A 57,671-nucleotide genomic window follows, 5' to 3' on the forward strand; every position below is an offset into this window, starting at 1 on the left:
TGGGATGACCCGCTCCTACTCGATATGGGTTAGTGCAATGACAATACTACGTTTTTGGTGCAATGAGGGGTAGATCAAATTGCACCATTAACCCGCCCTTTTCGCGATTAAAGAGTTTAAGTTGTCCACCATGGGCAACGGCAACTTCATTGCAAATACTTAGCCCTATGCCTGTACCACTTGGTTTTGTGGAGAAAAATGGCAGTACTGCGTTTGCTAGCTTTTCTTCTTCCATTCCCGCGCCTCTGTCAACAACTACGACTATCAGGCGTTGATAGTCAACCAGCAGCTTTACGCCTATTTCGCTTACCTCTGAGCCTGACTCGTGTGCATTCTTTATTAGGTTTATGAGTACCTGCTCTACCTGTACCGAGTCAAAAAAAGCGCGTTCAACTGGGAGCGGAGCGAGCAAAGTAAAAGCGTAAAGTTTATTAACGGTATCGAGAATAGGCTGCAGCGCTTGCTCGGTAATATTGGGGGCTGGCAATCTTGCAAACTCGCTATATTTAGCGACAAACTCACTCAAGTTCTCGGTACGGCGATTAATGGTTGCCAACATATCGGGAAGCAGTTGGATCAGGGCATGGTTTTGTTCTTTACCACTGCGCTCAACAATCGTATTTGCGGAGTTAGTCAGTGAAGAAATAGGCGCTAATGAATTATTGAGTTCGTGACTAATTAGGCGGATGGCATTTTTCCAGAGCCCTACCTCTTGGCGGCTCATTTCGCTTGATAGATTTTGACACATAAGCAACACATGCGGCTGGTGGTTGAGCGTTATGCTCTGCCGTGAAAAATAATAGCTCTGCTTTTCGTCGTTGGCTTGAAAGGTCACAAACCCGGATTCTTTTTGTAGCAAAATGGTTTGCAGCTTAGGATCTGCATTCGCGATAGCATGATGAAGTACTAGGCCGCTTAACGACTTGTTGTTATTAAGTAATTTTCCCGCTTTATCATTAGCATATACCACTTGGTCAAACTGGTTGAGTAATAAAATAGATACCGGTGATACCTGCAAAATAGTATCGAGTAGTAACTCTCTTTGGCTAGTGGCGTGGCGCTGTTTTTTTAGCGTTGTCGATAAACGATTATATTCCAGAATTAAATCAGACATTTCTATGCTTTCAAAATGGGTAATTTGAACCGAAAAGTCTTGATCTTTAAAACTGCGGATCCCATCCGTTAAACAGTCTATGATCCGCTGTTGGCGGGAGAAAAAGTAACTGATACCGACAATGCCAACTAACGTTGCAACAAGCAGCCCCACTGGAATTGCCAGAGTAATTGGTATTGCAAACGAAGCAGCAAGCCATAACATTGCCGCAAACACCAATAGTGATACGAATAAGCATGCAGACACCACTGCTTGAAGTGAGAGAGTCATTTTAAACCAAATTTCTCCATTCTCCGGTAAAGCGCTTGGCGGCTTAACCCCAGCTTTCGTGCGGCTTTACTGACTACGCCATCAGCGCTGTCTAATGCTGCTTCGATATCTGCTTGTGTATATTCAAGCGGCTCTTCATGTTGTGGTGTTTGAATTGCTAAATGCTCACACTCAATTTCTTGCCCTGAGCTTAATAGCACAGCACGACCTATGGTGTTTTCAAGCTCCCTAACGTTTCCAGGCCAAGTATGATGCTTTAACTGCTTCATTGCTGCGTTACTCAAAGTCTTATTGCTAGGCAAAAAGTGATCCACCAACACGGCAATATCTTCTTTTCGCTCAGATAGTGGCGGCAATTTAAGCTCAATCATATTGATACGATAGTACAAGTCTTCTCTAAAAGTCCCCGCTCGAATAGCCTCGGGTAAATTACTATTGGTGGCACTGATCACCCTAACATTTACTCTTTTTGTTACCGTGCTACCAACGCGTTCAAACTCACCACTTTGTAAAACCCTTAGTAACTTTTGCTGACCTGCCAAAGACAAGTTGCCGATTTCATCCAAAAACAAAGTGCCACCATCAGCGGCTTCAAAGCGCCCAGCTCTGGCTTTTTGTGCGCCTGTGTAAGCACCACTTTCAACCCCAAATAACTCAGCCTCAATTAGGTCCGCGGGAATGGCTCCCGCATTCACTTTAATAAAGGGTTTATGTTTATAGCTGCTATTGGCTTGCACGATTTCTGCAATTTTCTCTTTACCAGCGCCGTTTGGTCCTGTGATCAGAATTGGCGCGTCGGAGTGCGCAACCTGCGTCGCCATTTCAAGCAAGCTCAACATGGCCGGATCGGCTACTACCACACCACACAGGTCGTATTGCGCTTTTAGCTTTTGTAATCTGGCGTTGCGCTGATTCGCGGCGCTACTTACTTGCTCTTGGAGTTCTCGCATTTCGAGCAAGTTTTTCACTGAGGTGACGAGTTTATGGTCTTTCCAAGGTTTGGCTAAGTAGTCTGCCGCACCATCTTTAATAAGCTCCACCGCCATTTCAAGATTTGTCCAAGCTGTCAGTAAGATGATGGGTAAATCTGGCTCTAAGTCTCGGATTGCTTTATACAGGGCTTTGCCCTCTGCACCGCTGGTGGTGTCTCGGGTAAAGTTCATATCTTGAATGACCAAGTCGAACTGTTTACTGCGTACCATCTCTAAACCTTGCTGTGGAGAAGTAACGCCTTCACACTGAATATCATTAAGCAACAGCAGTACTTTTATGGCTTGAATTACATCCGGATTGTCGTCAATTACCAATACACTCATGAACGCCAATTATCCTTACTTTTGATTTAGCCCCTTGCGGGGCTTTGTTATTTTTATTAACTCGATTTTGTTACTTGCGCCGGTGAAACCTTAGCGGCCTCTTTGGCTGGTAAGTACACCGCTACTGTACTCACAAACCAAGTAAATATAGCCACCCCTATCAATAGCGGGATCTCTACCACACTTTGCACGCGCACATTATTCATCAAGAAGTAGTAAAGTAAAATAGAAAGTCCAAAGCCTAGCACTAAACCAATACAGACTAAAATTGTATTTTCTTTAATTAAAGACCACATCACTTTACCTTTAGATGCACCTAGCGCACGAAGTACTCCGTGATCTTTCTTTCTAAGACTCACAGAAAAGCTAACTAGCGCGACGATCCCTAGCGCGGTGACCACACAGGCAACGATGCTTATTCCTGCCATGGTAAGGGCAAAGGTACTGCGGCCATCCCACAAACGCTTTTTAGCACGCGCTACAAATTCAACTCGCTCCACCATACGGCCCTCTGAATGATAAAGCGCGGTTTCTACCTCCTCTAGAATGCGCTCAGATACGCCTTCCTCAACTCGCACTAAATAATTGGCCCGCTGACGGTTACCCCAAATGACTTCAGGTACAACTCCTGAATTGTAGGGTTGTTGACTATATGTGGCACCTTCACCAAGCATTTTACCTTTATATACCCCAACGACTTGGTGAGGAATACGCTGTCTTGAAATATACACCGACTTTCCAAGAGCAGAGCTATCTCCAAATAACGACGAAGCAAGATCGTCACTTATCATAATAACGCCGGCATTTTTTGTAGTCTCGTCGCCTTTAATAAATTCGCTAGCATAAAACCTGCGCCCTTCAACGAGCTCAAGTCCAAGTACATCAACTCCCTTTTCATCTAAGCCAAAGTAGCCGAACACGCTATAATCCGTTTCTGGTTGGGTATCTTTAAAAATGGTCCACCCAGGACCTAAGCTGTTTAGTACAAGTTCTCTACCAGCATAAGATGCGGCGATAACCCCCGGTAGGTTTTCAATCGCTTGAATATCCTTCTCGATAAGTGACTGTACGTTTACTGAGGTATCAAATACACGCGTCGTCACATTAAGTATTTGCTGCTCTTCCAACTTTGATGGGATCAACCAATTTTGTAGCGTTGCATAGCTGATAAAGGCCGTGTTGCTGACAATCATTACAGTAATAGCAATTTGCAGAATGATTAACAATGAAATGCTCTTTTGCTTTAATATCAGCTTTAAAATATGTTTAATCGCCATGATTACCCCCTTAATTCTGCAGCTGGTGATACGCGACTACTGCGGTATACCGGATATAACCCAGATAGACCCACCGCTAAGAAAATCCCAATAGTCGTCCAAAGTGCCAACTTGCCATCGAACTGATAGATTTGCCGTACTTGCTCAGCAAGTGCCATATAATCCGCCTGATACATACGCAAATGGAACATCAACTCAAGTCCTGCAAATGCGAGTACAAAACCAAGCACCACAGAGGCGACTGTGAGCATGAGAATTTCTAGAAAGTGAATTTTCATGATCACACCACGATTTGCACCTAGGGCTCGGTAAAGAGAAATAAGCTTGCGATTGGCTTGGAATTTGGCCAGTAGGATCCCCACCGTGTTCACTAAACAAATGCCAAATAATAAATATGAAAAAGTCAGATAAATGGCTTCCCACGCCATAAAGCGTTGGATCAAAATATACAGCTCGCCCATACTATAAAAGTCAGTGAGATTCTTATGTTGAAAACGGCCTACCGCCTGCTGATCTGCAATATAGTTATTTAACCAAGTTTTTAGTTCTGCAAGATGCGCCGTCTTCTTGTCTTCTTGGTACTGGAACCAAACCGTCAAATAACCACATTCAGCGCTTTTCAACATGTCGATACTGCCGCTACGTGGGTTAGTTGCGGTGTACAATTCATTGGTGCGACAACTTACTTGTCCTGTTCTCGGAAAGTTTTGCGCATAGGCATATTGCAATGGAATAAAAGCATCATGATTGTAATTGTTACTAAAGCTCAAATCTTGGAAACGACGTTTATAATTGCTTAAATCAACCACACCCACGACTTGTAATTGTTCGCCTTGAACTTGAATAAATTGCCCAACAGAGTTCGTTCCCCCGAATAGATGGTCGTTGGCATTTTTACTGATCACGGCTACCGCTTCACCACTTTGTTCATTTTGCTCACTCCAAGGCGTACCGTAGATAAATGGCGCGTCCAGTACAGTAAACATATGCCTGTCGGTACTGGCAGCATCTACACTGATTGGCCTAACTGAGTTATCTGCCAGCCCCACAATAAACTCTGTAGTGTAGTTAAATGATAGTGATTCATATGGCAGCTCAGCTTGCTTAAGCGCTTGCGCATCTTGATAAGTCCAGCGTGGAAATTGGTTAAAATCAACTACGTCTTGGTCACCGTCAAAAAAGTTCAAACCTGCGGTGTACAAGTAATCGCCCTTATAACCAATCACTTCACTACTACTTTGTTTTACAATCGCTGACATCGTCAACATCAAGGTGATCCCAACCGCAAGGTTAATAATCATCAATGCGCTCAGCTTGGGCTTTTGTTTTAGCCCCTGCCAAGCTAACAGTATTAGCTCTTTCATTATCTGCTCCTATACTGCCAGTTCGGTTAGCTGAGATTTAGTGATGTCGGTTAGCTCACCATCAAGAATTTGGATGTTGCGACCGGCTCGCCTTGCCAGTTCATTGTCATGCGTTACCATAATTAATGTGGTACCTGCTTGATTCACTTCTTGTAGTAAATCCATTACTTGTCTTGCCATTAAACTGTCTAAATTACCCGTTGGCTCATCCGCCAATAGGAATCGAGGTTTACCCGCCAATGCTCTGGCAATGGCAACACGTTGCTGTTGCCCACCACTTAACTGAGCGGGATGGTGCTTCATTCGGCTTGCAAGACCAACAAGCTCAAGGGCTTCTTCAATACGCTTTTTACGTTCACTGGCCTTGATCCCGCGAAAAATGAGCGGCACTTCAACGTTGTCGTACAAGGATAAATCGCTAATGAGGTTAAAACCTTGGAAGATAAAGCCAATTTTTTCGTTTCTTAGCTGTGACAGCTTTTTATCGTTAAGACTGGCAACGTTTTCGCCATCTAGAAAATAGTCACCACGCTCAAAACGCTCTAATAAACCCGCAATATTCAAAAAAGTAGTTTTACCCGATCCTGACGGCCCTGTAACCGCAATAAACTCACCCTCTTCAATGGTTAAGTTGACATTACTGAGCGCATGGGTCTCTATGAGATCAGTGCGGTAAATTTTGCTTACTTCATTCATCTTTAACATTGTCTATTCCTTCTCATTCTTATTCGGTGCGCAAGATGGGGCTACTTCCCGAGTAATACCCGCGCTTTGTTATTGAACGGATCTAAACTTGAGATCACGATTTCTTGCCCTTCACTCAGGCCGTCGACAATCTCAACTTCAGAAATACTTTTTACACCTAGCTGAATTGGTGTTTGATCAGCCTGTTCACCGACAACCGCGTAGGTGAATCGCCCGGCACCAGTTTCAACAAATGCGCCACGCCTTACTTTGAGCACGTCTTGCTTTTGCGACAGGATAATTCTTGTAGATACCTTTTGATTTTGGCGAAGGCCGCTTGGCTGCTCGTCAAAGCGTACCCGAGCACTGACGCGACCGGCCTCAATTTCAGGAGAAATAGCAACCAGTTTAGCTCGGTATTGGTATTGATTAATAAATACTTCCGCAGCCATGCCGACACCAAGGTTTTCAGCATAGATTTCTGGGATCTGCGCTTCAACTTCGAGCTCAGAAAGGTCAACCAGTGATATTAATGCGGCGTCTCGCTGTACAAACTGCTTTTGTTGGACATGCACCGTACCAACAATACCTGATAACGGCGAAATAATATTAAGTGCGGCTACCTGACGCTGCACTTCTTCTAGAATATGCTGTTGTCTGGTTAGGCTCAGCTCGCTGCTTTTAAGCTCAAACGCGAGTCGCTCTTGCTCAAGTTTTAACGATTCAATGGCATGCTGCTCTTGAAGCTGTGCGCGTTTGAGCTCAACCATTGACTGCTCAAATTCTAACTTTGAGATAATTTGTTTTTCGATGCTTTCTTTTGAACGCGCCATTTCTCGCTCGGCGGCTTCTAGGTCTACTTTCGCCATTTCCATGCGTTGTTTAGTATCGAGTAGCTGCTGTTTAATTGAGATCCGTTGACGCTCAACTTCAGTTTGTAAGCGTTCAAACGTGGCTTCTTCTTGTAATAAACGGTTAGTCAACTCCGGACTGTCTATGCTTAGTAACGTTTGTCCCGCCTTAATAGCATCACCAGGTTTAACGTTTAGTGTTACTGTGCCCGATGCAATGGCGTATAGGTCTGGGTTATTCGCCGCCAGCGTACGACCTTCAACGCGAATATCTTCGCTGATAGTACCTCTTACCACCGTGGCAAGACGTACTTGCTCCCGCGACACGGTCTGCTCTGCTGATAGAATGGTGTTAATGCTTGGCCAAGCACTGGTTAATCCACCTAAGGTGATGCCAACAGCCAACAAAGCAATCACCGGCTTTTTTATGGTTCGCTTTTTTGCAATTTGTTTGTCTTGCGCACTTGTATCTTTAATCATGCTACCTCCCTGCGGACAAGTTGGTGTCCGCGATTATTATGGGTAGTTAATAACAAGTAGCGTGCCAGAATTTATCTTATTGTTTTATATGAAATTTATATAATTTGTCGGTTTTATTGAGATGGCTTGGACGGACACCGGACAGTTTGCGGACAAGGTTGGTTGTGGTGGGTTATTGTGATAGTGGATTTTTGGGGGGAGCTGTATTCAAAAGATCGCGGGATGAACCCGCTCCTACCTGAAATACGCTCAAAAGATCGCGAGTTAAGCCCGCTACTACCTGATATACACTCAAAAGATCGCGGGGTGAACCCGCTCCTACCACAAATACGCTCGAAAAATCGCGGGATGAACCCGCTCCTACCCGAAATACGCTCAAAATATCGCGGGGTGAACCCGCTCCTACCCGAAATACGCTCAAAATATCGCGGGGTGGATGTGAGCTAACATCAAATAGACTATTGGTGTTGGCTCACATCCCACAATTGCTTTAGCTCTTCAATAATAGCGGGATCGTCAATGGTAGATGGTACGATAATGTCTTCTCCGTCCACCAGCTGGCGCAGGTTCTTTCGGAGAATTTTACCCGAACGGGTTTTGGGTAAACGCTCAACCACTTTAATGGTTTTAAGACAGGCAATCGCGCCGATTTTTTCGCGGATCAGGCTTCTTATTTCCTCTGCAATGGCCGTTTCAGTGGTGTTTACGCCATCTTTTAATACCACCATGGCTATCGGTACTTGGCCTTTTAGCTCGTCTTTACCGGCGAATACCGCGCATTCTGCAATTGCATTGTGGCCAGCAACGATTTCTTCCATTTCACCGGTTGACAGTCTATGTCCGGCTACGTTTATTACGTCATCGGTGCGGCCCATAATAAAAAGGTAGCCGTCTTCATCAAAATACCCGCCATCACCAGAGAGATAATAACCGGGGTATTGTGATAAGTAACTGCCTTTAAAGCGCACCGTGTTATTCCAAATAGTGGTTAAACAACCGGGAGGAAGTGGTAATTTCACCGCAACAACACCTTGTTGATTGGCTTCACATGGACTGCCGTCCACATCAAGGATCTCAACTTGATAGCCGGGCGTGGGAACAGTGGCACTACCGGCCTTTGTAGGCATCAATTCAATTCCAACTGGGTTAGATGCAATTGCCCAACCCGTTTCGGTTTGCCACCAGTGGTCGATTACCGGCAGCTTTGTAGTGGACTGTAACCAGTCGTAGGTGGCAGGGTCGAGTCGTTCACCAGCTAAAAATAGCGTTTTTAGACTGCTGGTGTTGTAGTTAGCCAAAAGCGCTGCGCTTGGATCTTCTTTTTTAATGGCACGAAATGCCGTGGGCGCACTAAAGAGTGCTGCCACTTGATATTCTTCAACCACCCGCCAAAACGCCCCTGCGTCTGGGGTTTTAATCGGTTTTCCTTCGTATAATACGCTGGTGCAACCATAAATCAGTGGGCCATAAACAATATAAGAATGCCCCACAACCCAGCCAATGTCGGATGCTGCCCAAAACACTTCTCCGGGCTCCATGCCGTAAACGGTTTTCATACTGTAGTTTAATGCTACAGCGTGGCCGCCCTGCTCTCGCACTACTCCTTTGGGTGTACCCGTGGTGCCAGAGGTATACAAAATATAAAGCGGATGCGTGCTTGGTAAGGGCACGGCATCAAAGGATTCAGGCGTGTTTGCCACCACCGTCCAATCTAAGTCTCTTGGCGACGACATTTGTGCTTGGTATGCTTCACGCTGCAACACTATGCAATGCTCTACTTGATGTTTTGCCAACGACAAAGCTTCATCCAACATAGGTTTGTATTCAATAGTGCGGCCTATTTCAATTCCGCAAGACGCACTGATCACCAGTTTTGGTTTCGCATCATCTATTCTCACCGCAAGCTCATGAGGTGCAAAACCGCCGAACACCACCGAATGAATAGCACCCACGCGCGCACATGCAAGCATAGCAACGACCGCCTCTGGCACCATGGGCATATAAATTACCACCCTATCACCTACACTTACATCAAGTTGATTTAAGCCAGCTGCAAAATGGCTGACTTGAGAGAGCAACTCGCCATAGCTAATTTTGCGTTTGGTACTGGTCACCGGCGAGTCATAAATTAATGCAGTTTGCTCGCCTCGGCCTTGGTGTACATGATGGTCAAGTGCCAAATAGCTGGTATTCATCAAACCATCACTAAACCAATGACTCAGCCCCTCTTGGTCTTGGTTATGTCCGACTTTTGGTGGCGTATGCCAATCAAGTCGTGCCGCTTCTTTAAGCCAAAATGCCTCTGGGTCTTGGGAAAATGTTTGATATGCCTGTTGATAAGTTGTTGTTGTCATAATAAGTTACTCAGTTTCTCTGGAACTTAGTAAAGATAGATAAAAAACCGCCAAGTTTTGATGAGACTTTAGTCTTGCGAGGATGATATAGATCAAAGTTGGGGGCTTAGATATGATTATGTTTGGGTAAGGAGCAGCCTCTACTACGGGTGTTAATGAGCACTTGTTTTTCTAATTTGATATAAATGTAATCACAGCGTCCTGAACAATAGCCATGAGAATAGATATGACTATTATTCAGAAATCCACTAGGACCTATACAACCAAATTTACCTACTGCTCGCTTTCAAGCTTTAGCAGCAGCGCTTTAATATCATCTTTTGCGCCGGTGATATGTTTTTTCAAAAAGTCACAAGCTCCGTCGGTATTTTTATCGCGGCATAATTCTAATAGCTGGCGGTGTTCCTCTGGTGCGGTTTTTATGCCGCCAGCAAGTAGGATGTGCATACGCACGTAGCGCTCGGAGTTTTTACTATACACATCCACCAGCTCACGAGTTTGTGGACGCTGCGCTTTGCTGTAGAGTTTGCTGTGAAATTCGGCATTAAGCTTACCAGTTGCCAGCTGTGTATCGCCAGCGGCCATTGCTTCTTCAAGCTCGGCTAAGATGGCTTCAGCTTCTAGCAGGTCGCGTGCGGTTAACTTGTCGATTGAGTGACGTAACAGCTCGGCTTCTAACAATGCCCGTAGATCAAATATTTCATCGATTTGCTCGGCACTTAAGCGCGTGACCGTCGCACCTTTGTGCGCTTCAAAGTTCACTAAGCCTTCGGCTTCTAGTTGCAGGAGTGCTTCTCTAACGGGAATACGGCTTACATTTAACTCATCTGCTAGCGCGGCTTGCCTCAGCGGCTCGCCCGCTTTGATTTCGCCAGTGAGGATTTTTTCACGAATTGCTTCAGCAACTAATTGAGTTCGAGTTTTATGTACAATCGCCATAGTCTTTAGTAATTATTGTTTTATGAACTCATTATAAACGTATCTGAGTTCAAATTGCATGTTTGTCGAGTATATAAGTTTGATGTGCGAATTAGGTCTGAATAAAAAAGCCCATAGCAGTACTATGGGCTTGGTTTGCTTAACTTTGTATACAAATTGGTCTTACGAATCGTTTCAGCGCTTCTAACCCTACCGATGTAGAACGTACATCGGTTGATGACGGAAACGGGCCACCATGGTTCATGGTGGCACACACTTCAACGCCCGTTGGCATTTGCCCGTAAATCAATCGACCTACGCGGTATTGTAACGCCTCTATAATATCTTCGGCTTGATGTAGGTCAGACTCAGTGCCATGAATACTGGCGGTGAGCTGTCCATCTAAGTCTGCGATTAAGTCTTCAAGCTGCGCTAAGTTGTCATAGCTCACCACTAAAGCACTTGGGCCAAAGACCTCCTCTTTAAGCCTTACGTCGGCTGTAAAACTTTCACTATCCGTAAAGAACAAATGGGCGCTGGCGTGAAACGACTGTGCTTGCTCACCAGCGCTTAATAAGGTGACCTGAGGGTGTGCTTTTAGCACCGCGATGCTGTTTTGATAAGCTTTTAAAATGCCTGGAGTCAATAAGGTATCAGAAGGCGCTGCGCTAATATTTTGCTTAGCCGTCTCGATAAATGTTTGTGAATGATTGCTTGGCACCAACCAAATACCGGGGCTAGTACAAAATTGACCATTGCCCATCAGTAAAGACTGGACAAATTGTGCACCAAGCTCTGCACCTTGCGACTGTATTTTTTCAGGTAAAACAATTTGCGGGTTTACGCTGCCAAGCTCACCGTAGAGTGGGATAGGCTCATGACGCTTCGTGATGGTGTCTTGCAATGCTTTTGCAACGCCAAAGGAGCCTGTAAATCCAACCGCTTTGATAGGCTCGGCTTTAACCAGGCAATGTGCGACATCGTAAGCTTTCGCTTGCAACATAGAAAACACCCCGCTGGGCATATCGCACTTGCTTATTGCTGTGGCAATAGCTTTAGTCATTAGTTCACACGTTGCTGGATGTGCTGGATGACCTTTATACACCACAGGGCAGCCAGCGGCTAAAGCAGCTGCGGTATCGCCTCCGAGCGTTGAGAAAGCATAAGGGAAGTTTGATGCACCAAACACCGCAACAACGCCAATAGGAATATGCTTAAGCTGTGTTTTTGGCTTAGGCAGCGGCGTGCGATTTGGGTCGGCTTGCTCTTCTTTATCTAGACTGAGCTCTGCTAGGTTATCTCTCAGCGCTGCGGCAAATGCGTTTAATTGGTTTACCGTGCGGCCACGCTCGCCCTCAAGCCTAGGCCTTGGCAGGTTAGTTTCTGCCATTGTGGTGGTTATTAGCTCATCACCTAAGGCGAGAATTTCTTGGGCTATGGTCTCTAAAAATTCTGCTCTAGCAGTCATCGAGGTTTTACGGTAAGCCTTAAAAGCCTGCTCCGCTGCATTAGTGGCTTCTTCTACTTGTGCTTCACTGGCGTTAAAAAATGCTTGCGTTAACGGTTCATTGGTTGCGGGGCAAAACGCGTAAAACGTTGATGCCGTTTGTGCGGCTTGCCACGCACCGTTGATGTAGCTCTTTCCTGATAAATTCATTGTTAGCTCCTGTTTTCTTTCAGTCTTAACGGCTAGAGCACTTGAAAACCAAATGCATACGGATCTTCGTCATCTACAGTGATGCAGTTACTCCCCGTTTGGCGTGCCCAGCCTTGAATACTTGGCAGAATTGCGGCTTTTCCCGCAACTTCAGTGATACCTTCAACCTTGCCGATAAATTGGCTGCCTATGATGCTCTCATGAACAAAAGTATCGCCCTCTTTTAGCAATCCTTTTGCAAACAACTGTGCCATTCGTGCACTTGTACCAGTGCCGCAAGGCGACCTATCAATCGCTTTATCGCCATAAAATACTGCGTTGGCCGCATGACTATCTGGATGTTGTGGCGCGCCTGTCCATAACACATGGGAGGCACCACATACGGTCGAGTCTTCAGGGTGAACAGGGTTTATTTGCGCATTAACTGCCGCCCGTACTTTAGGGCTCCACGCCAGTAGGTCTGCGGCACAGCTTTGATCCACACCGGCAAATCGACTTTGAGGCTCCACAATAATGTAAAAGTTGCCGCCATAGGCAATATCAACGATGAGCTCTCCTAGCCCATCAACGTGGACAGGCATGGTTTGATATGCCAAAAATGCCGGCACATTATAGAGCTTTACCCAAGACACTTTACCTGCCTTCATCTCATAATAGGCATTCACTCGTCCCGCTGGAGTATCAAGTTTGAGTACACCATATTCCCTTGGGGTAATAAGGCCGCTTTCAAGGCCAAAAGTGACTGTCCCGATAGTGCCATGCCCACACATAGGCAAGCACCCTGAGGTTTCGATAAATAGGATTGCCACATCCCCATCAGCAGTGGTCGGTGGGTATAAAAAGGCACCCGACATCATGTCATGGCCTCTGGGCTCAAACATCAGTGCGCGCCTTATCCAATCGTAGTCACGTAAAAAATGTTGGCGCTTTTCACTCATGCTCTCGCCCAAAAGCGTTGGATGACCGCTTGTGACCAAGCGCACGGGGTTGCCACAGGTGTGGCCATCAATACAATAGTAGGTGCCTAAAATCATACGCTTAGTCCAAGTTATATTTACTTAAGTCAATACGACTTGCCATCGCTTCATCGAACAAGCGACTAACATAAGCTTTTTCTTCTTGGGTAAGAGGTAATCTTGGAGCGCGAGTCACTTCACTACCGCGTCCAGCTAATTGTTCTGCATATTTAATGCATTGCACCAGTGTGGGAATAGTATCTAAGCGTAGTAAAGGTAAAAACCAACGCCACAGCTCGCGTGCTTCTTCATAGCGGCCTTGTTCAGCAAGTTTATAAATAGCCACCGACTCGCGTGGAAATACATTGGTCAACCCCGAGATCCAACCCGTCGCGCCCAACATTAGGCTCTCTAGTGCAATATCATCAACACCACCAAATACCACGTAGCGATCGCCAAAGGCGCTAAAAAGCTCACTTATCCGGCGGGTATCTTCCGTTGCTTCTTTTACGGAAACAATATTGAGCTCGTCAGCTAAGGTTTTCATGCCTTCAATAGACACATCGACACCGTAGGTCACCGGATTGTTATAAATCATAATAGGTAATGCCGTGCTTCGCGCTACCTGTTGGTAATGATGGATCGCTTCGCGCTCAGTTGAGCGATAAACCATTCCTGGTAATACCATCAGTCCATCTATACCGAGCGCTTCAGCATCCTTAGCAAATTCAACAGCAAGTGCGGTTGTGGTTTCTGCTACACCACTTAGCAGTGGCACCCTATCACCAACTACCTCTCTTGCGGCTTTTAAGACTTGGCGTTTCTCGTCTGCCGTAAGAGAGCAGTTTTCACCTACGGTGCCTAATACTATGATGCCATGAACCCCTTCGTTGATCAGGTTATCTATCATCGCGGTGGTGGTGTCAAAGTTGATACTTTCATCGTCATGGAATTGAGTGGTTACTGCTGGATATACACCCTGCCAATTTACCTTCATGGTTCTCGCCTTTTCTTAGGTTGTTTAGTTATTGTGCTTGCCATAATAGGTATATTGTATACAATAATCAATATTCAAAACGGGGAATTTTTATTTCTCTCATAAAATGACTAGGTAATAGAAATCTAATTAACTGATTTAATTAAAGTAAATTTTTTAAATGTCGGTACTCTTTGCCATTACTCATGTGGCTAGGAAGAGATACAATTTAGAAGCATGAGGTAAGCTGTGGAAAATAATAATAAAATTGCAGTGATTGGCGCAGGGATCATTGGGATCACGATGGCGCTACAGCTGGCTCGACGAGGTCACGCCGTCACTCTGTTTGATAAAAGCCGCCCAGCAGAGGGCTGCTCTAAAGGTAACGCAGGACATTTTGCCACCGAACAAGTATTTCCTATGGCAGATCCAACTTTGCTAACAAAGGTACCTGGCATGTTAGTTGATCCAGTGGGGCCCTTGCGTATTGAGCCAACCTCCCTACTCAAGAATATTCCCTGGTTCGTACGATTCTTAACGCAAATGAAAAGTCGCTGTTTCCGAACTGGAACAAGTGCTCTCAGAAGTCTAAATGAACGCGCACTACCCGCATATCAGCGATTACTTGGTGATAAATATCATACACTTATATCTAGCAACGGCAGTTTACTGGTATTTGAAGGTGACGAAAGCTCAGCGCGCCAAAGCTATAACAAATATGCCAAACAAGACATCTCGGTCAGCTTACTTACCGGTGATCAAGCCCGAGAAATGGAGCCGAGCCTATCAAGTACCATTACCTGGGCACTGTATTTTGATAAAGTGGCGCACAGTACAGATCCTTATGCCCTTTGTGTAACGTTATTTGAACTGTTTATTCAACTGGGAGGAGAATTCAAACAAAGCGCAGTCGAAAAGATTACACAAACAGAGCACGGCTACATACTTAATGCAGCAGAGCACCAGACGACCTTCGACAAAGTTGTTATAACTACAGGGGTGGCGAGTAAAACCCTTTGTGGATCTTTAGGTTACCCACTGCCCATGATTGCTGAGCGTGGTTATCATAATATGTTGACAGTGAACAATACACTGGCAAGACCCGTCGCATCGAATGAACGAGGATTTATTATGACGCCAATGGCAACAGGGTTGAGACTTGCCGGAACTGTCGAGTTTGCTGCATTGGATAGCAAACCCAATTACAGCCGTGCTCGCGCATTATTGCATCATGCAAGTATTTTATTAAGGCAGCCTCTGCCACAACATAGTGAAACGCTATGGGTTGGCTGTCGTCCTTCACTCCCAGATTATTTACCTGTGATTGGACCTGCACCAAATCATCACAACCTTTATTTTGCCCTAGGCCATCAGCACTTAGGACTGACCCAAGCCGCAATTTCAAGTGAATGTATCGCAGATCTGATTGACAACAAGCCCAACGACATCGATCTTACTCCTTTTAGTATTGCTCGATTTAATTAGCTAAGGATCACAAAAAATGAAAGGTATTGCATACCAAAGTGCGCAGCAAGCGCTAGATAACTTAGAAGATATGACCAAAGGCGTAGCGCCAATTGGCGAAAGCGAGTATTTAGCAAGAATAGAGAAAGCTCAACAATATATGCAGCAGAACAACATTGATGCACTCTATTTAAATGCTGGTACAAATTTAAAATACTTTACGGGTTTGCAATGGTACGCCAGTGAGCGTTTGGTAGGTGCAATCTTACCTGCACATGGACAAGTTCAGTTTATCGTCCCGTTTTTTGAAATAGGCTCCATTAAGGATTATTGGCTGATTGAGGGCCCTATTCATGCATGGCAGGAAGAAGAGTCTCCTTACGAGCTCGTCGCAAACGTACTTAACACACTCAATATTGATAGCACAGGCACACTCGCCATTGACGAAAGCACTGCGTTTTTTGTTGCTGATGGGATCAGACTCGCGGCATCTGAGCTTTCGCTTATCAATGCAAAGGCAGTAACCGCCCATTGCAGAATGCATAAATCGGCCAATGAAATAGCCCTTATTCAACGCGCAATGGACATGACGCTTGCTGTACATAAAGCAACGGCTTCTATGCTCTATGAAGGGATCACAACCACAGAGGTTGAAGCTTTCATTAACGATGCACACAAAAAAGTGGGAGCACCGGGCAACTATTTTTGTATTGTGCTATTTGGGGTGGCGTCGTCATTCCCACATGGTGTAAAAAATCCACAAACGCTCAAAAAAGGCGATGTAGTTCTAATCGACACTGGCTGTAAACTCCATGGCTACCTTAGTGATATTACCCGTACGTATGTTTTTGGCGAGGCCAGCGAAAAGCAAAAGTCCGTTTGGCAAATTGAAAAGCAAGCGCAAATTGCCGCCTTTAATGCAGCTAAGATTGGCGCTACCTGTGGTGCCGTAGATAAAGCCGCGAGAGAGTATATTGCCAGCAACGGATTAGGCCCAGATTACCAATTACCAGGCTGTCCGCACCGTACCGGACATGGCATTGGTCTGGATATCCACGAATGGCCTTATTTAGTCAAAGACAACCCAGAGCCGCTTGCCGCTGGAATGTGTTTTTCAAATGAGCCTATGCTTGTGGTTCCCGATGAATTTGGCATTCGCTTGGAAGACCATTTTTATATGACCGACGATGGTCCGCGTTGGTTTACCGAACCTGCCCATGCTATCGATGACCCATTCGCAACTAAGTAATACCAGCTCAATTTGAGGGGGTAGGTTTGACGCTAACGGCGTTGAATTTACTTCCAATAGCCGCTTATTGGAGGTGAACTCTCTTATCTAAAGGTTGAACGCGGAAGTGGTGCAATCACAAAACTGGCTGGCTAGATAAGAAAACAATTAAATTTAAACTTAAAAACAATGAATTATACTATTCCATAGCCAAAACTCAGGTTAAGTAATATATTTCGTTGATTTAGTTAAAACATGAATTGCACAAGGGTTCCATTCACGTTTAGGTCGTTGCCAAACGACGCTTTTACTGTTCAAGCCCTTCTTTTTTGTAGCTAACCTCCACTTTTGATCCATAATCAAAAGATAGCATTAAGTGATAATAGACCTATAAAGAGTACCTTGGATGAATCGGCTTACCCCTATTTTACTCAGCGCCGCAATGGCAGCCACCCTATCGGGCTGTGATTTAGACAACAGCAAAGCACCTAACAATATCGCAATCACTAAGATTTCCACAGGACCGTTAGATACACTGGAGCCGAACCAAACCATCAAAACCTATTATGATGTTAATATATCAGGGTTTGAAAATATTGATGTTGACGTGCACTTTTATCTTATTCACGCAAGCGAACTAGATGAGCAAAGCGGTGATGAAGTCGAAATAGAAGAAGTGCACAAAGTGGCCGCACTCGAGCTCTCTCAGGTGAGCACAGGCCTGCATAATTTTGAGACGGAAATTACCATTCCAAACCAACTCATTGGTGGTCATTATCACATCATTGCGCAAATAGACCCACATGATGACCACTCAGAAGACATTGAAGATGATAACCACCCTTCTGTTGATCATGAGCCGTTCTCTGAAGGTGATTTTCCATTTGCCGACATTCATGTTCGAGTTCAAGAGAGTCATGACTATAAATTACTTGCTGCCGAGTTTGGTCAAACAGCGTTGATCCTTGAGCCACCAACAACAAATAACGGAACTAGCCATCACCATTCAGATGTAGTGGGCTTTCTCGAAGCCGACTATGAGGGTAATAACCTTGGCGCAGCGAATATCACAGCCGAAGTGCTTATAAACGGCAATTGGCAACCAACCCATTTTTGGAATGCAGTCTCTCAAAGCTACGAAGAAAACATCGTTCATCAGTTCACTGCTGGCTTACATGACGAGCACATAGGGTTTGATATCGCACTCGATGATCAACTGCTGCAACAAGTGTATGCGTCATATAATAACGATACCGAGCAAACGCTGGCATTTCGCTTTGTACTCACCGATCTTGCACAAAACGCCGAAGCTCGCACTGACAACAATATTATAGAAACCAGTATTCCACTTTACTTCTTCACTGAGGATAATGAGCCGGCACCACAGAGCGCAGGAATAAAACAGCCAATTCGCCAATCAAGTATTGGACTGGCAAACATCAAGCTCGCAAGCACCTACGATAAATCTTACGGCGATAGTTCAAAGTTTAGCGTTGGCGTTGACCTCAATGGTCAACTCCTTATTGTACCTACCGGAGATATTGGCGGTAGGATCACGGGGGAAGGTACGGTTGAAGCATACTTTTTCAATGCCCAAAATACTTTATTTAGTATTTCGTATGATGGTAGTGCCTATGTGAGCGGCAATAACACGGGCTACGCGTCGGAAATGGTTATTTTTAATAATGTGGTGTTTGAAGACGAAAGCTATGTCAATAAGTATGAAAAATCCTGGGAGAAAAGCTGGGAAGAAGAAAAAGTACTTGCACAAGCCCGTTTTACCATCGGACCAATTCCTATGAATGTCGAGGCTGGTGTTGACGGTAACTTAGGCTTTGGTTTAACTGTTGGCTACAATGCTGAACTGTATGCTGAAGGTGAGCTATTTACAGTCGGCTTTGGTGCTTTTGGACGTGGCGGCATCAATATTGGTCTCGCCTCTGCCGGTGTTCAAGCCATTCTAACCTTAATTGATAATGTCTTTTCTCTCGAGTCAAACGCAGGCTTTGCGCTAGCAAGTAACGATAATAGCCGTCCACACATTTATTACGCCCTTGATCTAAAAAATGATTTGGATGTTATCTCTGGTAAGTTTGGGCTCTACGCCGAGACGATCGGGGTAAAATGGTGTAAAAAATGGGGTATTCCCTACCCATGTGGGAAGAAAACCAATCGCTACGACCTTTGGTTATACCAAACCAATAGTGTATTTAATAAATCATGGACATTGTACTCTAAAGAGGACGAAATCGACCTATGATACGTCCAAGCCTATTAGGCATTTGTGTAGCGCCTTGGTTGGCGCTACTCAGCTTGTCAGCCAGCGCAGCACTTTGTCAGCCTCAATTTAGCTTTAATATCAAAACCGCTACCAGTTTTAATTACAGCAAGTTAAACCACAGTGCGCAACAAACCGAAATTGAACTGGCCGGACAGCTTTCTGTGTTATCGGTAACCAAAGGCGCTGAGCAAAATTGGTGGGCAATTAAAGCCGACAATGTGGTAGCGCTATCTGAAGGCGATAGTACCCCACTGCCACAATATGAGCTGCCTTTTGCGTTTAAGTTAGATAATAGCGGGCTTATCACTGAGTTTTATTTTTCTCATCATTTATCTTTGCAAGCGCAAGAACAGCTTAAAGGGTTAGCATTTTTCTTGCAGTACCAAAATGGTAACTCAAAGATAAAACCAGAGCGGGATAATTTAGGAGAATATCGTGCGCGCTACAAACCTGTGGCAACAGCTAATGGCACCGCATTGCTCTTTTCTAAATTAAGCTATGAACTAAAAGACCCAAATACCCTGAGTACTTTTTCCTCTGTTAACGTGCTCAATTCGGCGCAAGAGATCATTCCCTCTGCGTGTTTTTTAGATAAGCGCGCTGGCGCTGAATCATTGGAACTCTCTGGAACTGATCTTAAATTTCATTCACAGCAAGATTTCGACATTACGAAAGTAACGCAAGCGTTTCCAACTTCACTGTTTATGATGGATAACGACCTATTGCAGTGGCCAAAAGCCGACATGCAATTGAGTGACGCGGAAAAAAGTGCACTCACTAAACGGCTCTTAGCCTTAGTAACAGAGCAAGACATCAGTCAAATTGACGCCCATACCCTAGCGTTGCTATTACGAGAGTTCGATGCCGTGATAGGTGAGCTAAGTGCGGTCATTTTAACGAGTCGTATTAGCGATAAAGCGCAGATGAGATTGTTCAATGCCTTAGGACAATTAGACACGCCTGCAAGCCAACATCTGCTCAGCGGATTATTGGTAAACACCAAAAATAAACCTCAAATGCAATTTCGGGCACTACGCGCGCTAACTCAGGGGCAGAACCCATTGTCGGATAACGCCGCCAACCAGCTAATTGCATTATTAAATGATGGGTTTCTTAGCGCCGATCCTGAGGTTGTCTCTAGTTTTTATATGACGCTGGGTATTATTCTCAACAACCGCAGTAACTCAGCGGCAGCTAGCCGGTTAGACCAAGCTATTGTCGAGCATATTACGCTAAGTGATAACGACAATAAAACCGCTGATCTTATTACCGCTCTGGGTAATAGCCGTAATAATTCACATGTCCCCTTCATTGACGATTACTTGCAAAATAGTAATGCGAGAATAGAAAAGGCAGCGATCCGCGCACTGGGTATGGTACAGAGTAGAGACGCTTACCGAGAGCTTGAGTCTCACCTTAGCGCGCATTCAGGTCGCAACACCAAAGCGTTAATTACCGCATTGGGTCACTATCAAATGACGGCCAATGTGAGTGACTCAGTATTGAACTTTGCTGTAAATAATAGCGATGAAGCTATTCGCTATGCCGCGATTAAGGCGCTGTCAAACCAACAAAAAAGTGAAGGGATTAAAGCCACCTTACGTCAAGCACTACAACAAGAGCACTCAAGACGTAATTTTGAAGCCATTGTTAATCTTTTGCACAGTAATACCAACTGAATTAATTCTCTACTATTTGCAGGATGAAATAGCTCATTTACTTAACACATTTGGTATAAGCAGAACGCAAACAATCAATAGCCATTTGCCGGGTCAATTGTTGCCACCACAACATTTGGCCCTTTTTTGTTTTTTATACGAAAAATCATTATTGTACAAAGTTTTTACTATGGTTGATCTCGACCTGCATTTACTGCTATAAGCTAATTACCTATAATCAGGAGCATCGCTTAAACAATGATAGCAAACACCCCACCCCCTCCTTATTACGCCGTGATTTTTACCAATATCAAAAACAACGACGACGATGGGTATGCCCAAACCGCATCAAGAATGGTAGAGCTTGCACAATTACAACCTGGATTCTTAGGTATAGAATCAGCTCGTGAAGAAGTTGGGATCACGGTTTCGTATTGGCAAGACCTAGAAGCAATCAAAGCGTGGAAAGCCAACGCTGAGCATATTGAGGCGCAAAAGAATGGCAACAAAAAATGGTATAAAAGCTATACCACTCGAATTGCCAAAGTAGAACGAGAATATAGCCTCTAGCGCTGTTAGAGCTAGATTATCGACGCTTATGTCTTGTTGACTCGTGACTTTAGTCGTGATAATCCTTGAGGTGTCACGCCTAGATAGTTAGCAAGATCATAATTTGCCAAACTAGCAAGCCAATGAGGACGTTCATCACGTAAGAAGCAATACCTTTGCTCTACTGTATTTAGAAGTAAGAATGCTTCTTTTGCCTCTTTAAACAAAAGCTGTTGCTCTAATAACTTGATCTTAAGTGCTTGAAAACTATCTTGTGCCAGCAAAGACAAAGGAACCAGTACAACCTCCGCCTCTTCCAGAGCAGATATTTGAAAGTAGCTAGGTGCATTTTGGATCCACTCAGCATATAAAATACAAAGCTCACCAGGAAAGTAAAACTCCTTGTGTCTTAACTCTCCTACATCATTCACCACAGATGACACTAGCTTGCCTGAATGAATAAAAAAACCATAGCGTTGCATTTGCCCTTGCTGTAGCAATATTTCATTACGGCTGAAGTGTTTAATGTCTAACGTAGGGCTTTGCTGAATGAGTGTCAAAATCTCATTTTTTGTGGTTTCACAAAGCTGGCCCAGTGTGTGAAAAGGCATAATCCCCTCGCTGAGTTAAGCAGATCAAAAAAGCTCCATCAGGAGCCTTTTTTAACGTGTGGTATTAACTTACCAACCCGCTTTCTCTTTTAGTGCAGAACCGATTTCTGCAAGAGAGCGAACTGTTTTAACACCCGCTGCTTCAAGTGCTGCGAACTTCTCGTCAGCTGTACCTTTACCGCCTGCGATAATTGCACCAGCGTGACCCATACGCTTACCTGGAGGAGCAGTAACACCAGCGATGTAAGAAACTACAGGCTTAGTTACGTTATGCTTGATGTACTCAGCCGCTTCTTCTTCAGCTGTACCGCCGATCTCACCGATCATTACGATAGCTTCAGTTTGCGGATCGTTTTGGAACATCTCTAGTACGTCGATGAAGTTAGTGCCTGGGATTGGGTCACCACCGATACCAACGCAAGTAGATTGACCGAAGCCAGCGTCAGTAGTTTGCTTAACTGCTTCATAAGTCAAAGTACCAGAGCGTGACACGATACCTACTTTACCTGGCATGTGGATGTGACCTGGCATGATACCGATCTTAGTTTCACCTGGAGTGATAACACCTGGGCAGTTAGGACCAATCATGCGAACGCCAGTTTCTTCTAGCTTCACTTTAACATCAACCATATCTAATGTAGGGATGCCTTCAGTGATACATACGATTAGCTCGATACCTGCGTCGATCGCTTCAAGGATAGCGTCTTTACAGAAAGCTGCTGGTACGTAGATAACAGATGCAGTAGCACCTGTAGACTCTACCGCTTCACGTACAGTGTTGAATACAGGTAGACCTAGGTGAGTTGTGCCGCCTTTACCAGGAGAAACACCACCAACCATTTGTGTACCGTACTGGATAGCTTGCTCAGAGTGGAATGTACCCTGACCACCAGTGAAACCTTGACAGATTACTTTAGTATCTTTGTTAATTAGTACAGACATTATTTGCCCTCCGCAGCAGCAACTACTTTCTCAGCAGCGTCAGTTAGTGACTCAGCTGCAATGATGTCAAGGCCTGAGTTAGCTAGTACTTCACGACCAGCTTCAGCGTTAGTACCTTCAAGACGTACAACTACTGGTACGCTTACGCCAACTTCTTTAACCGCACCGATAATACCTTCAGCGATCATGTCACAACGTACGATACCACCGAAGATGTTAACTAGTACTGCTTTAACGTTGTCGTCAGAAAGGATGATCTTGAATGCTTCAGATACACGCTCTTTCGTCGCGCCGCCACCAACATCTAGGAAGTTAGCTGGCTTACCACCGTGTAGGTTTACGATGTCCATAGTACCCATTGCAAGGCCTGCACCGTTAACCATACAACCAACGTTACCGTCTAGTGCAACGTAGTTAAGCTCGAAGCTTGCTGCGTGTGCTTCACGCGCATCTTCTTGTGAAGGATCGTGGAATTCACGGATCTTAGGCTGACGGAACAATGCGTTACCGTCTACACCGATTTTGCCGTCTAGGCAGTGTAGGTTGCCAGCGTCTGTGATTACTAGAGGGTTGATCTCTAGTAATGCAAAATCGTGGTTGATAAACATTTGCGCTAGACCCATGAAGATCTTAGTGAACTGCTTAACTTGAGTTGGGTTCAAACCTAGTTTGAACGCTAGCTCACGACCTTGGTAAGCTTGAGGACCTACTAGTGGGTCGATCTCAGCTTTGTGAATTAGTTCAGGAGTTTCTTCTGCAACTTGTTCAATCTCTACACCACCTTCAGTTGATGCCATGAACACGATTTTACGTGAACCACGGTCAACAACAGCGCCTAGGTATAGTTCATTTGCAATATCAGTGCAGCTTTCTACTAAGATTTTAGCTACTGGCTGACCTTTCTCGTCTGTTTGGTAAGTAACTAGGTTTTTACCTAACCAGTTTTCAGCGAATGCGCGGATTTCGTCTTTGCTGTCTGCAAGTTTAACACCGCCAGCTTTACCACGGCCGCCTGCGTGTACTTGACACTTAACAACCCACTTGTCTCCACCGATTTTACCAGCAGCTTCTACTGCTTCTTGAGGTGTATCACAAGCAAAGCCTTCTGATACAGGTAAACCATATTCGGCAAAAAGTTGTTTTGCCTGATACTCATGCAAATTCATGATGCTTTATCCAATTTTTTATACTAAAAAAGCTGAATATTTATGCAAATAATCAGCTATCCCAAATTGCGCACATAGTATAGATCCCAAGGCTTCTGATGAAAACCCCACTTAGACCAAAGGCGCAAAAAAAAAGCTGTATGCGAGCATACAGCTTATTCTTTAAACAAATATTATACGTCTAGTAGTAGACGTGTTGGATCTTCAAGCAACTCTTTAATCGTTACTAGGAAGCCCACTGACTCTTTACCATCGATTTGACGGTGGTCATAAGATAGCGCTAAGTACATCATAGGTAAGATTTCAACCTTACCGTTTACTGCCATTGGACGCTCTTGGATTTTGTGCATACCCAAGATTGAAGACTGCGGCAAGTTGATGATAGGCGTAGAAAGTAGTGAACCAAACACACCACCATTGGTGATAGTGAAGTTACCGCCAGTCATATCGTCAACAGTTAGCTTACCGTCACGACCTTTAATAGCAAGCTCGCGAATGTTCTTTTCGATTTCTGCAACTGATAGCTTATCGCAATCACGTAATACCGGAGTCACTAGACCACGAGGTGTAGATACTGCGATGCTGATATCGAAGTAGTTGTGGTAAACAATGTCGTCACCATCGATAGACGCGTTAACTTCAGGGAAACGCTTAAGCGCTTCAGTTACCGCTTTCACGTAGAAAGACATGAAACCTAAACGAATACCATGACGCTTCTCGAATACCTCTTGGTACTGCTTACGAAGATCCATGATTGGCTTCATGTTTACTTCGTTGAACGTTGTCAACATTGCTGTTGAATTCTTCGCTTCTAATAGACGGTTAGCGATTGTCTTACGAAGACGCGTCATTGGTACACGTTTTTGTGTACGCTCACCTACAGGCGCTGCTGGTGCAGAAGCTGCAGGCTTAGACTCTGATTTTGCAGGTGCTTTAAGGAAAGCATCCACGTCTTCTTTAGTAATACGACCGCCTTTACCAGACCCTTTGATCTTAGAAGCATCAAGGCCTTTCTCTGCGATAAGACGACGAACAGATGGAGTTAATACATCTGAGTTTTCGTCAGAAGCAGCGGCTGGCGCTTCTTCTTTCTTCTCGCTTGATGATGCAGCTGGCGCGCCACCGGCAACGATTTTACCGATAACTTGATCACCTAGTACGGTCTCACCTTCAGCGTGAATGTGCTCACCCATCACACCGTCTTCAGGTGCAACAACTTCAAGAACCACTTTATCTGTTTCAATATCAACTAGGTTCTGGTCGCGGCTAACCGCTTCACCTGGTTGAACGTGCCAAGTTGCGATAGTAGCGTCTGCTACTGACTCAGGAAGTACAGGTACTTTAATGTCCACTTCTTTACCTTCTGATGCTGGCGCCGATTCTGACGCTGCTGGTTTTTCATTTGATTGAGCAGGAGCTGCTTCATCAGCAGCACCTAGTTGTGCAATAACTTGTTCGCCAAGAACAGTTGCGCCTTCTTCTTCAGAAATCGCAACGATAACACCGTCTTCAGGCGCTACCACTTCTAAAACGACCTTATCAGTTTCGATGTCAACTAAGTTTTGATCACGAGTCACTTTATCGCCAACGCTTACATGCCATGTAGCAACCGTTGCATCAGCAACAGACTCAGGAAGAACAGGAACCTTAATTTCGGTTGTCATCTCTTATTCCTTATTTCTTAATTGTTAAAGCGTCAGCAATTAACGCGTTTTGTTCTTTAGTATGTGTAGACATATATCCACATGCTGGAGCAGCAGAAGCCTTACGACCTGCATACGTCAAATTCGCGCCAGCTGGAATAGCTTCCCAGAAATGGTGCTGTGAACAGTACCAAGCACCTTGGTTTTGTGGCTCTTCTTGACACCAAACAAAATCTTTAACGTGCTGGTAGCGAGCCATAATCTCGTCCATCTCTTTATGAGGGAACGGATATAATTGTTCAACACGAACAATAGCAACGTTGTTTAGCTCTTGCTTACGACGTTCTTGTAATAGTTCGTAGTATACTTTACCGCTACAGAATACAACACGCTCAACGTTTTCAGGATTGATATCATCAATCTCGTCGATCATGTTGTTGAATACGCCTTCAGATAGTTCTTCAAGACTAGAAACAGCCAGCGGGTGACGTAATAGTGACTTCGGCGTCATTACTATCAATGGGCGACGCAGTGGACGTACCGACTGACGACGTAACATTGCATAAACTTGCGCAGGTGTCGACGGCACACAAACTTGCATATTGTGATCAGCACAAAGCTGCAAGTAACGCTCTAGACGTGATGAACTGTGTTCAGGACCTTGACCTTCATAGCCATGAGGTAGCAATAATGTTAGACCACATAAACGGCCCCACTTTTGCTCACCAGAGCTTAAGAACTGATCGAATACAACTTGCGCTCCATTAGCAAAGTCACCGAACTGGGCTTCCCACAATACTAGTGATGTAGGCTCTGCTGTTGCGTAACCATATTCGAATGCTAATACCGCTTCTTCAGAAAGTACCGAGTCGTATACTTCAAATAAGCCTTGGCCTTCGCGGATATTTTGCAGTGGCAGATACGTTGACGCGTCAGCTTGGTTGTGAACAACCGCATGACGGTGGAAGAATGTACCACGGCCAGAGTCTTGTCCAGTTAAGCGTACGTCCGTACCTTCGTCGACTAGAGTAGCGTAAGCTAGTGTTTCAGCCATACCCCAATCAAGCATTTTCTCGCCTTTCGCCATTAATTTGCGATCGTCGTAGATCTTTTTGACACGAGATTGTGCTTTGTGTGTCTCAGGGTAAGAGGCAATTTGTTCACCAAGCGCTTTTAGTTTTTCTAGTTCAACTTTTGGCTCATATGGCGTGTCCCAATCGTGACCAACATATTTAGACCAATCAGATGAGTGCTTAGTTTCTTTTTGGATTTCTTCGACTACACAAACGCCCTTATCTAGACCGTTACGGTATTCGTCAGAAAGTTGTTTTGCATCTTCTTCAGAAATCACACCTTCACGAACCAACTGCTCAGCATATAACTGACGCGGTACTGGGTGCTTTTTAATTTTTTGATACATCAACGGCTGAGTTGCGTTTGGCTCATCAGCTTCGTTGTGACCGTGGCGACGGTAGCATACTAAGTCAATCACCACGTCACGCTTGAACTTGTTACGGAAATCAAGTGCAACTTGTGTAACAAACGCAACCGCCTCAGGATCATCTGAGTTAACGTGGAAAATTGGTGCCTGAACCATTTTCGCAATATCAGTACAGTATTCAGTCGAACGCGTATCTTCACGTTTAGATGTAGTGAAACCAACTTGGTTGTTCACAACAATACGAATTGAACCACCAACGCCGTATGCACGTGTTTGCGATAGGTTAAACGTTTCTTGTACTACACCTTGACCTGCAATTGCAGAGTCGCCGTGAATTGTGATTGGTAATGCTTTAGATCCACTTTGGCAATTTAAGCGGTCAAGACGAGCACGTACCGATCCCATTACAACTGGGTTTACAATTTCAAGGTGTGATGGGTTAAATGCCAATGCCATATGCACATTGCCGCCCTTCGTACCGAAATCTGAAGAGAAACCCATATGGTATTTAACGTCACCTGAACCTGCTTGCTCACCGTATTTACCAGCGAACTCATCAAATAGTTCTTGTGGGTTTTTACCCAATACATTCACTAGCACGTTTAGACGACCACGGTGAGCCATACCGATTACTGCTTCTTGCTGACCACTTTCACCTGCACGGTGGATCAGTTCTTTCAGCATGGGTACCAGCGCATCGCCGCCTTCTAGTGAGAAACGCTTCGCACCAGGGAATTTCGCGCCTAGATACTTTTCTAGGCCATCCGCTGCGGTAAGCCCTTTGTAAATTCTTAGCTTAGTTTCTTTGTCGAATTGCGGCTTAGCGAAGGTCGATTCTAAACGTTGTTGTAACCAACGTTTTTCTTCGGTAGAAGTGATGTGCATGTACTCGGCACCGATAGAGCCACAATAAGTCGCTTTGAGTGCAGCGTACAAGTCTTTGAGTTTCATTGTCTCTTTGCCACAAGCAAAAGAGCCAACATTAAATTCTTTATCTAAGTCTGCGTCAGTTAAATCATGAAAAGCAGGGTCAAGATCGCGAACACGTTCTCTTTCCCAAATCCCTAACGGGTCTAGGTTAGCGTTCTGATGACCTCTGAAACGGAATGCATTAATTAACTGCAGAACTTTAACTTGCTTGGCATCAGCAGACCCTTCTGCGGATACCACGACTTCTCTGTGTTTGTTTTTAGCAAGATCTGCAAATTGCGCTCTTACTTCTGAATGTTTAGTGTCAACATCCACACCATCAACTTTTGGCAGTTGATCAAACACCTCTCGCCACTCTTCTGGCACTGAAGCTGCATCATCTAGATACGCCTCATATAGATCTTCTACGTACGCAACGTTACCGCCGTACAAATGCGAAGATTCTAGCCATGCCTTCATCACACCTTCGTGCATCTATTAGCCCTTTTATCTAGCGCAGAAACTCAAACGAAAACAAGATGGCAAGCTTTTGCTTGCCATCTTAGCTAGTAGTATGTGTTATACCGAACGGTTTAACAACATTGATTTAATTTGTCCAATTGCCTTAGTTGGATTAAGGCCCTTAGGACATACGCTAACACAGTTCATAATACTGTGACAGCGGAATACGCTGAACGCGTCATCAAGATCTGCAAGGCGTTCTTCTGTTGCTGTATCGCGGCTATCTGCCAAGAAACGATAAGCATGTAGAAGACCAGCAGGACCGATGAACTTGTCTGGGTTCCACCAGAAAGAAGGACAAGACGTTGAACAACATGCACAAAGAATACATTCATACAAACCATCTAGCTTTTCACGATCTTCAATTGATTGAAGACGTTCTTCACCACCTGTTGGCTTGTCGTTGATCAAGAATGGCTTAACCTTCTCGTATTGCGTATAGAACTGGCTCATGTCTATTACTAGGTCACGGATAACCGGAAGACCTGGTAATGGACGAATAACCACTTTGCCTTTACCACCATTCTGCAATGCAGAAATCGGAGTAATACAGGCAAGGCCGTTTTTACCATTCATATTAATACCGTCTGAACCACACACCCCTTCACGGCATGAACGACGGAAAGATAAAGATGGATCTTGCTCTTTAAGTTGCATCAGAGCGTCCAACACCATCATGTCACGACCTTCCTCTACTTCTAGAGTGTAGTCCTGCATGCGTGGTGCTGCATCTTCATCAGGATTATAACGATAAACAGATAATTCTAAAGTTGCCATCGCTTAGCTCCTAGTATGTACGTGCTTTCGGTGGGAATGCTTCACGAGTCTTAGGTGCGTAGTTAACTTCACGCTTGCTCATAGACTCAGTCTCTGGACTGTAAATAGAGTGACACAACCAGTTTTCATCATCACGATCTGGGTAGTCGAAGCGAGAGTGTGCACCACGGCTTTCCGTACGGAAGTTTGCAGCCACCGCTGTCGAGTACGCAGTTTCCATTAAGTTATCTAACTCTAGACACTCAATGCGTTGCGTGTTGAATTCAGCAGACTTATCGTCAAGACGTGCGTATTGTAGACGCTCGCGAATTTCTTTAAGTTCTTTAAGACCTTCAGCCATTGCATCACCTTCACGGAATACCGAGAAGTTAAGCTGCATACATTGCTGCAAGTCTTTCTTGATTTGTACAGGGTCTTCGCCCTGACCTTTCGCCGATGTTTCCCAACGATTAGTACGCGCCAGTGCAGCGTCCACATTGTCGTTGCTTGCTTCTTTAGCAATTTCAGCATCTTTCAGGTAAGTACCAAGGAAGTTACCCGCCGCACGACCGAATACTACTAAGTCAAGTAGAGAGTTACCGCCCAGACGGTTTGCACCGTGTACAGATACACACGCAATCTCGCCTACTGCGAACAAGCCTTCAACGATCTTTTCGTTGCCTTGACTATCAACGTTCAGAACCTGACCATTTACGTTTGTAGGTACACCACCCATCATGTAGTGACAAGTAGGAATAACTGGAATTGGCTCTTCAGCTGGGTCTACGTGTGCGAACGTTTTCGCAAGGTCACATACGCCTGGTAGACGTAGGTTTAGTGTCTCTGCACCTAAGTGGTCAAGCTTCAGCTTGATGTGCGGACCCCAAGGACCTTCACAACCACGACCTTCACGAATTTCTGTCATCATTGAACGTGCTACAACGTCACGTGATGCTAGGTCTTTCGCGTTTGGCGCATAACGTTCCATGAAGCGTTCGCCGTCTTTATTTAGAAGATAACCACCTTCACCACGACAACCTTCTGTTACTAGTACACCAGCACCAGCAATACCCGTTGGGTGGAACTGCCACATTTCCATGTCTTGCATAGAAATACCAGCTCGTACCGCCATACCAACGCCATCACCAGTGTTGATGTGAGCGTTCGTTGTTGATGCGTAAATACGACCTGCACCACCAGTTGCTAGTACAACAGCTTTAGATTTGAAATAAGTGATTTCACCTGACTCGATGTCGATTGCAGTTACACCAACTACATCGCCATTGTCATTTTTTACTAGGTCCAGCGCGTACCATTCAGAGAAAACGTTTGTTTTATTCTTTACGTTTTGCTGATACAGGCAGTGAAGTAATGCGTGACCAGTACGGTCTGCTGCAGCTGCTGTACGAGCCGCTTGCTCACCACCAAAGTTTTTCGACTGACCACCGAAAGGACGCTGGTATACGCGGCCATTTTCAAAGCGAGAAAACGGTAAACCCATATTCTCAAGCTCAGTGATCGCCTCTGGACCTGTTTTACACATATACTCGATAGCGTCTTGGTCACCGATGTAATCAGACCCTTTCACCGTATCGTACATGTGCCATTCCCAGTTATCCTCATGAGAGTTACCTAGCGCTACAGTGATACCACCTTGCGCAGATACTGTGTGAGAACGAGTTGGGAAAACTTTTGAAATAAGAGCACAAGTTTTGCCTGATTCCGAGATAGCCAGTGCTGCGCGCATACCCGCGCCGCCCGCACCCACTACTACTGCGTCAAATTCACGTACGTTATATTTCACTTAAACACCCCACAGAACAAACAGACCAATAGCTACGTAAGCTAAAGCCATAAGGTTTAATACAAAGCCAAGGATAGTGCGAGTTGTTGAGTTCTTAACGTAGTCTGTTAGAACTTGCCACAAACCAATGCGTGTGTGCACCATGATACAAACGAGTGTAATCATTGTTGCTGCTTTAACAGCAAGATTTGAGAACAACCCTGACCAAGCTTCATACGTCAGTTCAGGAGTCAATAGAAGGTAGCCTACGATGAATACCGCATAAGCTAGGATAATTAACGCTGTCGCGCGCAGTGACACGTAGTCTTGTACGCCATCACGCTTTAGAGTCGCTTGATTTAAGACCATATCCATACTCCAGCCAAAATTGCTACGATAACCCAAAGTGCTAATGCAATCTTTGCGCTATTGTTGCCTGATTCTAATTCTTCCCAATGTCCCATATCCTGGATCATGTGACGGATACCACCGATGATGTGGTAAGACAATACAGTTAGGGTGCCCCATGCGATAAATTTCGCAATAAAGCCAGACATCAGTTCTTTTACAAACTCGAAGCCTTCAGGAGAAGAAAGGGATTCAGACCAAGCCCAAATCACAAAGGTCAAAGCGAAGAAGAAAGCAACACCGGTGACACGGTGAAGAATCGACGCTTTAGCCGTTGGCGGCATAGATATAGTCGTAAGATCTAGATTTACAGGTCTTTGCTTTTTCACAGTTACTTGCCCATCTTTGCCCACAAAGGAGCTCATCTACTTGTTTTTATGAAACCCACCTACATATTGCAAATGTAGATGGCACACTCTAGATAAACCAATTAGGACACCAAAAAGTTCACTCGAGTGTAAAAAATTGATGTAAAAATAGGTTTACCCACAGACGATACGGTATAAAACCGTTGACAGTATATAAGGCTATGCGCCCTTTTACAATTCTTGTTTAGATAGAGACGCTTGCGAATTAGCGAATGGTCTAATATTTAATCGTTATAGAATATTTATTATACATTTATGCATAAATCACAGAAAAATTGACTTTTAACCTAGGTTATAAGTTAGAATGATCTGAATTTGCTTAACATTAGTATCACAACATAACAATCAGAATATTGTTATTAAATAGGAGACAAATAGATGGCAGATAAAAAAGCCACAGTCCATATTGATGGTCACGATCCGATTGAGTTACCAATTTACGAAGGTACAGCTGGTCAAGACGTAGTTGACGTTCGTTCTTTAGGCGCTCACGGCCTATTTACTTATGACCCAGGATTTATGTCGACTGCCTCTTGTGACTCGTCTATCACTTACATTGACGGTGCCAAAGGTGTACTGCTTCACCGCGGTTATCCAATTGAGCAACTTGCTGAAAATTCTAACTATATTGAACTTTGCTACCTATTATTGAATGGTGAATTACCAAGCGAAGAACAACTAGCTGAGTTCTCAGATGAGATTACTCGCAACACCATGATGCACGAGAAGATCGCAGCGTTTTTCCAAGGCTTCCGTGTAGATGCACACCCTATGGCTATGCTATGCGGTGTAGTTGGTGCATTATCTTCGTTCTATCATTCAGATCTTGATATTTCTGATGAAGATCAACGTATGCGTTGTGCAATTAAATTGGTTGCTAAGCTACCAACAATCGCAGCAATGGCGTACAAATACAACGTCGGCCAGCCGTTCGTATACCCACGCAACGACTTGAGCTACGCAGAAAACTTCTTACACATGATGTTCTCTGTACCGGCTGAAGATTATGAAGTAAGTCCAGTGCTTGCAAAAGCAATGGATCGTATTTTCATGCTTCACGCAGACCACGAGCAAAACGCTTCTACATCAACAGTACGTCTTGCAGGCTCTTCAGGTGCGAACCCTTACGCGTGTATCGCAGCTGGTATTGCTTCTCTTTGGGGCCCAGCACACGGCGGTGCAAACGAAGCATGTTTAACAATGCTAGAAGAAATCGGCTCTGTTGACCGCATTGACGAGTACGTTGCAAAAGCAAAAGACAAGAACGATCCGTTCCGTCTAATGGGCTTTGGTCACCGTGTTTACAAGAACTTCGACCCACGAGCGACAGTAATGCGTCAAACGTGTCACGAAGTACTTAAAGAGCTAAACATTCAAGATCCACTGCTTGACGTTGCAATGAAACTTGAACAAATTGCCCTAGAGGACCCTTACTTCATCGAGAAGAAGCTATATCCGAATGTAGACTTCTACTCAGGGATCATCTTAAAAGCGATTGGTATCCCTACCAGTATGTTCACGGTTATTTTTGCTATGTCTCGTACTGTGGGTTGGATCTCTCACTGGAACGAGATGCTATCTCAACCAGGACACAAAATTGGTCGTCCACGTCAGCTTTACAAAGGCTACACGTCTCGCGACTACAAAGCTAAAAACGACAGATAATACTGGCGTTTTATTATGAGAAGGCCGCTTTTGCGGCCTTTTTTGTTTTATTATTTCCGCTTATTCGTTAAAATCCCGCTGCTAATTTAACTCAGGTACGTTATGACTGATATCCACGCTCTGCGCGATGACTTTCCCATTTTTAATAAACAGCTTGATGGACAACCTTTGTGTTATCTAGATTCAGCTGCAACCGCGCAAAAACCGAACAAAGTAATCGATGTCATTAAAAATTTTTATGAAAATGAAAATTCAAACGTACATAGAGGTTTACACACGCTGAGCGAAAACGCCACAATTCGGTACGAAGGCGCAAGGGAAACGATTGCCACCTTTTTAAATGTTTCAGCTAAAGAAATTGTCTGGACAAGCGGTGCCACAGAATCATTAAATTTATTGGCTCACTGCCTTAGTAACGGCTTAAATGCTAACAGTAAGATAGTGATTAGCCCGTTTGAGCATCACGCAAACATCGTACCTTGGCAAGAAGCTTGTAAACGTACTGGTGCACAATTGTTGGTTTTACCTATGCTTGAAAGCGGTGTGCTTGATGAACAAGGGGCTATTGCGCTGTTACAGGCACATAAACCGGATATCTTGTCGATCGGACATGTTTCTAATGCCTTGGGTAATATCCAGCCAATTGAGCCCTTAATTAAGCTCTGTAAAGCCCTCGGGACTAAAACGGTTATTGATGGTGCTCAGTCTTTAATGCACTTGCGACCAGATCTAAAAGCATTAGACTGCGACTTTTATGTTTTTTCTGCTCACAAGTCACTGGGTCCAACGGGTGTTGGTGGACTTTACGGCCGATATGCATTGCTTAATGCCCTGCCCGTCTACAAAACTGGGGGCGAAATGATCCACGAGGTGACATTTGCACACTCCAGTTACCGTGACGCACCAGGTAAATTCGAGCCTGGTACACCGAATATCTCAGGTGTTATTGGGTTTGCAGCGGCAATAAACTACCTAAACGGTATTGACTCAATGGCACTTCAGCGCCATGAACAAGTGCTTTATCACTCACTTTTAGAAAAGCTAACTAAGATCGCAGGCGTTACTGTGTACGGTGATACCAACAATAATGTTGGCATAGTCAGCTTTAACTACAAAAATGAGCACCACTATGACCTTGCGACGCTACTCAACACGTACGGAGTTGCAGTCAGAAGTGGGCATCACTGTACTCAACCACTCATGAAAATGCTTAATGTGAACGGCACTGTACGGGCAAGTTTGGCTTTTTATAATAACGAAGATGATATTGAGCACTTCATTAATGCACTAAAAGCCACAATAGAATTATTAGATTAATCTTATGAATATTGAACATATCACAAAAAAACTTTCTGAGGGTCATGGCTGGCAGGCCAAATACCGCGAAATAATGCTGCTAGGGAAGCAACTTCCCACTCTGCCAGAGGCTTTGAAGGTTGACTCAGCGTTAGTATCTGGCTGTGATAGCAAAGTTTGGCTATATGTTGACCTCGATGAAAACGCACAGCAGCTGGTACTGATTGCCGACTCTGATACGCGTATTGTCAAAGGGCTACTTGCTATCATTATTGCGGCATATGCTGGAAAAACACCAGAGCAAGCGAGCCAATTTGACGCTTATGCACTGTTCGAATCGCTTGGGCTAATAAGTCATTTAAGTCCGTCTAGAGGGAATGGGATCCGCGCGATTGTCGAACAGATCCAAACGAACGCAAACCGATTGCGATAAGGTGCTCAAACGAGCACACTTATTTGCTGATTTTGCTTTGTTTATCTAGATACTTACGAATCGCTTTAGAAGCGGCAAAAAAACCAAAACTACCGGTTACCATCGTAGCAGAGCCAAAGCCTGTAGCGCAGTCCATATTTTTTCCGCCTTCAGCTTGTTGCTTCATTTTACATACGGTGCCGTCTGTACTTGGATAAACAAGTTGCTCTGTAGAATACACGCAATCCACACCAAACTTACGTTTTGGATTATCGCTAAAGTTATATTGTTTTCTGAGAATATAACGCACTTTTGCCAGCAATGGGTCGTGAGTTGTCTTGGCAACATCCCCGTACTGTATCTGGCTAGGATCGGTTTGACCGCCAGCCCCTCCAGTGGTGATCACTGGTATCTTGTTACGCTTACAATGTGCAATTAATGCCGCTTTTTCTTTAACGGCATCGATGCAATCAATGACATAATCAAAACCTTGAATGTAGTTTCTAATGTTATCTAACATCAAAAAATCATCGATTAGGTTGATTTCACAATCAGGGTTGATAGCAAGGCAACGTTCGCGCATCGCCTCGATTTTCTGCATGCCAATACTATTACTATGGGCATGTAATTGACGATTGATATTAGTTACGCAGATATCGTCCATATCAATTAACGTGATTCTGCCAATACCTGTGCGCACTAAAGCTTCAACAGCCCAACTGCCAACACCACCGATGCCAATAACGCAAAAATGTGCTTGCGTTAATGCCTCTAACTCAGTACGACCATAAAGACGACCAATACCGCCAAATCTAAGTTCTGTATTTGAATCAGTCATGTTACCACTCTAATTGACTTGGCTTTTGCCAACTTGCAAATATTTCATGTGTTAGTAGATGAGCAAATGCCCCTTCATTTGGCGGTGGCGCCTGATAGCTTACACGCCTATCTTGCCACTCAAACTCCAAACAATAGGCGTGTAAATACGCTCTGTCGGCAGGTTCGCCGCTATAGGCGGCATCCCCCAAAATCGGTGCTCCAATGCTTTTTAGAGCAACGCGGATCTGGTGTGTTTTACCCGTATACGGTTTAATTATACACGCCCGTAATTTGGTCCCAACAGAACAAGAGTAAAACCGAGTTATCGCTGGGTTTAACTTTGTTTTAACCAGCTTAAACGTACCGCGACGGGATTTAGCCATATCCCCTTTGATCCAACCCTGCTTTTTCTTAGGCTTGTCGGAGACCATTGCCAAGTAATATTTGTCTATTTGTCGAGTTGAAAACATCACCGTAAACTGCCTAGCGGCTTCGCTAGATTTAGCTAACAAAATCAATCCTGATGTGACTTTATCAAGGCGATGCACAGGAAACAGTGCATAACCTAATTGCTCACTGAGCAATGCCACAAAGCCCGCTTCTTCTTCACTGTGAAAGCTAACGCCTTCAGGCTTATATGCGACAACATAGTCTGCCTCATCGGCGATCAGGTTAAGTTTGTTCATTTAATATCTCTTGGACACGCAGCAGATCTTCAGGTGTATCGACACCGGCATGTACTGGCTTAATCGCCTTTGCTACCTTGATCTTATAGCCGTGGTATAGCACCCGCAATTGCTCCAACGACTCTTGCACTTCTAGAGGCGACACACTTAACGACAAATAGGTTTGAATAAACCCGGCGCGATAAGCGTAAATCCCCACATGGCGCTTAAAGTGCCCAACAGGAATGCGCGTTTTATCAAGCTGCAACATGCTATCTCGTTGAAACGGGATGGAAGCTCGAGAAAAATAAAGCGCATTTTCGTGGATGTCCGACACTACTTTCACCGCATTCGGATTCAGCACTTCTTCTACATCTTCCACATCCACACACAGTGTCGCCATAGGGGCGTCTGAATGATGCAATAACGCCGCTACCTGAGCGATATTGTCAGGCTCTAGTAATGGCTCATCTCCTTGCACATTAACCACTAAGGTTTGTTCGTCAAGGTTCAGTTGCTCTACCACTTCGGCTAGTCTTTCTGTGCCTGACTGATGGTCGTCTCTTGTCATCAACACATTGTCAGTGAAGCGTTTTGCAGCATCGAATACCGCGTTATGATCTGTAGCAATATAAACCTGCGATGCACCAGACTGACTAGCCTGCTCATACACATGTTGGATCATAGGTTTGCCCGCGATGTCGGCCAGTGGCTTGCCAGGTAACCGGCTTGAAGCATAGCGAGCGGGAATAACAACTACGAATTCCACTGCTCAACCTCTTCGCTACTTAATTCACGAGCTTCGTTTTCTAATAGCACGGGAATATCATCTTTAATTGGATAGGCCAGTTTCGCGGCTGTGCTGATTAACTCTTTGTTTTCTTTGTCGTATCTTAACTTGCCTTTACACACTGGGCAGGCGATTATTTCTAGTAACTTGGTATCAAAGGCCATGATAGATCTCTTTCTTTTTAAGTAATTCTATTACCGCTTGTTCAAGCGCTTGTGTGGGTTTGGCATCAACTCTGAGGTAATACCAATTGTCTTTTGCAAATGTTCGACACTTTACCGCATCTTTCTCTGTCATAAAAATAGCGTCTTCGCCAAACTGCGTAAAGTCTGAGGCTTGATAAGGGTGGTGATCGGCAAAGTGTTGACAACCTACAAGCTCAACCCCTTTTTCTCTTAAGGTGTTTTCAAACCTAGCGGGGTTGCCAATTGCACACACTGAAACCCCCTTATTTTGTCTTTCAGCCGCATGAGTGTCGTCCGCAACATGAAAAAAGCCGGATGCTTCTAGTGAGTAGGAATACGTGCTCACGCCACCATTATATATGGCCAAATCGACTGAATTGAGACGCTTGGGCAATTCTCGTAGTGGTCCTGCTGGCATCCACAAGCCATTGCCAAACTTGCGCTCGGCATCCACAATGCAAAACTCAATATCACGAGCAAGCTGGTAATGCTGTAAGCCATCGTCACTGACAATAATATCAATCTCATGATTTCGCAGTAATTGCTCGATGCTAGCTTGCCTATTAGAGCCTATCATTACAGGACAACCTAGTCGCTGTGCCAATAAGCTCGGCTCGTCGCCACCTTGCTCTGTGGACGTATCTTTGGTTACCAAAAATGGGGTTGAAGGCGGATTCGCACCATAGCCTCTGCTGATTATCCCAACCTTTAACCCTAACGCTTCAAGAAAAGGGACAAGCCACAGCACAAAAGGCGTTTTTCCATTACCACCAACGCTAATATTACCGACGATAATTACAGGTACAGGTGCTTTATAAACTTGGCTTAAACCCAACTTATAAAGTAACCTTCGTATGTTACTTAACAACCCAAATAGTAGTCCAAAAGGGAGCAATAAGAGGGTCAACAGGCTTGGCCTGTTATACCAGCTCTGTTCTATTTTTGATGCCATTTAGTGTTCACCAAATTGCATTTTACAAAGCGCATGGTATACGCCCTGCTGTGAGATCAGCTGCTGGTGTTCGCCCTGCTCTATTATTTTGCCTTTGTCTAGCACGTAAATGCAGTCACAACGCTCAATGGTTGACAAACGGTGGGCAATCACTATGGTTGTCTTGTTTTGCATTAGTTCTTCTAACGCCTGCTGGATCAAGCGCTCAGACTCAGTATCTAGGGCTGATGTCGCCTCATCCAAAATTAGGATAGGTGCATCTTTAACAATCGCTCGAGCAATAGCAATACGCTGGCGTTGACCACCAGAAAGCATCACCCCGTTTTCACCCACAATGGTATTTAACCCATCCGGTAGGTCTTTAACAAACTCCCAAACATGTGCTTGTTTTGCCACACTTTCTAATGCCTCGTGAGACAAGGGTTGGTCCAACGAATACATGATATTATTGGCAATGGTATCGTTAAACAGTACAACTTGCTGAGATACAATTGAAAACTGTGCTCGTAAGTCCGCCAGTTTATATGCATTGATATTAATACCATCAAGCTCAATACTGCCGGCATCAATATCGTAATAGCGCGGTAATAGATTGGAAATTGTGGACTTTCCAGAGCCACTGCGACCAACCAAAGCGATATTCTGACCCGCCTTTATATCAAGACTCAAAGATTCTATCACAGGCTCATTTTTTGATGGGTAAGTGAAGGTTAGGTCTTTAACTTTAATATCACCTTGTGCACGCACCAACGACTGAGTCCCTGTGTCTTTTTCTTGTTCTAAATCTAACACTGCAAAGACACTTTTGGCTGCAGCAATACCTCGTTGTAAATCGCTATTTACGTTAGCCAGTTGTTTTAGTGGACGAAGCATCACCATCATCGATGAGATTAACGTCGTAAACGTGCCCGGAGAAATCTCTCCAGCCATTGATGGCATTGCCAATATAGCTAATATAACGGCCATAGCACTTGCAGCTATTATCTGAATGACCGAAACACTTAACGCCTTAGTCGCATCCATCTTCACTCTTTGCTGTCGATTATGATTGTTCAATTTAGCAAAGTGAAAAATGGTCTTTTTTTGACCACCAAAACCGTGAATGACCTTATGGCCTGACAGCATTTGTTCAGAACTTTTAGTTACCTCACCCATTGCATCTTGGATATTCTTCGAAATCTTTTTAAAACGCTTTGATACTACGGCTACTATAACTGCAACTATAGGTACTACAATTAAGAAGATTAGTGACAGCTGCCAGCTTGCGTAAAACATAGTCCCAAGTAAAAACAGAACAAATGCCCCTTCACGGATCATTACCTGGAGAGCCTTAGTTACAGCTTGTTGTACCTGTTCTACGTCAAATGTGAGCTTTGAAATAAGCTCACCATTTGAGTGTTTATCATGGAAAGATACTGGCAAATACAACATATGTTCAAATAACTGCTGCCTAAGAGAACGTACAACTTGGGAGCCAACGTAAGATAAACAGTAGGATGCCATATAGTTTGAAATACCACGACCTATCACAAGACCTATCACAACAAGGGGGGCTAATTTAAGTACCTCTCTATTTCCTTCAGTAAGCCCGTCATCTATAAATGGCTTCATCAAAGTGATGAAAGACGCATCCATTGCAGCATAACCTATCATGCCAATCACTGAAAATATGGCGGCTAGTTTAAAGTCTTTAACGTAACTAAATAATCTAGCGTAAATTTGTTTATCAGTTGGTTGCATTGCCAGCCTCTATTTTTCTATATGGCATTATTGTAACTTTCAAATCATTAAAACTGAATGGATTATCTGAGAAACCAGTAATTTTCCAGTACTCTTCCACGTTCAATAGCAATTTTGTGTTCAAAGAATAGGATCTTTATATGGCCATCAAGTGCCGTATCCAAGCGTTTAACTCCGGCTTTTTTATATCTTGCGATAACCTTATTACTTGGGATCTTCCAAGGTGAGTAATAGGCACGAGAGAATATAGCGATTTTAGGCGCTACGGTTTTGATAAATTCGTCGCTCGACGAGCTGCTGCTACCATGGTGAGGCACCAGCAGAACATCGGCTTTTAACGCTGTTTTATGTTCAGCCACTAATTGCTTCTCAACCGTCGCTTCGATGTCACCTGGAAGCAAAACCGTAAATTGACCATCGCTCACGCTGATCACACACGAATTGTTATTGTCATTACTCGATATTGCTTTGGGCCACAATGCATGGACTTTAAGCCCTTGAAATGTCTGTGCGCCAAGTTTGCACCCTAATGGTTCCCCTGCGCCATGAAATTGTTGTAAAGATCGGCCACCATCATATTTATACAAGGCCCCTAACCCACCGTTATGATCGCCATCATTATGACTGATCACCGTTGTCTTCAACGCAATCTTGTTATTTAGCAAGTAGGGCTTAACCACAAAATCAAAAATAGAAAAGTAACCAAAATAATTTGCTCCCAGATCATACAACAGCCCGTCATGATTCTTCGAAATTAATACTGCGGTTCCGTGTCCGACATCAAACACATCAAGCTGCCAGTTTGGTGATGGCTTAAGCTCAATATCAACGAAGTAAATCAATAAGGGTAATAAGCCTAGGTAACTTCTAAGTATCCACAGCAATACAACACACCAATAAATACACAGTAGTAACTGCGATGAACTGCTTGGCGCAGCTAACCAACCAATTGGTAAGCTAGTTAGCAGATGTATAATATAAGCAAGCAAATCATCGATTAACGCTAACGGCTGCTCCCAGCCGAGTCTAGAGAGCAATCCAATATGAACGATCAGGGCTGGAAAAACAACGAATGATACCAGAGGAATAATTACCAAGTTCGCTATCAGCGAAATCACACTGATCCCTGCAAAAAAATAAAGGTTGAGCGGCATAAGGAGAACAAATAGAGCAAGTTGTAACTTGGCTAGCACAACAAATTTTGCAAACCAGCCGCTACGGGCTTTTTGGATCAAGGCAACTATGATAGCGACTGCAAAAAATGAATAGTATAAACCGGGGTTGAGTAACGCGAATGGGTCGAGTATCAATACCCCCACTAATGCCAAGGTTAACACTTCGCTCGATTTCAACCGAAGTCCTAAACAATAACATCCAACCCATGTTGTGGCCATGAGCAGTGCACGAGTTGCAGAAACGCTATACCCGCATAAAAAGACATAGCTGGCACAGAACAATAACGCCGACAATAAACAAATTTGATGTAAATTGATAGATTGCGGAAGCGCCATAGGCCAGCAATACAAGATTGCCTTTATTAGCCAGAAGGCAATGGTAAACACAATACCAATATGAAGGCCTGAGATTGCCAACAAATGGCTCAACCCAAGCTCTCTAAATTGCTGTGTATGAGCATAATTTGATTTGCTCGTATCTCCACTCAAAAGTATATAATAAAGCCAGTTATACTCTAAGCCATCAAGCATGTTAGCTAGCTTGACACGATAGTTTAGCCGCCAATTAAAGTGATGGTGAACTGCGTCTATTTTTTTAACGTTGCCTTTAAAATAAACCTGCTTACGAAAAGCATGCAGTTCCGCGTTAAAAAGTCCGATATTAATACGGCTACGATAACGCTTCAAACTTGCTCGCATCTCCACGGTATTTCCGACGACTAAAACTGGCAACGCTGAATTTCGATATAGTTTGGCTTTAACTGTTTTCCAGCTTGGCAGCGCCTTATTCTCGAATTGCTGTATTTCAATGACTAAGGATTCTCCAGCCGGGGTTTGCTTAACTTCAGTAACCAAGCCCGATATAGAAATGGGCCCATCAAGCCACTGTTGCTGAATATTTAACTGGTGAAAAACGAGGTAATGAACAAGAACAATGAAAATCCCTAAAATAAATCCTGCCAATATGCGATAAAAAGGCTTAGAATAGCGGCCTATGAAGTAGAGGAATAGGCTTATCGCAGCTATTCTCCAGTTATCGAGGAGAAATACCGCAGTAAAGCACCCTATTACTATTCCAAAACATATCAGAATCCAAGTAGATGCAGCTGCAAATGGCGAAAAAAACGATCCAACGCTTTTTACCTGATCACAATAAAATCAAACAACAAAAATCATTAAAAATCTTTGGCAAACTGCTCCATGACGCCAATCTTTGGCATCTTAATCGGCGCTCAGCGCGAGGCGCATTCTCGGTGGGGCTCTTTTTTGCTTTCATCCCTGTTCCTTTTCAAATGGTACTAGCGGCAGCACTTGCGATTCCATTTCGCGTTAACTTGCCTTTATCTATTGCGTTAGTGTGGATCACCAACCCCCTGACGATGCCACCTATCTTCTATTGCTCGTATTTGGTTGGCGTTTTTGCGCTAGGGCAAGAACAGCAACCATTCCACTTCGAACCGAGCTGGGAATGGTTAGCGCAAAGCATCACTACAATAGGACCAGCATTTATGGTTGGCTCTGTCATTTGTGCAACCCTAGCTGCAATTATTGGCTTTTTCGGTATCGATTATTTATGGCGACGTTCGGTGAACAAAGCGTGGCAAAACCGTGGTCAAGATTAACGAAAGTATAGCTGAGTTTTGTATTGGCACCATGTGGATTTTGTAAAATTTATAAGCACAAAAAAAGCCCGTTAGTTTTTTGTATCTCGTAAAACTTATATATACTTTATACCAAATGTATTAAGTAAATGAGCTATTTGAAGCACAGAAATAGCGTGAGTAGCTAGGCAAAAATTTTGCTATTTAGTTGCTCTAAATGAGAAATTTTTAACGACGCTGTATGCTATTTCATCCTTCAAATTGCTTAGAGAATTAACTCAATTGGTATTACGTCTTCTTCTTAAGGCGACTAAAGGTAAAGCTAATAAAGTCAACCAAGACCAACTTGCCGATTGACGCTCGTAGGTTTCTGCTTCTGGTGGTGTACAACTCTCTGGCTCACCTGCGATTGGTGTAAGCAAGACAGGTAAGGTAACAGATTCATACTCGATTTCACCGCTACTGTCCTTCTCAATGCCACCTAACGTGTTACGCCTCTCAACAGTTTTTCTCGCAATGGCGTAGATTTTGTTGTCATCAGTGATCTTAACCGCTTCAGCTACCGTGTATGGGAAATCATCTCCACGGCAAGGAAGTAGTGAGTTGATGTTTACCACCTTCTCAGCCCCGATTTCGTATATGAAGGCTTCACGGTCAAAGATACTATCACTTTTGGTAGCCACACCATGGCCAACGACAACACCATTGTTATTAATATCCCCAACTTTGGTTATCGAATTTTCATAGTACCCCGGTATTTCTTTGAATTCCGAGGTGTTGGTATCAAAATAAAAGCCGGTTGAGTTATTATCTCTCGAACTGCCAGTTAACCGACCAAATACACCAACAATAATACCGTTGTCGTTTACATCAACCGCTTTGCTATATTCATAATAGCTTTCAACTTCTTTAATACGCTTGATTTCACCGTCTTTAAAGTAAACCGCTTGTTCATATGGCAACCGTTCGTCATCGCTTTGTCGACGAGCACGAGAAAAGCCAACAGCAAGCCCACTTGCATTAGTCGCAGTTGCCATACTTGAATAAGCTAATTCATCGTCTTCATCTGGTGTAAAAGCAAGCCCTAAATCAGTCGTGTCGATTAAGTTAAAATCGTTGTCAAAGGTCCATTTATAGGCGCGGGTATGAAAGGGTGCGGTAACACTTTGAGTGCACACTTCAACAGGCTCATCAACACCATCACAATTATCTTCTATCGTTTCTATTGCCCGATCAGATAACGCAGTTGAGCTTTGACCAACAACAACGTAACCACCATCAATGGTTTTCTTGATATCTACAGCTATAGAAAAGCCACCATATTCAGTAAAGGCTGGTTCTAATCGAATTTTTTCACCAGCAGGTGTGACCATGACACCTTTTTTACGCCAATCTCTTACAAAATACGTTTCTTCTTCCGTTTCACCTTCAGGCGTAAAGGTAATCTTTTGGTAAGGCGCAGAGCCCCACCCGACGATCGTGCCATCATCGGTAATGCTCGTTAAGTAATTTTCTACCGAGCGAGTCAAGCCGTCATAATCTGGAGACTGTTCATCGAATACAACAAATTCTTCAGCTGAGTTGTTGTCGAAAGTGACTGAAAGAGATCGTTCGACTTTTTGATACTGCATTGACTGTGAGCGGTTTGTCGAAGAAATATAAGACAACATAAAAACATGAGCCTGCGCATTGGTGTTTGCTGCATCATTATTTTTAATGTCATCCAACGTGAAGGTTATTTCTTCATCAATTTTTTTTAATCGGCTCTCTTCGGTTTCGTAAAAACTTGTCAGTGTTGAGTCGTTAAAATCAATATAGGAAACATCAATTTTTACACCAAATAAGCTAGATGCTTGACCAATAACTTCACCTGCCTCATTGGCATCTGATATAATAGTATGTTTACCATTTTCGTATCTAGGTAATTCTGTTAATTGATACGTTGCAGCGACTGCTTGCTGCGATAGCGCAACGGCGACACTCGCGGCTAATAGTTTAAATTTCATTTTAATCCTTACTGCTGATTCTGTAATGCTTCTAATTCTTCCCAACGCTCGAACGCGGCTTCCAGCTTCGACTCAAGTTCAGCCAAATGGTTCAATGCCTCATGAGTGGTTTTTTGATCTTGTTTAAAGAAGTCTGGATCGCTCACCAGTGCTTGTTGTTTGTTCACAGCCTCTTCAAGATCTTCTACTTTACTGGGCAATGACTCTAATTCAAGTTTTAATTTGTAACTCAGCTTATTACTTCGTACTGGCGCTGGTTCTTTCTTAACCGGAACTGCTTGCTGCTTTTCTTGATGTACTTTTTCAGCTTCCTTTTTTTGTTGTAAGCGCTTTTGCTGATACAACTCAAAGTCACTGTAGCCACCTACTATTTCAGTTACTTGTCCTTCACCTTCAAACGCCCAAACACTACCGCAGGTGTTATCAATAAATTCTCGGTCATGGCTTACTACTAAGACCGTACCTTGATACTGATTCAAGATTTCTTCTAGCAGCTCCAGCGTTTCAATATCTAAGTCATTGGTCGGTTCATCCAATACAATAATATTGGAAGGTTTTAAGAATAACTTAGCCAATAATAGACGGTTTTTTTCTCCGCCAGACAACGCCTTAACGGGTGTCCTAGCTCTGGCAGGCGGAAACAAAAAGTCTTGCAAGTACCCTAAAACGTGACGAGAGCGCCCCCCCATCATGACCTCTTGTTTTCCCTCAGCGACATTATCTTGTACCGTTGCTTCTTCATCTAGTTTTTCTCGGTATTGATCAAAGTAAGCAACTTCAAGGTTTACTCCTTGTTTTACAGAGCCTGAATCTGGCGCGATATCGCCAAATAGCATTTTTAATAAGGTAGTTTTACCCGCACCATTAGGCCCAACTAAACCAATGCGATCGCCACGCATCACTAAAGTTGAAAAGTCTTTAACAATCACTTTTTGCGAGAATGCTTTATCTAGGTGCTTTGCTTCAAATACCAATTTGCCGGAGCGATCAGCAGTTTCAATATTAAAGTCAGTTTTGCCTTGTTGTTCAATGCGTTGTTTACGTTCAACGCGCAATGCTTTTAATGCGCGTACACGGCCTTCGTTACGGGTGCGGCGCGCTTTAATCCCTTGACGGATCCAAGTTTCTTCTTCAGCAAGCTTTTTATCGAACAAGGCATTTTGTTGTTCTTCAACTTTTAAGTCGTGGGCTTTTTGCTCTAGATATTGCGCGTAATCACCGGGATAAGAAACCAGCTTGCCGCGATCTAAATCTAAGATCCGAGTCGCCATTGCGCGAATAAAGGCACGGTCGTGCGAAATAAACACGATACCGCCTTTAAACTCTTTTAAAAACTGCTCTAGCCAAATAACGCTTTGCATATCAAGGTGGTTGGTCGGCTCATCTAAGAGTAATAGATCTGGGTCGCTAACCAGCGCTTTCGCCAGTGCCACTTTACGCAACCAGCCACCCGAAAGCTCTTCAAGTCGCATATTGGCATCAAGTTGCAATTGACTCAGCACCTGCTTGATCTTTGATTCAAAACGCCACGCGTCTTCACTCTCTAATCGTTGTGTCAACCGTTCGAGCCTGGTCATGAGTTTATCAGACTGACTGGTTTGTAGCTTTTCACTAACTTCATGAAACTCAATTAGTAGCTCAGCTGCTTCAGGTAAGCCGTTGGCAACATAATCAAACACTGAGCCATTGGCTCCTTTTGGTGGATCCTGCTCAAGTCTAGATACCTTAAGCCCACCAACACGGTTTATCTCGCCATCATCAAGCTGAACTTGATCATCAAGCACTTTAAGTAACGTGGATTTACCGGCGCCGTTACGCCCGACAATACAAACACGCTCGCCTGACTCAATCACTGCATCAGCTTGGTCAAGTATTGGGTGAGAGCCAAAAGCCAATTGGGCTTTGGCGATTCTAATAAGATCCATATTATGCAATAAATTCTTGTAATTGTTGTTGGGTAAAAGGCCAGCCAAGCTCTTGCTTGCTCTCGCCTTTTCTTATTACTGGAATACGATATTGGTATTCGTTCATCGTCTCTTCGTTATCAACGATATCAATGAGTTCAATTTCTGCTTCTGGCAAAAACTGAATAAGCATCGCTAATGCCTCTTCACACAAATGGCATCCTTCTGTGTGGAATAATGTGCATCTAATCATGACGGATCAACCAACTATTGTGAATTTGTTTGTTACGCTTAAAATCTGGTGACAAAGTCTGCGATGAATACTCTTCGGCTGTAAGCCCGAGTGCCGCAAGACCGATATCATCGATTTTAAAGCCGCGTTTATTGTTGGAAAATAGTAACACCCCATTTGGTGCCAATATTTTTTTCACCCAGCCAAATAACTTTAAATGATCTCTTTGTACATCAAACGCATCAGACATACGCTTTGAGTTTGAAAACGTTGGTGGATCTAAAAAGATCAAGTCATATTGACCCACTGCTCTTTCTAGCCACTTTAGGCAATCGGCTTGCTCGAATCTAAACCGTGGATTCTTCAAGCCATTCAGCTCAAAGTTTTCTTCTGCCCATTTTAGATATGTTTTTGACATATCCACAGTTGTTACAGACTTAGCCCCACCAACAGCAGCGTGTACAGATGCACTACCAGTATAGGCAAATAGGTTTAATACCCGCTTGTCTTTAGCATGTTGTTGAATAAATTTACGCGCTAAGCGGTGATCTAGGAATAGTCCGGTATCAAGGTAATCATAGAGATTAACCTTGAACTTAGCGCCATACTCTTCAACAATTTCGGTGCGATTTTGCTTGTCTAGGGCTTTGTACTGCTCTTGGCCCTTTTGCCGTTTTCTTACCTTCACGGCAATATTAAGCGGGTCGATATTCAGCTGCTGAGCCGTAAGCGTGATCACATCCTGCAAACGCTTCTGCGCGACGGTATCATCGATTTCTTTCGGCGCTTTATATTCAAAAATAACAGCACTATCGTTATAAACATCCACGGCTACGTTATATTCTGGAATATCCGCATCGTATACGCGATAGGCCGTAACGTTTTCTTTCTTCAGCCACGATTTTAGGCTCTGAACGTTTTTCTTAAGGCGGTTACCAAATGCGCTCGACCCTTCAAAGTTCAAACCGCTGCTCTGTTTATTTTGCTGCACTTGCATTTCATTCATTTCATACAAGTTAAGCAAGACATCTAGCGGGCCATTTTTAAACTTATAAGACTTTTTACGTGCAAGCTTCAATACTTTGAGGAGGCTTTCTTCACTGGCTAGCAGTGCAAGGTTCCAGTCCTTATAATGCTTTTTGAAAGCGATACCCATGTTGCGATAGAGCGTGATGATCTCTGCCATTCCACCAAGACGCTCACCATAAGGCAAGTTACTCAACACAGTACCAGGACGTTTAGCGGCAAGGCTAAGCTGATTGGCATCTTCAAATTTAAACTTAATATGTGACTCAAGCCCTGCTCGCTTAGCGTTTCGCTCAGCGATGGCTAATACACGCTCGTCTATATCGCTGCCAATTAGCCAAAGGTTTTTCTGCTCAGGTTGCACATTCAGTTGAGATTTTAGCTCAGCAAACTTACTTTCTCGGAAGCTAGGCAGACGCTTAAATGCAAAGTCTTTGTTTAGGTTGGTTGGCAAACCAAGTGCCATTGAAGCGGCTTCAATTAACAGCGTTCCTGAACCGCAGCAAGGATCGAATAATGGTTTATTGGTATCTTCAAGCCAACCGCTTCGTTTCACCAACGCGGCGGCTAAGTGCTCACGGATAGGCGCCTTACCTTGCTTGTCACGGTAGCCTCTATCCGATAAACGAGGACCTGAGAAGTCAATATACAGTGCACAACCTTGCTTTGTTAGTTTTGCAATAATACGAATGTCTGGCGTTTGCTTATCCACATCTGGGCGCTGCTCAAACAGGTCATTAAAATAATCAACAATACCGTCTTTTACGACTAGGCCTGAGAATTGAGTATTCTTTAACGCATTGTTGGTACCATTAAACTCTACTGCGAACGTTTGCTTTGGACTAAACCAGTCTTGCCAAGCTTGAAAGCGCACAAATTTGTATAATGAGTCTTTGTCATTTACTTCTGGCTTGTCATCGATCAACAACATCACACGTGTTGCAAATCGCGTCATCATACAAAACTTTTGTACGTCTAAGTTAGCTCCAGTGAACTTTACAGAACCAACCGTTTGCTTATTAATTTCAAAGCCAAACTCGATTAATTCTTCTACCAGTAACTGTTCTACACCAATAGATGTCAATGCGATAAATTGCAATTTGAATACCCTTAAATTTCAACTGGGCGCAGTATAACACACAAGTTATCGTTAGTTATTAGTTGGCTTTGGTTGGATGAAGATTAATTACGATAAAAAGTTAATAAAATTCAGAAAATCAAGCTTGTTTAACGCATCTACCTCAGTACTAATTCGTGGATAGTTTTGTAGCAGGCTTTGCAACTCTCCAGCTTCAAACCATACACCAGCACAGCAGGTGCATTCACGAAAGGCAGCACTGGCAAGGGTATAGCCTTTGAGCTGGTTGCCATCATCTGGGCATGATTGAGCCGTCATCTCCTCAGCTGGTGTTCGCGCAGCAAGAAAATCGGTATAAGAAAAACGATAAGTGTGCTGAATAGACTCTACAAATTTACGCGGCAGCCAAAGCATGTCACAGGTCGAACATTGATAACCACAGTGGCCTTCCGCTTCGGTATAAATCATCGGTGATGTGTTGTCACAAAGACAGTTCATTTTGTTCCCTAAAATCACTAAAAGTAGCACTTTTGGGTACAGCGTAACACATCAATAGAGAATGAAATAGCATACTAGCGTCGCTAAAAATACATTTGGTATAAGACAACATGGTATCTGTCAAACGGGGCTTTGGCTAAGTATAAGCTATGCGCTTTGGTGTAGTCGGTGTGAAAATACCAACGGGGCTAAACGATCGTTAAGAACTCTAATTGCTTGAAACTGTTCCAATTCGATACCTTCATCAAGTGTAAACTGCTCATTTAGATTCAAACAAAGACTCGTTTGGCCGTCATGTTCAATGATTAAGAATTCGCCTTTACTCAGCTTTGAATTCAAACATACCACGGCTTCGCTCACAGGTTCACCGCCATGATAAGATTTGAAAAACCAGCTTTTGGCTTGCATAGGTTGTAAGTGGAATTTTGCTGCTGTGGCATTTAGTGCAATTTGACAGCACTGTGGGTCATTCCAAACGGAAAATCCGCAGAGATAATCAAACACATTTTGGTAAAATTCGGCTTCGCTGAGGCTAAAATTTGGACTTGATGCAGAATCTTCCGTGAGGTGTCGAATTCGAAAAGGCGTGCAAAGCTGAAGCTCGTCACCCAAATCAATTAACAACCTGTTTCTTTGCTCGCAGCGTATCCATTGCCACTCTTTTGAAGCTTGCAAAACTTCTCTCCCACAAACCAATTAGCCTAAACCAGTAAGTGGGAGTATAACGCGAAAAACGCAATGATGAAATTTTTTATAATAACGTTTTGTTTTGGATCATTTTGTTATATAAACGATCCTTATAAGGACGAAACGATCCTTTTCACCAGCGCTGGCCTTCATAAATAAAGCCCGTGTACACTTGCACTAAATCAGCGCCGGCTGCAAACTTCTCTTTCGCAGACTCCGCACTGTCAATACCACCCACACCAATAATCGGCAGCTTACCTTCGGTAATTCGCTTTAACTCGCTGACAACGTGCGTCGATTTTTCACGAACAGGTCGACCAGAAAGTCCGCCAGCTTCATTGCCATACTCTAGATTTTCAACTGCATCACGGGCTAATGTTGTATTAGTTGCAATAACACCGTCAATACGATTATTCGTTAACGACTCAGCAATTTGGGTTAACTGAACACCATCAACATCTGGCGCGATCTTGACTAACATAGGGACTGATTTATTATGTTTGGCGATCAGATCCATTTGTTCATTTTTCAAACTTTGTAATAGATCATCTAATGCTTCACCGTATTGCAAGTCTCTTAGACCCGGTGTATTTGGTGACGAGATATTTACGGTAATATACGAAGCATGTTCAAAGACTTTTCTCATACAGTGAATGTAGTCATCTTTACCTTGCTCATTTGGCGTATCTTTATTTTTACCAATATTGATCCCTAAGATCCCATTGTATTTTGCAGCTTTTACATTGTTAACTAGGTAATCGACACCCTTGTTATTAAAGCCCATTCTATTAATGATCGCATTTGCTTCTGGTAACCGGAAAATTCTCGGTTTGTCGTTACCCGCTTGCGGCCTCGGTGTCACAGTACCAACTTCAATAAAGCCAAAGCCCATTTGTGCAAATGCATCGATGCATTCTGCATTTTTATCTAGGCCTGCCGCTAAGCCAACGGGGTTTTTAAACTCCAAGCCTAAAAAATTAACTGGCTTATCTTGTACTGATTGAGACCATGCAAGGCTCATTGGCGTATTGGCAAAACGACGCAGATTGCCTAAAGCAAAGTCGTGCGCCCACTCGGCATCTTTGTTAAACATAAAACGACGCGCAAGATCGTAAAACATGGTAGCTCCTCAGTATTGGTAACGTAATCGACTTAGCTAAAGTCACCTTAACGTGACTTTAGCTAAATGGATTATGTCTATTCTGTTAGACAAAAAAATACCCCAGTCAAAGCTGGGGTATTGTAGCGATTTCTAGATTATTTGGAAGTGTCACAGTTGTGGCTTAGCAACATTAGCTCACGAAGTGCAACTGAGAACTTCGCAAAGTCATGGCTTTGTGACGTCTTAAACTCAGTTAGCATTTGCTGCCAACGGTGCAACAAGCCAGCTTGCTTATCCATCCATTGTTCTATTTGTTGGTCGATATCACTGTCATCACCGGCAAAGCTGTTCAGAACTACTTCCGATAACGAACGTTGCTGCCAATCGAGCTCTTCACGGTATGAAGCACGAGCAAGTGCTTGCCAGTGGTTCGCTACTGGTTGCGCAGTGATTTGATCAAGGAACCAGTGAAGGCCCATGTTCGCACCCAGTTTGAAGTAAGTGTTAGACACCACACCAATCTTGCGACCAGAGCTGTTTGCTACTTCCGCTAAGTCCATCACAGAGAACAAGCTTGAAAGTGACACGATACGAAGCGCGATTTCAGCAGGTACACCTTGCGACTCTAAATCACGCGCTTTATCTACGATTTGCTCACTTTCGTTTGCAACCATGTAGTTGTGTAGATTTGCACTTAAATCTTTAAATGTTGGTGCAAAGAACGTAATGGTTTGCTCAATATTTTGAGACTTATCACGGTGGCGCAAGAACCAACGCGTAGCACGGCGAACCGTACGACGTAATTGATATAGCATTTCCGTTTGTACTGCCGCTGGGATCTTATTGTCTAAAGCAGAGATCGCAGACCATGTTTCTTTCATCTCGAAGATTGCGCTTGCAATAGAGTAACAAATGGCAATTTCCGCGTCCGTTGCACCTGTTTCTTCATGCATACGAACCATAAAGTTTAGACCCATATCGTTGACGATATTGTTTGCAAGTTTAGTCGCAATGATCTCTTTACGTAGCGGATGGTTATCCATCGCAGCATTAAAGCGCTCACGTAGTGGTAACGGGAATGAGTTCACTAGAAGTTGACGGTAATATGGGTTTTCTGAAATCTCATCAACCACTAACGTCTCTTTCAATACCATTTTAGAATAAGAAACCAACACCGACAGCTCAGGACGAGTTAAGTCTTTTCCTGCCGCTGCACGTTCTGCTAGCTCTTCGTCAGTAGGTAAGAACTCGATGGCACGGTTCAGCTTGCCTTCTTTTTCAAGTGCATGAATAAAGCGTACTTTTTCTTTAAGTGTTGCTGGGCCTTTAGACTTAGTAATTGAAAGCGTATGCGTTTGACGATAACAATCTTTCAGTACCAGCTCAGAGACTTCACCTGTCATCGAGTAAAGTAATTCATCACGCTGTTTCTTCGTCAGATCACCTTCAGCAACTAACCCGTTAAGTAGGATCTTGATGTTAACTTCATTGTCCGAACAAGCCACACCACCAACGTTGTCGATGAAGTCTGTATTGATACGGCCGCCGTTTGAAGCAAACTCAATACGACCTAACTGCGTCGCACCTAAGTTACCACCTTCACCAAAGATTCTGGCACCTAGCTCACCACCATTGATACGCAATGCATCATTCGCGCGGTCACCTACTTCTGCATCTGTTTCTGATTTAGACTTGATGTATGTACCAATGCCGCCGTTCCAAAGTAGGTCCACTGGCATTTTTAATACGGCTTTAATCAGCTCATTCGGTGTCATACTAGACTTTTTAGTGCCAAGCATTTTCTTCATCTCTGTGCTCAGCGTAATTGCTTTTGCTGCACGAGAGAAAATACCACCGCCTTCAGAGATAAGCTCTTTGTTGTAGTCTTCCCAGCTCGAACGAGGCAGGTTAAACAGACGTTCACGCTCAACATAAGAACTTGCCGCATCAGGGTTTGGATCGATAAAGATATGCATGTGGTTAAATGCAGCTTGCAGACGAATATGCTTTGATAGCAACATACCGTTACCAAATACGTCACCCCCCATGTCGCCAATACCAACCGCAGTAAAGTCAGTAGTTTGACAGTCGATGTCCATTTCGCGGAAGTGGCGCTTAACAGATTCCCATGCACCTTTTGCGGTAATACCCATCTTCTTGTGGTCATAACCAATTGAACCACCAGAAGCAAACGCATCTCCCAACCAGAAGTTGTAAGACTCAGCAATACCATTTGCAATATCAGAGAAAGTGGCGGTGCCTTTATCCGCTGCAACAACTAGGTATGGGTCATCTTCGTCATGGCGAACAACATCAACTGGCGGCACAATATCACCGTGTACAATGTTATCTGTGATATCTAATAAACCACGGATGAAGATCTTGTAACATTCTTGACCCTCTTTAAAGAAGGCTTCACGCTCGCTTGGCAGTTGCTTACAAACAAAGCCACCTTTAGAGCCCACAGGAACGATAACGGTGTTCTTAACTTGCTGTGCCTTAACTAGGCCAAGCACTTCCGTACGGAAGTCTTCACGTCGGTCTGACCAACGTAAACCACCACGAGCTACTTTTCCGCCACGTAGGTGAACACCTTCTACACGTGGAGAGTACACGAAGATCTCAAATGCAGGTAATGGCAATGGCATATCTGGCACTGCACTAGGCTGAATTTTGAATGATGTGTATGACTTGTTCGTACCATCGGCTTCTTTTTGGTAGAAGTTAGTACGTAGTGTCGCTTTGATCATATCAACGTACAAGCGGATGATACGGTCATCATCTAGGTTAGCTACATTTTCAAGCTCTTGGTAGATAGCATCAACGACTTTTGCAAGTGCTTTTTCTGAGGCTGTTTTCTTGGGCGAAAACTTCTTAACGAACAGCTCAACAATCATTGCCGCAATGTGCGGGTAACGATCGAACGTGTTTTCGATATAAGACTGCGAGAAAGTCACACCAATCTGGCGCATATATTTTGCATAGGCACGCAAGATTGAAGCTTCACGACCGGTTAAGCCACCCAGTAGTACCAGACGGTTAAAGCCATCATTTTCTAGACGGTTATTCCAAACGTTGGTTAATGCCGCACGGAAACGTGCTGAGACTTTATCAAAATCAGTGATCCCTTTGCTGTCGATAAGCATAGAGAAATCCATGATCCAGTTTACTTGGCCATCAGTAGTTTTCACCGCATATGGCGTTTCACCAATCACGCGTAGACCGAAGTTCTCAAGCATTGGCATCACGTCTGATAAGTGAATGGGTTCTGCCTTGTGGAATAAGCTTAGGCGAACTAGCTGCGACGTTGCCTCTTCTTGAGGTCTATAGAATAGCATCTCAAGCTTGTTATCATCATTAAGCTGCTCTAGCTTTTCAATATCAACTACTGCCGCACTTGGTAGCACTTGATCTTTGTAAGCTGACTGGAACGCATTGGTGTATTTACGGTTTAATTCATTACCGCGAGATTCACCCGCTCTTTCCAGCAATGCGCCTTGTAGCTTGTCTTCCCAAGTACGAGCCGCTTCTACCAAGTTATTTTCAATTTCTTTCACGTTGTAATCTATGTTGTTGTCATCAACACGAACAATATAATGTGTACGTGCCAGTGTTGATTCAGAGAAAAAGGTTGTGAACTCTACTTTTTCGCTAGATTTAAATGCACGAGCGAGTAGCTGTTGAGTTTCACGACGTAACGCTGTGTTGTATCGCTCTCTCGGTACGTAAACCATACAAGAGAAGAAACGGCCATACACATCCTTACGAACAAACAAGCGACACATGTCACGTTCTTGTGTTTGCAGTACGCCCATCGCAACTTCTAGAAGTTCGCTTTCGCGCGCTTGCACTAATTCGTCGCGCGGATAAGTCTCTAGAATATTCAATACGGCTTTGTATGCATGGGTGCCTTTTGCAAAGTCACACTGCTCCATAATGCGATTGATTTTACTCTTAAGCACTGGAACATCAGCTGCGCTGTTATTGTAAAAGCTAGATGAAAACAGACCGATAAAACGATCTTCACCAATAACATTGCCTTCATCATCAAAACGCTTGATACCAACGTAATCAATGTACGCTGGTCTATGAACTCGTGAGAGTGAGTTTGTTTTCGTTAAGATCAATAAATTGTGGCTACGTGCTTCTTTACGAGCAACTTCAGGTAGCTCTGAAAGTAAACGGCTGTGGTCATCACCTGAATTTTTCATCAAGCCAAGGCTTGTGCCTTCAACAGGCTTTAATTCGTAGTCACCTTGAACCGGTGTTAGGTCGTATTGGCGATAACCCATAAAAGTAAAGTTGTCGCTAACAAGCCAGTCTAAAAATTCAACGGCTTCATTAACTTCATCTTTAGAACAACTATAATGACGTGTTGGCAGCTCTTTGCTTACACTCACCAATTTATCGCGAATTGGCTTCCAATCAGCAACCGCAACAGAGACGTCATTTAAGACAGATTCAAGTTCGGCCTTAAAGTCAGCAATTGCTGAATCATCTGTTTGTCTGTCAATTTCAATGAAGAATACGGTCTTGGTCGACGTTGATTCTTGTTCTGCTTTTAAGTTAGAAACCGCGGTAATTACACCGGTATCATTGCGTTGTAACTTAAGTGGAGAATGAAGTAATAGGTGAGAAACAATGTTTTTGCGATTCATCGCCATGCGCACTGAATCAACCAAAAACGGCATGTCTTTAGCAATTATCTCAACAATCGTGTGTGACGATTGCCATCCATCCTTCGCCACCTCAGGATTGAAAACACGAATGACGGCATCGTCAGACTTGTTTTTATCAAGGGCATTCCAAAGGCTTAATGCTGCGCCGTATAAGTCACTGTCGTTACGATTTGCCAAATCCTCTTTAGACATATTGCTGTACAAGGTTTTGGCAAACGTTTCGACAAGTGACACTTTGTCAGCATGGACTTTTTTATGGATAAGCTTACAGACGTTATCTAGGATAACAGAAGCTGTGCCTTCATTTTGTGTCATTATGTGTTCCTTAATCTATACCACCTTTGAACGGTAGATTATTTGTACAGCCATTTATTAGCGTGGAGTCAGGTAAATTCTAACCTTTCTGACGCTAATAAACAGCCTTTTTGACGAAAACATTTCAAGCTTTTCAGCTGTTTGCTGTTCTATTCACAAAAAATAGATATAAATCGCCAATACCAAATAAAAAGGAGCACAATTATTCACATTATTTTTTCTGGTCAGACCAGATGAGCATTCCAATTGCCGGTAAAAGCAGCACAGCACCCAGCATATTTACCAAGAACATAAAGGTTAAAAGGATACCCATATCAACCTGGAACTTAAGCGCAGAGAAAATCCATGTGCTTACACCAATCGCCAAAGTAATACCGGTAAACAGTACCGCACTTCCGCGTTCGGCTAATGCATTTCGATAAGCTACCGACAGTGGCATACCTTGCTTAAGCTGTCCCATCATAGAGGATAGGATATAAATGCCGTAATCGACACCTATTCCCACGCCTAAAGCGATCACCGGTAAGGTTGACACCGTTAACCCTATCTCTAACTGCACCATCAGCGCCTGTGCAAGCGTTGACACAACATATAAAGGGAGGACTACCGCAATGGTCGCACGCACGCTTCTGAAGCTTGCTAGACACAGCAGGATCACTGCACCATAAACATAAATCATCATAGGTACTTGTGCTTCTGACACCGATTCATTGGTCGCCGCCATTACACCTATCGGACCCGATGCTAACTTGAACGCCACCTCGTCGGTGCCCTCTTCTGCAGCGAACGTTTTAATTTGGGCAATTACATGGTCAATCGATTCAGCTTTATGGTCTTCCATAAAGATAATGATTGGCATCACAGAGCAGTCACCATTTAATAGACCGGAGCTAGTCTC

General features: G+C 43.9%; 44 protein-coding genes and 1 pseudogene (1 of these 45 running past the window's edge). 9 read left to right on the plus strand and 36 right to left on the minus strand.

Annotated features, from left to right (window positions below; genetic code table 11):
- Nucleotides 1-46: 46 nt before the first annotated feature.
- From CEX98_RS07840 to CEX98_RS07890, 11 genes are all read right to left on the minus strand, one after another.
- Nucleotides 47-1,384: a sensor histidine kinase gene (locus CEX98_RS07840; RefSeq protein WP_099641538.1), complete on the minus strand. Its 1,338-nt coding sequence runs from the start codon at nt 1,382-1,384 to the stop codon at nt 47-49.
- Entirely contained in the window at nt 1,381-2,700 is a 1,320-nt protein-coding gene (locus tag CEX98_RS07845; protein ID WP_099641539.1) for a sigma-54-dependent transcriptional regulator, read from the minus strand. Before CEX98_RS07845 ends, CEX98_RS07840 begins: the two co-directional genes overlap by 4 nt.
- Before the next feature lie 56 nt (nt 2,701-2,756).
- On the minus strand, nt 2,757-3,977 hold the full coding sequence (locus CEX98_RS07850; protein ID WP_099641540.1) for an ABC transporter permease: 1,221 nt from the start codon (nt 3,975-3,977) through the stop codon (nt 2,757-2,759).
- Between the two features lie 2 nt (nt 3,978-3,979).
- A complete protein-coding gene (locus CEX98_RS07855; protein ID WP_099641541.1) occupies nt 3,980-5,341 on the minus strand; it encodes an ABC transporter permease in 1,362 nt (453 codons plus the stop codon).
- A gap of 9 nt (nt 5,342-5,350) precedes the next feature.
- The gene (locus CEX98_RS07860) at nt 5,351-6,046 is read right to left on the minus strand and encodes an ABC transporter ATP-binding protein (protein ID WP_099641542.1); all 696 of its coding nucleotides are present in this window, start codon (nt 6,044-6,046) and stop codon (nt 5,351-5,353) included.
- A 41-nt stretch (nt 6,047-6,087) separates the two neighbouring features.
- On the minus strand, nt 6,088-7,356 hold the full coding sequence (locus CEX98_RS07865) for an efflux RND transporter periplasmic adaptor subunit (protein ID WP_099641543.1): 1,269 nt from the start codon (nt 7,354-7,356) through the stop codon (nt 6,088-6,090).
- Between the two features lie 458 nt (nt 7,357-7,814).
- A complete protein-coding gene (locus tag CEX98_RS07870; RefSeq protein ID WP_099641544.1) occupies nt 7,815-9,710 on the minus strand; it encodes a propionyl-CoA synthetase in 1,896 nt (631 codons plus the stop codon).
- Between the two features lie 273 nt (nt 9,711-9,983).
- On the minus strand, nt 9,984-10,649 hold the full coding sequence (locus CEX98_RS07875) for a GntR family transcriptional regulator (RefSeq protein WP_099641545.1): 666 nt from the start codon (nt 10,647-10,649) through the stop codon (nt 9,984-9,986).
- A 139-nt stretch (nt 10,650-10,788) separates the two neighbouring features.
- Entirely contained in the window at nt 10,789-12,285 is a 1,497-nt protein-coding gene (locus CEX98_RS07880; protein WP_099641546.1) for an aldehyde dehydrogenase (NADP(+)), read from the minus strand.
- A 32-nt stretch (nt 12,286-12,317) separates the two neighbouring features.
- Nucleotides 12,318-13,319: a 4-hydroxyproline epimerase gene (locus CEX98_RS07885; protein ID WP_099641547.1), complete on the minus strand. Its 1,002-nt coding sequence runs from the start codon at nt 13,317-13,319 to the stop codon at nt 12,318-12,320.
- A 4-nt stretch (nt 13,320-13,323) separates the two neighbouring features.
- Nucleotides 13,324-14,238, minus strand: coding sequence for a dihydrodipicolinate synthase family protein (locus CEX98_RS07890; RefSeq protein WP_099641548.1), 915 nt, complete (start codon nt 14,236-14,238; stop codon nt 13,324-13,326).
- 228 nt (nt 14,239-14,466) lie between these two features.
- Between CEX98_RS07890 and CEX98_RS07895 the strand changes: the two genes are divergently transcribed.
- From CEX98_RS07895 to CEX98_RS07915, 5 genes are all read left to right on the plus strand, one after another.
- Complete coding sequence (locus tag CEX98_RS07895) at nt 14,467-15,702, plus strand: NAD(P)/FAD-dependent oxidoreductase (protein ID WP_099641549.1); 1,236 nt, start codon at nt 14,467-14,469, stop codon at nt 15,700-15,702.
- 16 nt (nt 15,703-15,718) lie between these two features.
- Nucleotides 15,719-16,930 (plus strand): M24 family metallopeptidase, encoded by a 1,212-nt coding sequence (locus CEX98_RS07900; RefSeq protein ID WP_099641550.1) that lies wholly within the window; start codon nt 15,719-15,721, stop codon nt 16,928-16,930.
- Nucleotides 16,931-17,315: 385 nt separating this feature from the next.
- The gene (locus CEX98_RS07905) at nt 17,316-19,169 is read left to right on the plus strand and encodes a hypothetical protein (protein WP_099641551.1); all 1,854 of its coding nucleotides are present in this window, start codon (nt 17,316-17,318) and stop codon (nt 19,167-19,169) included.
- Complete coding sequence (locus CEX98_RS07910) at nt 19,166-20,869, plus strand: HEAT repeat domain-containing protein (protein WP_099641552.1); 1,704 nt, start codon at nt 19,166-19,168, stop codon at nt 20,867-20,869. The genes CEX98_RS07905 and CEX98_RS07910 overlap by 4 nt, the downstream gene beginning before the upstream one ends.
- Before the next feature lie 237 nt (nt 20,870-21,106).
- Entirely contained in the window at nt 21,107-21,418 is a 312-nt protein-coding gene (locus CEX98_RS07915) for an antibiotic biosynthesis monooxygenase family protein (protein ID WP_099641553.1), read from the plus strand.
- A 26-nt stretch (nt 21,419-21,444) separates the two neighbouring features.
- Here CEX98_RS07915 and CEX98_RS07920 read toward each other — a convergent pair whose 3' ends face one another.
- The 9 genes from CEX98_RS07920 to sdhC all read right to left on the minus strand — a co-directional run bounded on the left by CEX98_RS07920 (nt 21,445) and on the right by sdhC (nt 31,907).
- Entirely contained in the window at nt 21,445-22,008 is a 564-nt protein-coding gene (locus CEX98_RS07920) for a Crp/Fnr family transcriptional regulator (RefSeq protein ID WP_099641554.1), read from the minus strand.
- A gap of 69 nt (nt 22,009-22,077) precedes the next feature.
- Nucleotides 22,078-22,950, minus strand: coding sequence for a succinate--CoA ligase subunit alpha (gene sucD / locus CEX98_RS07925; protein WP_099641555.1), 873 nt, complete (start codon nt 22,948-22,950; stop codon nt 22,078-22,080).
- A complete protein-coding gene (sucC, locus tag CEX98_RS07930) occupies nt 22,950-24,116 on the minus strand; it encodes an ADP-forming succinate--CoA ligase subunit beta (protein ID WP_099641556.1) in 1,167 nt (388 codons plus the stop codon). Before sucC ends, sucD begins: the two co-directional genes overlap by 1 nt.
- Before the next feature lie 173 nt (nt 24,117-24,289).
- Nucleotides 24,290-25,780, minus strand: a complete 1,491-nt coding sequence (odhB, locus tag CEX98_RS07935) for a 2-oxoglutarate dehydrogenase complex dihydrolipoyllysine-residue succinyltransferase (protein WP_099641557.1) — start codon at nt 25,778-25,780, stop codon at nt 24,290-24,292.
- A gap of 10 nt (nt 25,781-25,790) precedes the next feature.
- Nucleotides 25,791-28,604: a 2-oxoglutarate dehydrogenase E1 component gene (locus CEX98_RS07940; RefSeq protein WP_099641558.1), complete on the minus strand. Its 2,814-nt coding sequence runs from the start codon at nt 28,602-28,604 to the stop codon at nt 25,791-25,793.
- An 84-nt stretch (nt 28,605-28,688) separates the two neighbouring features.
- Entirely contained in the window at nt 28,689-29,408 is a 720-nt protein-coding gene (locus tag CEX98_RS07945; RefSeq protein WP_099641559.1) for a succinate dehydrogenase iron-sulfur subunit, read from the minus strand.
- Nucleotides 29,409-29,418: 10 nt separating this feature from the next.
- Nucleotides 29,419-31,191 carry a succinate dehydrogenase flavoprotein subunit gene (gene sdhA / locus CEX98_RS07950; protein ID WP_099641560.1) on the minus strand — a complete coding sequence of 591 codons (1,773 nt, stop codon included), beginning with the start codon at nt 31,189-31,191 and terminating at the stop codon, nt 29,419-29,421.
- Entirely contained in the window at nt 31,192-31,539 is a 348-nt protein-coding gene (gene sdhD / locus CEX98_RS07955; RefSeq protein WP_099641561.1) for a succinate dehydrogenase, hydrophobic membrane anchor protein, read from the minus strand.
- Nucleotides 31,530-31,907, minus strand: coding sequence for a succinate dehydrogenase, cytochrome b556 subunit (gene sdhC, locus CEX98_RS07960; RefSeq protein WP_125252744.1), 378 nt, complete (start codon nt 31,905-31,907; stop codon nt 31,530-31,532). The genes sdhD and sdhC overlap by 10 nt, the downstream gene beginning before the upstream one ends.
- A 417-nt stretch (nt 31,908-32,324) precedes the next feature.
- Here sdhC and CEX98_RS07965 point away from each other — a divergent pair, with 417 nt between their 5' ends.
- The 3 genes from CEX98_RS07965 (at nt 32,325) to CEX98_RS07975 (ending at nt 35,340) form a co-directional block, all read left to right on the plus strand.
- Nucleotides 32,325-33,611, plus strand: a complete 1,287-nt coding sequence (locus tag CEX98_RS07965; protein ID WP_099641562.1) for a citrate synthase — start codon at nt 32,325-32,327, stop codon at nt 33,609-33,611.
- Between the two features lie 102 nt (nt 33,612-33,713).
- Nucleotides 33,714-34,928: an aminotransferase class V-fold PLP-dependent enzyme gene (locus tag CEX98_RS07970; protein WP_099641563.1), complete on the plus strand. Its 1,215-nt coding sequence runs from the start codon at nt 33,714-33,716 to the stop codon at nt 34,926-34,928.
- A 4-nt stretch (nt 34,929-34,932) separates the two neighbouring features.
- Entirely contained in the window at nt 34,933-35,340 is a 408-nt protein-coding gene (locus CEX98_RS07975) for a SufE family protein (RefSeq protein WP_099641564.1), read from the plus strand.
- Between the two features lie 19 nt (nt 35,341-35,359).
- Here the strand turns inward: CEX98_RS07975 and tcdA are convergent, their stop codons facing one another.
- The 7 genes from tcdA to CEX98_RS08010 form a co-directional block, all read right to left on the minus strand.
- Complete coding sequence (tcdA, locus tag CEX98_RS07980) at nt 35,360-36,157, minus strand: tRNA cyclic N6-threonylcarbamoyladenosine(37) synthase TcdA (protein ID WP_099641565.1); 798 nt, start codon at nt 36,155-36,157, stop codon at nt 35,360-35,362.
- 1 nt (nt 36,158) lies between these two features.
- Entirely contained in the window at nt 36,159-36,824 is a 666-nt protein-coding gene (locus CEX98_RS07985) for a TIGR01621 family pseudouridine synthase (RefSeq protein ID WP_099641566.1), read from the minus strand.
- On the minus strand, nt 36,811-37,572 hold the full coding sequence (gene kdsB / locus CEX98_RS07990) for a 3-deoxy-manno-octulosonate cytidylyltransferase (protein ID WP_099641567.1): 762 nt from the start codon (nt 37,570-37,572) through the stop codon (nt 36,811-36,813). The genes CEX98_RS07985 and kdsB overlap by 14 nt, the downstream gene beginning before the upstream one ends.
- On the minus strand, nt 37,560-37,757 hold the full coding sequence (locus tag CEX98_RS07995) for a Trm112 family protein (protein ID WP_099641568.1): 198 nt from the start codon (nt 37,755-37,757) through the stop codon (nt 37,560-37,562). Before CEX98_RS07995 ends, kdsB begins: the two co-directional genes overlap by 13 nt.
- Entirely contained in the window at nt 37,747-38,730 is a 984-nt protein-coding gene (gene lpxK / locus CEX98_RS08000) for a tetraacyldisaccharide 4'-kinase (protein ID WP_099641569.1), read from the minus strand. The genes CEX98_RS07995 and lpxK overlap by 11 nt, the downstream gene beginning before the upstream one ends.
- Nucleotides 38,731-40,470 (minus strand): lipid A export permease/ATP-binding protein MsbA, encoded by a 1,740-nt coding sequence (gene msbA, locus CEX98_RS08005; RefSeq protein ID WP_099641570.1) that lies wholly within the window; start codon nt 40,468-40,470, stop codon nt 38,731-38,733. It lies immediately after the preceding gene.
- Between the two features lie 62 nt (nt 40,471-40,532).
- On the minus strand, nt 40,533-42,737 hold the full coding sequence (locus tag CEX98_RS08010; RefSeq protein WP_347337896.1) for a DNA internalization-related competence protein ComEC/Rec2: 2,205 nt from the start codon (nt 42,735-42,737) through the stop codon (nt 40,533-40,535).
- Between the two features lie 20 nt (nt 42,738-42,757).
- On the opposite strand from CEX98_RS08010, the gene CEX98_RS08015 reads away from it, so the two are divergent.
- The gene (locus tag CEX98_RS08015; protein ID WP_099641572.1) at nt 42,758-43,267 is read left to right on the plus strand and encodes a DUF2062 domain-containing protein; all 510 of its coding nucleotides are present in this window, start codon (nt 42,758-42,760) and stop codon (nt 43,265-43,267) included.
- Nucleotides 43,268-43,524: 257 nt separating this feature from the next.
- Here CEX98_RS08015 and CEX98_RS08020 read toward each other — a convergent pair whose 3' ends face one another.
- From CEX98_RS08020 to CEX98_RS08060, 9 genes and pseudogenes are all read right to left on the minus strand, one after another.
- The gene (locus CEX98_RS08020; protein WP_099641573.1) at nt 43,525-45,252 is read right to left on the minus strand and encodes a DUF3466 family protein; all 1,728 of its coding nucleotides are present in this window, start codon (nt 45,250-45,252) and stop codon (nt 43,525-43,527) included.
- An 8-nt stretch (nt 45,253-45,260) separates the two neighbouring features.
- The gene (gene uup, locus CEX98_RS08025; protein WP_099641574.1) at nt 45,261-47,177 is read right to left on the minus strand and encodes an ATP-binding cassette ATPase Uup; all 1,917 of its coding nucleotides are present in this window, start codon (nt 47,175-47,177) and stop codon (nt 45,261-45,263) included.
- A 1-nt stretch (nt 47,178) separates the two neighbouring features.
- Nucleotides 47,179-47,409 carry a glutaredoxin family protein gene (locus tag CEX98_RS08030; protein WP_099641575.1) on the minus strand — a complete coding sequence of 77 codons (231 nt, stop codon included), beginning with the start codon at nt 47,407-47,409 and terminating at the stop codon, nt 47,179-47,181.
- Nucleotides 47,402-49,513 carry a bifunctional 23S rRNA (guanine(2069)-N(7))-methyltransferase RlmK/23S rRNA (guanine(2445)-N(2))-methyltransferase RlmL gene (gene rlmKL / locus CEX98_RS08035; RefSeq protein WP_099641576.1) on the minus strand — a complete coding sequence of 704 codons (2,112 nt, stop codon included), beginning with the start codon at nt 49,511-49,513 and terminating at the stop codon, nt 47,402-47,404. The genes CEX98_RS08030 and rlmKL overlap by 8 nt, the downstream gene beginning before the upstream one ends.
- Before the next feature lie 87 nt (nt 49,514-49,600).
- A complete protein-coding gene (locus tag CEX98_RS08040) occupies nt 49,601-49,990 on the minus strand; it encodes a zf-TFIIB domain-containing protein (protein WP_099641577.1) in 390 nt (129 codons plus the stop codon).
- Between the two features lie 147 nt (nt 49,991-50,137).
- Complete coding sequence (locus CEX98_RS08045) at nt 50,138-50,665, minus strand: cell division protein ZapC domain-containing protein (protein WP_099641578.1); 528 nt, start codon at nt 50,663-50,665, stop codon at nt 50,138-50,140.
- Nucleotides 50,666-50,787: 122 nt separating this feature from the next.
- Nucleotides 50,788-51,797 (minus strand): annotated as a pseudogene (gene pyrD, locus CEX98_RS08050) (quinone-dependent dihydroorotate dehydrogenase).
- A 137-nt stretch (nt 51,798-51,934) separates the two neighbouring features.
- On the minus strand, nt 51,935-56,773 hold the full coding sequence (locus CEX98_RS08055) for an NAD-glutamate dehydrogenase (protein WP_099641580.1): 4,839 nt from the start codon (nt 56,771-56,773) through the stop codon (nt 51,935-51,937).
- A gap of 211 nt (nt 56,774-56,984) precedes the next feature.
- Nucleotides 56,985-57,671 carry the final stretch of an efflux RND transporter permease subunit gene (locus tag CEX98_RS08060; RefSeq protein ID WP_099641581.1) on the minus strand. It continues 1,635 nt past the right edge of the window, so only the last 687 of its 2,322 coding nucleotides appear in the window; its start codon lies off the right edge, out of view — the gene reads right to left on this strand; its stop codon occupies nt 56,985-56,987.

Source organism: Pseudoalteromonas piscicida, from assembly GCF_002744175.1.
GTDB lineage: Bacteria > Pseudomonadota > Gammaproteobacteria > Enterobacterales > Alteromonadaceae > Pseudoalteromonas > Pseudoalteromonas piscicida_B.

Bases quoted from the DNA above. Each gene is read 5' to 3' on its own strand.
- CEX98_RS08040 (WP_099641577.1), bottom strand. From the start codon at position 49,990: ATGAACTGTCTTTGTGACAACACATCACCGATGATTTATACCGAAGCG.
- sucD (WP_099641555.1), bottom strand. From the start codon at position 22,950: ATGTCTGTACTAATTAACAAAGATACTAAAGTAATCTGTCAAGGTTTC.
- CEX98_RS07860 (WP_099641542.1), bottom strand. From the start codon at position 6,046: ATGTTAAAGATGAATGAAGTAAGCAAAATTTACCGCACTGATCTCATA.
- tcdA (WP_099641565.1), bottom strand. From the start codon at position 36,157: ATGACTGATTCAAATACAGAACTTAGATTTGGCGGTATTGGTCGTCTT.
- CEX98_RS08030 (WP_099641575.1), bottom strand. From the start codon at position 47,409: ATGATTAGATGCACATTATTCCACACAGAAGGATGCCATTTGTGTGAA.
- CEX98_RS07970 (WP_099641563.1), top strand. From the start codon at position 33,714: ATGACTGATATCCACGCTCTGCGCGATGACTTTCCCATTTTTAATAAA.
- CEX98_RS07870 (WP_099641544.1), bottom strand. From the start codon at position 9,710: ATGACAACAACAACTTATCAACAGGCATATCAAACATTTTCCCAAGAC.
- CEX98_RS08020 (WP_099641573.1), bottom strand. From the start codon at position 45,252: ATGAAATTTAAACTATTAGCCGCGAGTGTCGCCGTTGCGCTATCGCAG.
- lpxK (WP_099641569.1), bottom strand. From the start codon at position 38,730: ATGGCATCAAAAATAGAACAGAGCTGGTATAACAGGCCAAGCCTGTTG.
- CEX98_RS07855 (WP_099641541.1), bottom strand. From the start codon at position 5,341: ATGAAAGAGCTAATACTGTTAGCTTGGCAGGGGCTAAAACAAAAGCCC.
- CEX98_RS07985 (WP_099641566.1), bottom strand. From the start codon at position 36,824: ATGAACAAACTTAACCTGATCGCCGATGAGGCAGACTATGTTGTCGCA.
- odhB (WP_099641557.1), bottom strand. From the start codon at position 25,780: ATGACAACCGAAATTAAGGTTCCTGTTCTTCCTGAGTCTGTTGCTGAT.
- msbA (WP_099641570.1), bottom strand. From the start codon at position 40,470: ATGCAACCAACTGATAAACAAATTTACGCTAGATTATTTAGTTACGTT.
- CEX98_RS07965 (WP_099641562.1), top strand. From the start codon at position 32,325: ATGGCAGATAAAAAAGCCACAGTCCATATTGATGGTCACGATCCGATT.
- CEX98_RS07850 (WP_099641540.1), bottom strand. From the start codon at position 3,977: ATGGCGATTAAACATATTTTAAAGCTGATATTAAAGCAAAAGAGCATT.
- CEX98_RS07940 (WP_099641558.1), bottom strand. From the start codon at position 28,604: ATGCACGAAGGTGTGATGAAGGCATGGCTAGAATCTTCGCATTTGTAC.
- CEX98_RS07975 (WP_099641564.1), top strand. From the start codon at position 34,933: ATGAATATTGAACATATCACAAAAAAACTTTCTGAGGGTCATGGCTGG.
- CEX98_RS08015 (WP_099641572.1), top strand. From the start codon at position 42,758: ATGGCGAAAAAAACGATCCAACGCTTTTTACCTGATCACAATAAAATC.
- CEX98_RS07845 (WP_099641539.1), bottom strand. From the start codon at position 2,700: ATGAGTGTATTGGTAATTGACGACAATCCGGATGTAATTCAAGCCATA.
- CEX98_RS07890 (WP_099641548.1), bottom strand. From the start codon at position 14,238: ATGAAGGTAAATTGGCAGGGTGTATATCCAGCAGTAACCACTCAATTC.
- CEX98_RS07905 (WP_099641551.1), top strand. From the start codon at position 17,316: ATGAATCGGCTTACCCCTATTTTACTCAGCGCCGCAATGGCAGCCACC.
- CEX98_RS07910 (WP_099641552.1), top strand. From the start codon at position 19,166: ATGATACGTCCAAGCCTATTAGGCATTTGTGTAGCGCCTTGGTTGGCG.
- CEX98_RS07945 (WP_099641559.1), bottom strand. From the start codon at position 29,408: ATGGCAACTTTAGAATTATCTGTTTATCGTTATAATCCTGATGAAGAT.
- CEX98_RS07875 (WP_099641545.1), bottom strand. From the start codon at position 10,649: ATGGCGATTGTACATAAAACTCGAACTCAATTAGTTGCTGAAGCAATT.
- uup (WP_099641574.1), bottom strand. From the start codon at position 47,177: ATGGATCTTATTAGAATCGCCAAAGCCCAATTGGCTTTTGGCTCTCAC.
- CEX98_RS08055 (WP_099641580.1), bottom strand. From the start codon at position 56,773: ATGACACAAAATGAAGGCACAGCTTCTGTTATCCTAGATAACGTCTGT.
- CEX98_RS07915 (WP_099641553.1), top strand. From the start codon at position 21,107: ATGATAGCAAACACCCCACCCCCTCCTTATTACGCCGTGATTTTTACC.
- CEX98_RS07920 (WP_099641554.1), bottom strand. From the start codon at position 22,008: ATGCCTTTTCACACACTGGGCCAGCTTTGTGAAACCACAAAAAATGAG.
- CEX98_RS07900 (WP_099641550.1), top strand. From the start codon at position 15,719: ATGAAAGGTATTGCATACCAAAGTGCGCAGCAAGCGCTAGATAACTTA.
- CEX98_RS07840 (WP_099641538.1), bottom strand. From the start codon at position 1,384: ATGACTCTCTCACTTCAAGCAGTGGTGTCTGCATGCTTATTCGTATCA.
- sdhD (WP_099641561.1), bottom strand. From the start codon at position 31,539: ATGGTCTTAAATCAAGCGACTCTAAAGCGTGATGGCGTACAAGACTAC.
- sucC (WP_099641556.1), bottom strand. From the start codon at position 24,116: ATGAATTTGCATGAGTATCAGGCAAAACAACTTTTTGCCGAATATGGT.
- CEX98_RS07995 (WP_099641568.1), bottom strand. From the start codon at position 37,757: ATGGCCTTTGATACCAAGTTACTAGAAATAATCGCCTGCCCAGTGTGT.
- CEX98_RS07880 (WP_099641546.1), bottom strand. From the start codon at position 12,285: ATGAATTTATCAGGAAAGAGCTACATCAACGGTGCGTGGCAAGCCGCA.
- CEX98_RS07885 (WP_099641547.1), bottom strand. From the start codon at position 13,319: ATGATTTTAGGCACCTACTATTGTATTGATGGCCACACCTGTGGCAAC.
- CEX98_RS07865 (WP_099641543.1), bottom strand. From the start codon at position 7,356: ATGATTAAAGATACAAGTGCGCAAGACAAACAAATTGCAAAAAAGCGA.